53 protein-coding genes (2 of these 53 cut by a window edge) are annotated in these 57,671 nt (G+C 37.0%); 30 read left to right on the top strand and 23 right to left on the bottom strand.

The annotated features are described in order from the left end of the window. Nucleotides 1–244, bottom strand: partial view of a four helix bundle protein gene (locus ACODST_RS18425; RefSeq protein WP_488933567.1) — the 5' portion only. The gene continues 125 nt to the left of window position 1, outside the view; 244 of the gene's 369 nt are visible here — the first part of the coding sequence; it begins with the start codon at nt 242–244; its stop codon lies off the left edge, out of view. A 115-nt stretch (nt 245–359) separates the two neighbouring features. Then, nucleotides 360–2,225: an ABC-F family ATP-binding cassette domain-containing protein gene (locus ACODST_RS18420; protein WP_488933562.1), complete on the bottom strand. Its 1,866-nt coding sequence runs from the start codon at nt 2,223–2,225 to the stop codon at nt 360–362. A gap of 417 nt (nt 2,226–2,642) precedes the next feature. On the opposite strand from ACODST_RS18420, the gene ACODST_RS18415 reads away from it, so the two are divergent. Then, nucleotides 2,643–3,377 carry a DNA/RNA non-specific endonuclease gene (locus ACODST_RS18415; RefSeq protein WP_488933561.1) on the top strand — a complete coding sequence of 245 codons (735 nt, stop codon included), beginning with the start codon at nt 2,643–2,645 and terminating at the stop codon, nt 3,375–3,377. A 98-nt stretch (nt 3,378–3,475) separates the two neighbouring features. Here the strand turns inward: ACODST_RS18415 and ACODST_RS18410 are convergent, their stop codons facing one another. Then, nucleotides 3,476–4,438, bottom strand: a complete 963-nt coding sequence (locus ACODST_RS18410) for a T9SS C-terminal target domain-containing protein (protein WP_488933560.1) — start codon at nt 4,436–4,438, stop codon at nt 3,476–3,478. A gap of 130 nt (nt 4,439–4,568) precedes the next feature. Here ACODST_RS18410 and ACODST_RS18405 point away from each other — a divergent pair, with 130 nt between their 5' ends. Then, nucleotides 4,569–5,981 carry an undecaprenyl-phosphate glucose phosphotransferase gene (locus ACODST_RS18405; protein ID WP_488933559.1) on the top strand — a complete coding sequence of 471 codons (1,413 nt, stop codon included), beginning with the start codon at nt 4,569–4,571 and terminating at the stop codon, nt 5,979–5,981. Between the two features lie 7 nt (nt 5,982–5,988). Here ACODST_RS18405 and ACODST_RS18400 read toward each other — a convergent pair whose 3' ends face one another. After that, nucleotides 5,989–6,729, bottom strand: coding sequence for a tyrosine-protein phosphatase (locus ACODST_RS18400; protein WP_488933558.1), 741 nt, complete (start codon nt 6,727–6,729; stop codon nt 5,989–5,991). A 123-nt stretch (nt 6,730–6,852) separates the two neighbouring features. Here ACODST_RS18400 and ACODST_RS18395 point away from each other — a divergent pair, with 123 nt between their 5' ends. Further along, nucleotides 6,853–8,040, top strand: coding sequence for a DUF5009 domain-containing protein (locus tag ACODST_RS18395; RefSeq protein WP_488933557.1), 1,188 nt, complete (start codon nt 6,853–6,855; stop codon nt 8,038–8,040). A 75-nt stretch (nt 8,041–8,115) separates the two neighbouring features. Here the strand turns inward: ACODST_RS18395 and ACODST_RS18390 are convergent, their stop codons facing one another. Further along, nucleotides 8,116–8,697, bottom strand: coding sequence for a hypothetical protein (locus ACODST_RS18390; RefSeq protein WP_488933556.1), 582 nt, complete (start codon nt 8,695–8,697; stop codon nt 8,116–8,118). A gap of 114 nt (nt 8,698–8,811) precedes the next feature. On the opposite strand from ACODST_RS18390, the gene ACODST_RS18385 reads away from it, so the two are divergent. From ACODST_RS18385 to ACODST_RS18330, 12 genes are all read left to right on the top strand, one after another. Next, nucleotides 8,812–9,993, top strand: coding sequence for a hypothetical protein (locus tag ACODST_RS18385; RefSeq protein WP_488933555.1), 1,182 nt, complete (start codon nt 8,812–8,814; stop codon nt 9,991–9,993). Nucleotides 9,994–10,023: 30 nt separating this feature from the next. Next, on the top strand, nt 10,024–11,187 hold the full coding sequence (locus ACODST_RS18380) for a glycosyltransferase family 2 protein (protein ID WP_488933554.1): 1,164 nt from the start codon (nt 10,024–10,026) through the stop codon (nt 11,185–11,187). An 84-nt stretch (nt 11,188–11,271) separates the two neighbouring features. After that, nucleotides 11,272–12,642 (top strand): dihydrolipoamide acetyltransferase family protein, encoded by a 1,371-nt coding sequence (locus tag ACODST_RS18375; protein ID WP_488933553.1) that lies wholly within the window; start codon nt 11,272–11,274, stop codon nt 12,640–12,642. A 210-nt stretch (nt 12,643–12,852) separates the two neighbouring features. After that, a complete protein-coding gene (locus tag ACODST_RS18370; protein WP_488933552.1) occupies nt 12,853–13,623 on the top strand; it encodes an exonuclease domain-containing protein in 771 nt (256 codons plus the stop codon). Between the two features lie 96 nt (nt 13,624–13,719). Next, a complete protein-coding gene (locus ACODST_RS18365) occupies nt 13,720–14,331 on the top strand; it encodes a fumarylacetoacetate hydrolase family protein (protein WP_488933551.1) in 612 nt (203 codons plus the stop codon). Next, on the top strand, nt 14,331–14,675 hold the full coding sequence (locus ACODST_RS18360; RefSeq protein WP_012026948.1) for an Hpt domain-containing protein: 345 nt from the start codon (nt 14,331–14,333) through the stop codon (nt 14,673–14,675). Before ACODST_RS18365 ends, ACODST_RS18360 begins: the two co-directional genes overlap by 1 nt. A gap of 202 nt (nt 14,676–14,877) precedes the next feature. Further along, entirely contained in the window at nt 14,878–16,131 is a 1,254-nt protein-coding gene (locus tag ACODST_RS18355) for a competence/damage-inducible protein A (RefSeq protein ID WP_488933550.1), read from the top strand. Between the two features lie 71 nt (nt 16,132–16,202). Then, nucleotides 16,203–16,439, top strand: a complete 237-nt coding sequence (gene rpmB / locus ACODST_RS18350) for a 50S ribosomal protein L28 (protein ID WP_008468080.1) — start codon at nt 16,203–16,205, stop codon at nt 16,437–16,439. A gap of 27 nt (nt 16,440–16,466) precedes the next feature. Beyond that, nucleotides 16,467–16,649, top strand: a complete 183-nt coding sequence (rpmG, locus tag ACODST_RS18345; protein ID WP_008253902.1) for a 50S ribosomal protein L33 — start codon at nt 16,467–16,469, stop codon at nt 16,647–16,649. A 74-nt stretch (nt 16,650–16,723) separates the two neighbouring features. Continuing rightward, nucleotides 16,724–16,876, top strand: a complete 153-nt coding sequence (locus ACODST_RS18340; protein ID WP_012026946.1) for a DUF4295 domain-containing protein — start codon at nt 16,724–16,726, stop codon at nt 16,874–16,876. Nucleotides 16,877–17,145: 269 nt separating this feature from the next. Beyond that, nucleotides 17,146–18,099, top strand: a complete 954-nt coding sequence (gene ftsY, locus ACODST_RS18335) for a signal recognition particle-docking protein FtsY (protein ID WP_488933549.1) — start codon at nt 17,146–17,148, stop codon at nt 18,097–18,099. A gap of 384 nt (nt 18,100–18,483) precedes the next feature. After that, nucleotides 18,484–18,906 (top strand): Zn-dependent protease, encoded by a 423-nt coding sequence (locus ACODST_RS18330; protein ID WP_488933548.1) that lies wholly within the window; start codon nt 18,484–18,486, stop codon nt 18,904–18,906. Nucleotides 18,907–18,909: 3 nt separating this feature from the next. Here the strand turns inward: ACODST_RS18330 and ACODST_RS18325 are convergent, their stop codons facing one another. Continuing rightward, nucleotides 18,910–19,980, bottom strand: a complete 1,071-nt coding sequence (locus ACODST_RS18325) for a serine hydrolase domain-containing protein (protein ID WP_488933547.1) — start codon at nt 19,978–19,980, stop codon at nt 18,910–18,912. A 225-nt stretch (nt 19,981–20,205) separates the two neighbouring features. Here ACODST_RS18325 and ACODST_RS18320 point away from each other — a divergent pair, with 225 nt between their 5' ends. From ACODST_RS18320 to ACODST_RS18310, 3 genes are all read left to right on the top strand, one after another. Further along, complete coding sequence (locus ACODST_RS18320) at nt 20,206–20,646, top strand: hypothetical protein (RefSeq protein ID WP_488933546.1); 441 nt, start codon at nt 20,206–20,208, stop codon at nt 20,644–20,646. Next, the gene (locus ACODST_RS18315; RefSeq protein WP_488933545.1) at nt 20,627–20,923 is read left to right on the top strand and encodes a DciA family protein; all 297 of its coding nucleotides are present in this window, start codon (nt 20,627–20,629) and stop codon (nt 20,921–20,923) included. Before ACODST_RS18320 ends, ACODST_RS18315 begins: the two co-directional genes overlap by 20 nt. Nucleotides 20,924–21,069: 146 nt before the next feature. Next, the gene (locus tag ACODST_RS18310) at nt 21,070–21,786 is read left to right on the top strand and encodes a hypothetical protein (RefSeq protein ID WP_488933544.1); all 717 of its coding nucleotides are present in this window, start codon (nt 21,070–21,072) and stop codon (nt 21,784–21,786) included. Between the two features lie 70 nt (nt 21,787–21,856). On the opposite strand, the gene ACODST_RS18305 is transcribed toward ACODST_RS18310, so the two are convergent. From ACODST_RS18305 to bshC, 3 genes are all read right to left on the bottom strand, one after another. Further along, nucleotides 21,857–22,276 (bottom strand): nucleoside-diphosphate kinase, encoded by a 420-nt coding sequence (locus tag ACODST_RS18305; RefSeq protein ID WP_012026941.1) that lies wholly within the window; start codon nt 22,274–22,276, stop codon nt 21,857–21,859. A gap of 220 nt (nt 22,277–22,496) precedes the next feature. After that, nucleotides 22,497–23,768, bottom strand: coding sequence for an acyltransferase family protein (locus tag ACODST_RS18300; protein ID WP_488933543.1), 1,272 nt, complete (start codon nt 23,766–23,768; stop codon nt 22,497–22,499). Between the two features lie 172 nt (nt 23,769–23,940). Continuing rightward, entirely contained in the window at nt 23,941–25,530 is a 1,590-nt protein-coding gene (gene bshC, locus ACODST_RS18295; RefSeq protein ID WP_488933542.1) for a bacillithiol biosynthesis cysteine-adding enzyme BshC, read from the bottom strand. Between the two features lie 271 nt (nt 25,531–25,801). Between bshC and ACODST_RS18290 the strand changes: the two genes are divergently transcribed. From ACODST_RS18290 to ACODST_RS18275, 4 genes are all read left to right on the top strand, one after another. Continuing rightward, nucleotides 25,802–27,079, top strand: a complete 1,278-nt coding sequence (locus tag ACODST_RS18290) for an MFS transporter (protein ID WP_488933541.1) — start codon at nt 25,802–25,804, stop codon at nt 27,077–27,079. A 106-nt stretch (nt 27,080–27,185) separates the two neighbouring features. Continuing rightward, nucleotides 27,186–27,440, top strand: a complete 255-nt coding sequence (locus ACODST_RS18285) for an autorepressor SdpR family transcription factor (protein WP_488933540.1) — start codon at nt 27,186–27,188, stop codon at nt 27,438–27,440. Between the two features lie 4 nt (nt 27,441–27,444). Next, entirely contained in the window at nt 27,445–28,104 is a 660-nt protein-coding gene (locus tag ACODST_RS18280; protein ID WP_488933539.1) for an SdpI family protein, read from the top strand. 233 nt (nt 28,105–28,337) lie between these two features. Continuing rightward, nucleotides 28,338–30,542, top strand: coding sequence for a B12-binding domain-containing radical SAM protein (locus ACODST_RS18275; protein ID WP_488933538.1), 2,205 nt, complete (start codon nt 28,338–28,340; stop codon nt 30,540–30,542). Nucleotide 30,543: 1 nt separating this feature from the next. Here ACODST_RS18275 and ACODST_RS18270 read toward each other — a convergent pair whose 3' ends face one another. The 3 genes from ACODST_RS18270 to ACODST_RS18260 all read right to left on the bottom strand — a co-directional run bounded on the left by ACODST_RS18270 (nt 30,544) and on the right by ACODST_RS18260 (nt 33,356). Continuing rightward, a complete protein-coding gene (locus ACODST_RS18270; protein ID WP_488933537.1) occupies nt 30,544–31,308 on the bottom strand; it encodes an MBL fold metallo-hydrolase in 765 nt (254 codons plus the stop codon). A gap of 99 nt (nt 31,309–31,407) precedes the next feature. Next, entirely contained in the window at nt 31,408–32,094 is a 687-nt protein-coding gene (locus tag ACODST_RS18265; protein WP_488933536.1) for a response regulator transcription factor, read from the bottom strand. Next, nucleotides 32,091–33,356, bottom strand: coding sequence for a sensor histidine kinase (locus ACODST_RS18260; protein ID WP_488933535.1), 1,266 nt, complete (start codon nt 33,354–33,356; stop codon nt 32,091–32,093). Before ACODST_RS18260 ends, ACODST_RS18265 begins: the two co-directional genes overlap by 4 nt. A 165-nt stretch (nt 33,357–33,521) precedes the next feature. Between ACODST_RS18260 and ACODST_RS18255 the strand changes: the two genes are divergently transcribed. Together ACODST_RS18255 and ACODST_RS18250 are read left to right on the top strand one after the other, a co-directional pair. Further along, nucleotides 33,522–33,938, top strand: coding sequence for a DUF1573 domain-containing protein (locus tag ACODST_RS18255; RefSeq protein WP_488933534.1), 417 nt, complete (start codon nt 33,522–33,524; stop codon nt 33,936–33,938). A 139-nt stretch (nt 33,939–34,077) separates the two neighbouring features. Then, nucleotides 34,078–35,655 carry a L,D-transpeptidase family protein gene (locus ACODST_RS18250; protein WP_488933533.1) on the top strand — a complete coding sequence of 526 codons (1,578 nt, stop codon included), beginning with the start codon at nt 34,078–34,080 and terminating at the stop codon, nt 35,653–35,655. A 127-nt stretch (nt 35,656–35,782) separates the two neighbouring features. On the opposite strand, the gene ACODST_RS18245 is transcribed toward ACODST_RS18250, so the two are convergent. Then, nucleotides 35,783–36,292: a C40 family peptidase gene (locus tag ACODST_RS18245; protein WP_488933532.1), complete on the bottom strand. Its 510-nt coding sequence runs from the start codon at nt 36,290–36,292 to the stop codon at nt 35,783–35,785. Nucleotides 36,293–36,513: 221 nt separating this feature from the next. Between ACODST_RS18245 and ACODST_RS18240 the strand changes: the two genes are divergently transcribed. The 3 genes from ACODST_RS18240 to bglX all read left to right on the top strand — a co-directional run bounded on the left by ACODST_RS18240 (nt 36,514) and on the right by bglX (nt 41,400). Next, nucleotides 36,514–37,605 (top strand): SGNH/GDSL hydrolase family protein, encoded by a 1,092-nt coding sequence (locus tag ACODST_RS18240; protein WP_488933531.1) that lies wholly within the window; start codon nt 36,514–36,516, stop codon nt 37,603–37,605. Continuing rightward, the gene (locus tag ACODST_RS18235) at nt 37,595–38,971 is read left to right on the top strand and encodes a sialate O-acetylesterase (protein ID WP_488933530.1); all 1,377 of its coding nucleotides are present in this window, start codon (nt 37,595–37,597) and stop codon (nt 38,969–38,971) included. Before ACODST_RS18240 ends, ACODST_RS18235 begins: the two co-directional genes overlap by 11 nt. Before the next feature lie 131 nt (nt 38,972–39,102). Further along, nucleotides 39,103–41,400 carry a beta-glucosidase BglX gene (gene bglX, locus ACODST_RS18230; protein WP_488933529.1) on the top strand — a complete coding sequence of 766 codons (2,298 nt, stop codon included), beginning with the start codon at nt 39,103–39,105 and terminating at the stop codon, nt 41,398–41,400. 98 nt (nt 41,401–41,498) lie between these two features. Here the strand turns inward: bglX and ACODST_RS18225 are convergent, their stop codons facing one another. Beyond that, the gene (locus ACODST_RS18225; RefSeq protein ID WP_488933528.1) at nt 41,499–41,834 is read right to left on the bottom strand and encodes a DUF5615 family PIN-like protein; all 336 of its coding nucleotides are present in this window, start codon (nt 41,832–41,834) and stop codon (nt 41,499–41,501) included. Further along, entirely contained in the window at nt 41,834–42,064 is a 231-nt protein-coding gene (locus ACODST_RS18220) for a DUF433 domain-containing protein (RefSeq protein ID WP_488933527.1), read from the bottom strand. Before ACODST_RS18220 ends, ACODST_RS18225 begins: the two co-directional genes overlap by 1 nt. 194 nt (nt 42,065–42,258) lie before the next feature. On the opposite strand from ACODST_RS18220, the gene mgrA reads away from it, so the two are divergent. Next, the gene (gene mgrA, locus ACODST_RS18215; RefSeq protein WP_488933526.1) at nt 42,259–43,215 is read left to right on the top strand and encodes an L-glyceraldehyde 3-phosphate reductase; all 957 of its coding nucleotides are present in this window, start codon (nt 42,259–42,261) and stop codon (nt 43,213–43,215) included. A gap of 141 nt (nt 43,216–43,356) precedes the next feature. Here the strand turns inward: mgrA and ACODST_RS18210 are convergent, their stop codons facing one another. The 8 genes from ACODST_RS18210 to ACODST_RS18175 form a co-directional block, all read right to left on the bottom strand. Next, nucleotides 43,357–45,336, bottom strand: a complete 1,980-nt coding sequence (locus ACODST_RS18210) for a retaining alpha-galactosidase (protein ID WP_488933525.1) — start codon at nt 45,334–45,336, stop codon at nt 43,357–43,359. Nucleotides 45,337–45,449: 113 nt separating this feature from the next. After that, a complete protein-coding gene (locus ACODST_RS18205) occupies nt 45,450–46,745 on the bottom strand; it encodes a glycoside hydrolase 5 family protein (RefSeq protein WP_488933524.1) in 1,296 nt (431 codons plus the stop codon). Between the two features lie 204 nt (nt 46,746–46,949). Then, nucleotides 46,950–48,179 (bottom strand): glycoside hydrolase family 26 protein, encoded by a 1,230-nt coding sequence (locus tag ACODST_RS18200; RefSeq protein ID WP_488933523.1) that lies wholly within the window; start codon nt 48,177–48,179, stop codon nt 46,950–46,952. 3 nt (nt 48,180–48,182) lie between these two features. Continuing rightward, on the bottom strand, nt 48,183–48,743 hold the full coding sequence (locus ACODST_RS18195) for a carbohydrate binding domain-containing protein (protein ID WP_488933522.1): 561 nt from the start codon (nt 48,741–48,743) through the stop codon (nt 48,183–48,185). Between the two features lie 41 nt (nt 48,744–48,784). Then, nucleotides 48,785–49,972, bottom strand: a complete 1,188-nt coding sequence (locus ACODST_RS18190) for an AGE family epimerase/isomerase (RefSeq protein ID WP_488933521.1) — start codon at nt 49,970–49,972, stop codon at nt 48,785–48,787. A 5-nt stretch (nt 49,973–49,977) separates the two neighbouring features. Beyond that, nucleotides 49,978–51,168 carry a glycoside hydrolase family 130 protein gene (locus ACODST_RS18185; RefSeq protein WP_488933520.1) on the bottom strand — a complete coding sequence of 397 codons (1,191 nt, stop codon included), beginning with the start codon at nt 51,166–51,168 and terminating at the stop codon, nt 49,978–49,980. Nucleotides 51,169–51,198: 30 nt separating this feature from the next. Then, nucleotides 51,199–52,590: an MFS transporter gene (locus ACODST_RS18180; protein ID WP_488933519.1), complete on the bottom strand. Its 1,392-nt coding sequence runs from the start codon at nt 52,588–52,590 to the stop codon at nt 51,199–51,201. A gap of 39 nt (nt 52,591–52,629) precedes the next feature. Beyond that, the gene (locus tag ACODST_RS18175; protein ID WP_488933518.1) at nt 52,630–53,766 is read right to left on the bottom strand and encodes a glycoside hydrolase family 26 protein; all 1,137 of its coding nucleotides are present in this window, start codon (nt 53,764–53,766) and stop codon (nt 52,630–52,632) included. A gap of 304 nt (nt 53,767–54,070) precedes the next feature. Here ACODST_RS18175 and ACODST_RS18170 point away from each other — a divergent pair, with 304 nt between their 5' ends. Next, on the top strand, nt 54,071–54,949 hold the full coding sequence (locus ACODST_RS18170) for a helix-turn-helix domain-containing protein (protein WP_488933517.1): 879 nt from the start codon (nt 54,071–54,073) through the stop codon (nt 54,947–54,949). Nucleotides 54,950–55,259: 310 nt separating this feature from the next. Further along, nucleotides 55,260–57,671 carry the 5' portion of a SusC/RagA family TonB-linked outer membrane protein gene (locus ACODST_RS18165; protein ID WP_488933516.1) on the top strand. Its footprint extends 783 nt past the window's final position, so only the first 2,412 of its 3,195 coding nucleotides appear in the window; it begins with the start codon at nt 55,260–55,262; the stop codon falls past the right edge of the window.

Here is a 57,671-nt window from a genome sequence, read left to right as displayed (position 1 = left end):
ACTGGCAGGCAAAAGCAAATTCCAGCCATGTATTGGTTTCCGAGTTTTCAGCGTCACTGTCTGTCAGCTTACTTATAAAGTGATTTACATATCTTCTCTTTCGGTATGCTTCGGCTATATTAGCTGTAACACTTCTTGATGAACGTCTTATCTGATCAGTTAAAGAATAGGTTTCATCTTTTGGGAATTTTTTTGTTATTTCAAAAATCTCCATTGCAATTTCAAAAGACTTTCTGTAGGCTATTAATTCTTAAAAATCCATTTTTCTTTTTTACAAGAATAAGGAAAAAACAAATACAAATAAAGAAAAATACTACTTTTTAGGACTGGATACTAAAAACTGCGACTGAACACTAAAATCATCCTTCCAGTTTTGCCGAAAGCTCAAACCAGCGTTCTTCTTTGGCTTCGATTTTATTTATGATATTCTGAAGTTCATTTGCTTTTTTCTCAATTTCAGTGTCTGCTACTTTTCCGTCCGAGAATAATTGCTCAATTTTGACTTTTTCGGCTTCCAGATCTTTAATTTCACGTTCGATTTTCTGATATTCTTTTTGCTCGTTAAAAGTCAGGCTGCCGCTTGTGTTATTCTGTTTCCAGTCTTTCTTTTCCGTTTTGGTTTCTTCTTTTGCCACCGTAACATCGGCACTGTCTTCATAAGCTCTGAAATCAGAATAATTGCCAGGGAAATTTTCGATTTCACCATTTCCTTTGAATACAAAAAGGTTATCGACAATTTTGTCCATAAAATAACGATCATGGGAAACCACTAACAAACATCCCGGATAATCCAGAAGGAAACTTTCCAGAACGTTAAGCGTTACAATATCCAGATCATTTGTAGGCTCATCGAGAATCAAAAAGTTGGGGTTCTGAATTAAAACCGTACACAAATACAAACGTTTTAATTCTCCTCCGCTTAATTTTTCGACATAATCGTATTGTTTTTTGGCATCAAAAAGGAAACGTTCCAGCAACTGCGAAGCCGAAATGATTTTTCCTTTGGCCAGCGGAATATATTCTCCGTATTCTTTAATGACATCAATAACACGCTGTCCCGGTTTTGGGTTGATCCCGCTCTGCGTATAATAGCCCACTTTTATAGTGTCGCCTTTTACTACACGTCCGCTGTCTGGTGGAATTGTTCCGGTAAGCAGGTTTAAGAAGGTCGATTTTCCGGTTCCGTTTTTACCAATAATTCCAATTCGTTCGCCGCGCTGGAAGTCAAAACTAAAGTTGTCCAGAATAACACGGTCTTTGAATTTTTTAGAAAGTTTATGAAGCTCGATAATTTTGCTTCCCATTCTTTCCATATTAATTTCAAGCTCGACTTTGTTTTCTTTTCGTCGGCTTTGTGCTTTTTCTTTAATAACGTAAAAGTCGTCCTGACGGGATTTAGACTTGGTGGTTCTCGCTTTTGGCTGGCGGCGCATCCATTCCAGTTCTTTTACAAACAGGTTTTTGGCTTTATCAATACTGGCATTTTCAGAAGTAATACGCTCTTCTTTTTTCTCCAGATAATACGAATAGTTTCCTTTGTACTGATATAATTTTCCGTTGTCCAGTTCGATAATTTCGTTACAAACACGTTCCAGAAAGAAACGGTCGTGCGTTACCATAAACAAGGTAATATTTTCTTTGGCAAAATAACTTTCAAGCCATTCGATCATTTCAAGGTCCAAATGGTTGGTAGGCTCGTCCAGAATCAATAAATCCGGACGGTTGATCAGAATGATAGCCAGAGAAAGACGTTTCTTTTGTCCTCCAGAAAGGTTTTTTACCTTTAGTTTAAAATCTTCCAGTTTCAGTTTAAACAGAATCTGTTTGTACTGAGTTTCAAAATCCCAGGCATTGTACTGGTCCATGGCATCAAAAGCTTTTTGATAGGCTTCTGTATCATCAGGATTTTCAAGAGCCTTTTCGTACCTTTCAATTACTTTTAAGGTTTCGTTATCAGAAGCGAAAATACTTTCCTCAATAGTCAGTTCATCCTGCAGGTTATGATCCTGGGATAAAAAAGCCATTCGGATATCTTTTCTTAAAACGACCTGACCCGTATCCGGTTCGTCCTCTCCGTTAATGATTTTCATCATACAGGTTTTTCCGGAACCGTTTTTAGCTATAAAAGCAATTTTTTGATCCTTATTGATTCCGAAAGAAATGTCCTTAAACAAAGTTCTTTCTCCAAAAGATTTCGATATATTCTCGACTGACAAGTAATTCATGTTGTTAAAATGCTTACAATAAAGCTTTTGTATTTTGTAAAAAGACTACGGCTTTTAATTAAATCTGTAGTTTTTGCAATCTGATTATTTTAGATTTTGCAAAGATATTCTTTTGTAATAAAGTAAGGACTAATCTTTTTTTTAATATTAAAAAAGTGCCGGATTATACAAATTAATTGTCACGTAAAGATATAATGATAAATAAGAAGATTATATAAGAGAGAGTAGCGAAAAATAAAAGTTAAACAATTGAAAATGAGTATTTATACCTGCAATTTTTTCGTTTTTCATTTTTATTTTTGAATGCCTTTAGTTGGGATTAAAGAAAAGGATTTAGAGTAAAATTTTTGGACGGGATAATTTTGTCAATTTAAGTACAATTGACTGCCATCATATAAAACCTAAAAACAACTAATTATGGAAAATGCTTTCTACATTCAGCCAGAGCTTCGTTATGGCGCACCTGTTTGTGATGAAATTCTTATTGGAAGATATTTTACAATAGGGTATTCCTGGTATTTCAGACAAGCCAAATGGGCAATTGAAATAATCAATCGTAATGAGTATATAGGGACGAAAGTCGAGAGGACTGATAACTTTAGGGCAGATGTAAGGATTCCTCATCGTTTTCGGGCGGGATTAAACGTTTTTAAAGGAAGTGGTTACGACAGAGGGCATTTAGCGGGCAGTGCTAATAATAATATTTTACAGATCCAGAACAGCGAGACATTTTTATTGTCTAATATGGCACCTCAGGCCCCAAATTTAAATAGAAAACTATGGAAAGATTTAGAAGATGCAGTTCGTGTTTTAAACAATAAGAAAGAAATTTTAGAAACCTATGTCCTTACAGCTCCCGTATTTTATTTTGACAAAGCCATAACAACAATTGGCGACCCAAATGATAAATTAGGAATCGATATTCCTGTTCCGCATGCTTTTGTCAAGAGTGTATTAGCTGAAGATGACAGAGTTAAACTTTCGTTATGGACATTTAAAATGGAGAACGAAGAAATGACAGGAAATATTCAGGACTATTTAGTCAATACTTACGATATGGAACAGCTGGTTGGCGGCAGATTTTGGGACCGGGTCAGCGGTAGTGATATTCATCCCCAAAAAAAGACACCAAGAAAAATCTGGGAATATTAATTCTCAGATTTTTTTATGTTTCATGAGATTTGTAATTTCTTAATCAGCTTAATATCGTTTTTACAGTAGAAAAAATTCTCTCAGGATTCACCATTTATTTATGGAGATACAAAATCAAACACGGTACTCAAATCCAGATAATGCAGCTGCTGCGGTATATTTAAAACCGGTTTTCGTACCAAAGCTTCATTGCTGATGAAATAATGCAGACCGTCTGTTGTTGTAATGCCTTCAATTTGATGAAAAGGAAGTTTTAAATGAATTCTCCTTTTATTTCCGGATAAAAAATCGTGGTTTCTAAAATCATATAAAAGATATACAAAAGTTCTGCCCTTTTTAGAATAACCGCAGAGCACTATAGCTTTGGAGCTTTCAGAATAAACCGCACCTGTTACTAAACCTTTTGTGTCCAGCGTATTTTTAAATTGGGCGACATGGTCTCCGGGTTGATTGGGCAGTACATAAATAGCGGTTTTAGACGATTTCCATTGTTTGGTAAACAGGTAAATACTGTCCTTAACGACAATAAAAGCTTCGCAGTCAAAATTGGTGGTATTGGGTTTTTGTTTCGAAAAATCAGACTGGTCAGCGTAGCGGAAAGAGATTTTTTCAATCACAGGTTTTTGTTCCAAAAAAGACTTTTTTTCGATTTTCAGGATGTTCAGATCTGTCCTGTTTCCCCTGTAATTATTTCCAAAATCACCTATGTAAATATAAATGCTGTCCTGCGAAATTTCTTCCCAGTCATGATTTACGGCTTGTTCGAGAATGATTTTCTTTTTAATCTGTCCTAAAGAATCCAGCCCGTAAAGGGTTTTATCATGATCGTCATTATGCGTCCATAGCAAATGATCAAAAGCAGTTAAACCCGAAGTTTCCCTGATCGAATCACTTAGTCTTACAGTATATTGAGGTTTTAGCTTTAGATTATCATACAAACAGCTTCCGTCATTTTCTGCCGCAGCCGGATTGTAGTTTTTCGAAAGCGGATCTGTGCAGCCTGAGATTTGCGCCTCAGCCGAAAAAACAGAAAGAAGAACAAATAAGAATGTCCTGAACATTGTTTGTGCTTTAAATTTGGGTTAAGATAAAAGTAAATTTTAAAAGAATTGCGAAAAAAATAAGATTAATAATATAATTAAAATGTTATTTTGCAGCTGCAAGTTTAAGTTTTGAACTGAGTTCCCCAATATGAAAATTTTACAAGAGCTGTCCCGTTTTAGAATGTCCCGTTATTTCAAACTTTTGTTTGTATGCTGGGATGTTATTTTGTTAAATACAGCGGTTGTCCTTTCGGCTCTGGCCCGGTTTGGCAGTTTAGACGAGCTTTTTATAAAAGAAGAAAAAACGGTTTCTCTGGTTGCTAATTTAATCTGGATAGGTCTGCTCCTAAACAAAGACTCCTACAGAATTATCAGGATAGAACGTATAGAATCTATTGTTAAACGAACCATCAGGAAACTGGTTATTCATGCGTCCTTAATCGCACTTTTTGTGGTATTCCTAAAATTCGCCGATATTTCCCGACTCAGATTATTGTATTTTTATGTTTTCTTTTTCGGAATCTTACTGATTTCCCGTTATATCTCGATGAAGTTGCTGAAAGAAATCAGGGCCAAAGGTTATAATTTTAAGAAGTTTATTATTGCAGGAGCCAATGAAACGGGCGAGCGAATGCGTAAAATCCTGGCCAAAGACCTTACTTACGGTTATAAGTTTTCCGGTTTTTTTGATGACAAAAAAGAAGCGGCATTTTCGGGAGAAATAACAGGCGGATTTGATACGATTGAAGATTTTATTATAAATGAAGGTATCGATGAAATGTATATTGCGCTTCATATTGATAATCTGGAGGTTATTAACAAACTGGTTCGAATCTGCGATCAGAATATGGTTCGTGTTAAATTTATTCCTGATTTTCAGTTGTATACCAAGTCCAGTAAAGTAGAAATTACTTTTTATGAAAACACACCGGTTTTAATGTTTCGTCGTGAACCGCTGGAGTTTGCAGCCAATAAACTTATTAAAAAGGCATTTGACGTGTGTTTTTCCGGTTTAGTGATACTGCTGCTGTTTCCATGGCTGTTTCCGGTGGTCATGCTGATTATTAAATTAGAATCGTCGGGTCCCGTTTTTTTTAAACAGAAAAGAGCGGGGCGGGATAACCGTCCGTTTACCTGTTTGAAATTCAGAAGTATGTACATAAACGATCTGGCCGATAATAAACAGGCCGGAAGAGGCGACAGCAGGGTTACAAAATTTGGTGCTTTTATCCGGAAAACCAGTATCGACGAACTGCCGCAGTTTTTTAATGTTTTTTGGGGAGATATGTCAGTGGTAGGACCAAGGCCGCATATGATCAATCTGGCAAACGAATATAGTGAACTGATTAATAATTATCTGGTGCGTCAGTTTGCAAAACCGGGCATAACAGGCTGGGCGCAGGTAAACGGTTTCAGGGGAGAAACAAAAGAACTTTCGGATATGGAGAATCGTGTAGAATACGATATCTGGTATATTGAAAACTGGAGTTTACTGCTGGATATTAAAATTATTGTCAGAACTATTATTAATGTTCTGAAAGGAGAAGAAAACGCTTACTAGTTTTGAATTACAAGTGTCTAAAGAAAATATTATTAGTAACAAGCTCTTTTAAAGCCGGACTAAAATCTGTTTTGACTTTTTGATGCAGAGCTTCAATATGTTTACTATGATGGACATCGGTTCCGGCAAAGTCGTACATGCCTTTCTTTAATAAAAGTTCGGCTGTTTTAGTGATTTCACTTCCGTAATAGCCCACTACAGCCAGTAAATTCAGCTGAAATAAACATCCTGCTTTTTTTAGTTTGTCGTATTCACCAAAATTCCTGTGAAAATAAGTATATCTTTCCGGATGCGCCAAAATGGGAATATAACCGGCAAGCTGTATTTCGAAAATGATCTTGTATAAATTTAAAGGGGCACTCAGATACGATATTTCGACTAAAATATAACGGTCTTTTAATGTTAAAAGATTTTGTTCCTGAAGATGGTTTTCAAACCAGTCATCCATAAAATATTCCGCTGCTGCCGTAAACGGAATATGCAGATCTTCCTCTTTTAGTAAAAGCTTAGTTTCAGTATACTTGTCTTCGATATCCCGGCGGGTATTGTTCCAGACATAACGGTTGATGTGCGGTGTTGTTATAAAATCAGAAATTCCAAGTTCCTGAAATGCTTTTACCAGTTTTACCGTCTGTTTGATGTTTTTTGATCCATCGTCAATTCCCGGAAGTAAATGCGAATGAATGTCGATATAATCGCCTGCTAAAAGGTCTTTCAGAAAAGGTTTTGATTTAAAGAAGGATAACATGCTGCAAAAATACAGAAATGATGTTGTTTATAGTAATGTCTGAAAAAATATTCTGAAAGAATTTACAAGGCCTGTACCCGGCATTTTATAATTGTACTATATTTGATAAAAAAGTAGTATTTTATGAAAATTAAAGAGAATTTATACAATCAGAGAATTATTTCAATTGATGCTCTGCGCGGAATTACCATTTTTGTAATGATATTTGTAAATGAACTGGCCAGTATAGTCAATGTGCCGCAATGGATGAAACATATGCCGGCCGATGCTGATGCGATGACTTTTGTTGATTTGGTCTTTCCTGCTTTTCTTTTCATTGTCGGCATGTCAGTTCCTTTTGCTTTTAATGCCCGTTTAATAAAAGGAGACCGTCCAAAAGTAATCTGGACGCATACGTTAAAACGTGCTTTGGCTCTGATTATAATAGGTGTTTATATGGTGAATTCCAGTGAAGGTTACGACGCTTCCAAAATGATAATCACACCAGCTCTTTGGGGACTTTTTGCTTATTCAATGCCTATTGCTATTTGGAACAAGTATCCAAAAGATTTTTCGGCTGTTTTAAAATATATCCTTCAGTATGGTGCCATACTGGTTTTAATTGCTCTTTATTTTTTATATGTTCAGGAAGAAACAGGCGAAATCGGGATTACGCCAAAGTGGTGGGGAATTCTGGGGTTGATTGGCTGGGCGTATCTTTTTTCGGTAATTTATTACTGGCTGGTTTCCGGCAGACTTTGGGCTATGATTGCTTTTCTGGTTATTTCGGTAGCCGCCAATGCCGCTAATTTAACCGAAGGTCTGGATTTGCCGGCATGGCTTAGTTTTATAGCCGGACATTTGACACATGCTTCTTTGGTAACCGCAGGAATAATCATCTCGCTTTTGTTCTTTGACCGAAAAATGGAACATACCATCAATTGGCCGGTGATCCTGTTCATTGTTTTGTTTTTTGTAACAGGTTTTGCTCTTCGTCCTTATTACGGAATTTCAAAAATACACGGAACGCCATCGTGGACCATGCTGTCAGCAGGAATTTGCACGGTTTTATTTTACTTTTTATACTGGCTGATGGAAGTTAAAAAGAAAACAAAATGGAGTGAATTTTTTATGCCGGCTGCGGCCAATCCACTGCTTATTTATATTTTACCAGGTGTGATCTACTATTTCTGCAAAGTAATTAATATTCATATCATTCCGGGTTACTTCAGGGAAGGACTGCCGGGAATTCTCTGGGCATTCCTGTTCTCAGTTATCATGCTGTATGTGATGAAAATCTTCAATAAGTTTAAAATTCAGCTGCATCTTTGAGTTCTCAGTTCTCAGTCTCAGTTTTCAGTCTCAGTTTATAACTGTCCACTGCGACTGAAAACTGAAAACTGAACACTATTCTATAACAACCGATTTTATCTCTAAAACCGCTCCTGAAACCGGATTGTAATTCACAAAGTTGAGTTTGCAGAGATTATGAATGTTTAGTTGTTTTCCGTTCGGGTCACCGTCTTGTTTAAAGCTGGTCCATGGAATTTTTACGGTTGTAAATTTTTCAGGAGAAGCGGGCAGATCAGTTCTTGGATGCGAGCCGCCATGTACACAATCCGTTCCTTCATTATTGCCTTCTCTGGCCTGCAGCTTTATAAGATGAGATGCTTTGTAAGTTATACTAAGGTATTTTGACTGATCTGATAAACGGGTCGGCGCTCCGTCATTTGAACCCGATTCGGTAATCATGACATTCAGTTCAATTTCGCCGGAAGGATTTTCTTTTGCTGTAACTTTTACAAAACCTTTTTCTTTTCGAATCCTGTTGATTGTTTCCTGGTTTTCTTTGGCCGGGCCGGCTATGAACCAGGTTGAGGTTTTTACCAGATCTGTTTTTGAAATAATTTTCGGCGGCAGGAAACCGGATAAAATAAAAAACAGAAAAAAAAGAAATGCAGCAGATCGAATCAGTACCGGGACTTTCATAAAAGAGGGTTTAGAGGAACTCAAAAATAAGATTTTCTTTTTAGTATTGAAAAAAGTGACTTTTCTGAATAAAATTTTAATTTTGTAATGTGTTGTTTATGAAAAGTTTACGTTATGAAAAATGCAAAAAATCTATTGGGGTTATTTTTCTTTTTTCAGCTGCATCTCTGCTACGGTCAGAATGATTCGATTGCTGTTGGCAGTAAAGATATTTTAGATGTACTGTACCAGCTTTTTCATAAAAATGATTCGGTTCGCAAAAATCAGGATAAAAAAATAGCATTCTCACTGCTTCCTGTTCCCATTGACGCCAACAAAAATACAGGATTAGTCGTTTCTTTTTTAACCACATTTTATCTTGGCGACAGTCATACAACAAAAATGTCCCAGATATCTTTTTCACCTTATTTTAGTTTTACCCGGCAGTATGTTTTTCCAATTCAGGCGTATATTTACACGAAAGACAATAACTGGAATTTTACGGGCGATTACCGGTATATGATTTATCCGCAGGATACGTATGGTCTTGGAGGTCATAATACCGACGAAAAAATGTCTGTTTTAGATTATCAGCAATGGCGCTTTTATCAGTTTGCCACCCGAAGAGTTGTGGGGAACTTCCGGCTTGGACTTGGTTTTTTACTGGATAATTATCAAAATATCTCCGAAGACTCTTATATAGACGGAGAAACAGATTATGTGGAGTATATGAACGGGGATTTCTCCAATGAAAATTCTTTTGGAATTGCAGTTCAGGGACTTTATGATTCCCGTAGGAATAACGTAAATCCGGAACAGGGTTTGTACATTGAGGCAGATTACCGAATGAATACGAGCGGAGTAGAAGGTAAAAAATGGAATTCGGTTTATTTGGATGCCCGAAAATATCATTCTTTTCATAAATACAAACACCGCATTCTGGCTTATCGGGCTTTTTACTGGTCGACTTTTGGCGGAAAACCGCATTATCTTGATCTGCCCAGTATTGGCTGGGACCGCGAAGGCAGGACCGGAAGAGGTTTTACCCGAAACCGGTTTAGAAGTAATGCCCTTATTTATTTTGAAACCGAATACAGAACCGATATTTCAAAAAACGGTTTCTGGGGGGCTGTCTTTTTTACGAATATTTCTTCGGTCTCTAAGCTGGATACTTATCAGTTTAAAAAGTGGAACCCGGCTGTAGGAACCGGACTGCGTATTAAATGGAACAAGAAAAACAACAGTAATTTAGTGCTCGATTACGGAATTAGTAAAAACGACTGGTCATTGCGGTTAGGTTTGGCCGAAAATTTCTAACTTTCCCCAAAATCAATTTTAAAATTTGTAATGCAGTTATCGGTTGTTATTCTTAATTATAATGTACGTTACTTTCTGGAACAATGTGTTTTAAGTGTTCAGGAAGCGATAACGGGTCTTGATGCCGAAATTATAGTAGTTGATAATAATTCGTCAGATGACAGCTGTCTGATGATGAAAAACCGCTTTCCTGAAATACAACTGATTGAAAACAATGCCAATTTTGGTTTCCCAAAAGGAAATAATATTGGAGTTGCAAAGGCCGGGGGAAAGTACATTTGTATATTAAATCCCGATACTGTTGTGGCCGAAGATACTTTTGTTAAAGTTCTGGCTTTCGCCGAAGAAAAACAGGACTTGGGAATCATTGGCTGTAAGTTAATTGACGGAACCGGATGTTTTCTTCCCGAAAGTAAACGCGGAATTCCGACTCCCTGGGTAGCTTTTACCAAGATTTTCGGATTGTATAAACTATTTCCCTCATCAAAGTTTTTTAATCGGTATTATGCCCAGCATTTAAACGAAAACCAAACCGGAAAAGTAGAGATTCTGGTAGGCGCCTTTATGTTTTTGGAAAAAAAACTGTATCAGCAGTTAGAAGGTTTTGATGAAAATTGTTTTATGTATGCAGATGATATTGATTTGTCGTACAGAGCATTGCAGCTTCAAAAAAACAATTTCTATTTTCATGACACAACCGTTATACACTATAAAGGAGAAAGTACCGTTAAAGATGAATTGTATATGAAGCGATTTCAGGAGGCTATGAATTTTTTCTATCAAAAGCATTTTAAAAAATCCTGGTTTTTTAGTTTTTTTATCAGAACAGGAGCTTTGTTTTTTTCATTTGTAAAAATGTTTCAGGGAAAACCCCGTGAAAAAGCATTGCCGGAAAGGTATTTTTTATGCTCCGAAAATGAGAATTTGTCAGAAAAACTAGCCTCGATTTTAGAAAATAAAGTTCATTTTTTGGATTTCAAGAAAGAAAAAATGGTAAATTCGCCCCTGATTTTAAAGGGTAAAAAGGCGGAGATCATTTTGGATAATCACTATGTTTCATTCAAGAAATGTATCAAAATCATAGAAACTCTTAAAGATAAGAACATTACTTTTAAGATTTTGCCCAAAAGAGCAGTGTATATTATTGGAAGTAATTCCAGAAATGACAGAGGGCAAATCATGAAAATTGAGTAAAAAATTATATTAAGTGTAATTTCTAATTAATTTTTTCAGTAATTTCGCAATCATAAAATCAAAATCACCCTTTAGAGTAATAATATGGCAAGATTTGAATTAAGGCTTCCGAAAATGGGAGAGAGTGTAGCTGAAGCAACCATTACAAACTGGTTGAAGGAAGTGGGAGACAAAATTGAAGCTGATGAAGCAGTACTTGAAATTGCAACAGATAAAGTTGACAGCGAAGTGCCAAGTGAAGTATCAGGAATTTTAGTTGAACAATTATTTGGCAAAGATGATTTAGTTCAGGTAGGTCAGACCATTGCTATTATAGAAACAGAAGAAGGGGATGCGCCGCAGTCGGCCCCTGCATTCGAAACTGTTGTACCTGCTGAAGCTGCAGAAATTGAAAAAACTATAGAGACCGTAAAAGAAGCTGCCGCACCGCAGGATTTTTCAGGTTCTGATAAGTTTCTTTCTCCTTTGGTGAAAAATATAGCCAAAGAGGAAGGGGTTTCGGCTGCTGAATTAGATACTATTCAGGGGTCAGGAAAAGACGCACGTATCACTAAAGATGATATTTTAAAATATATAGAAGATCGCAAAGCCGGAGTAGTACAAGCTCCGCAGGCAGTTGAAGAGGTTCAGGAAACAGTACCAGTTGTTGAAACGCCAAAAGCAGCAGCTGAAGCGCCAAAAACAGTTCAGGCACCAGAACCGACAGTTCAAAAAAGCCAGCAGGCGGTACCGGTTTCTGTAAACGGAGCTGACGAAATTGTGGAAATGGACAGAATGCGTAAGCTGATTTCGGGATATATGACGGCTTCTGTACAGACTTCTGCCCACGTGCAGTCCTTTATTGAGGTGGATGTGACCAATATTGTAAAATGGAGAGATAAGGTTAAAACGGCTTTCGAAAAAAGAGAGGGCGAAAAACTGACTTTTACTCCAATCATGATGGAAGCAGTTGCAAAAGCACTGAAAGATTTCCCGGGAATGAACATTTCGGTAGACGGAGATTATATCATCAAAAAGAAAAATATCAATTTAGGTATGGCGGCAGCTTTGCCAAACGGAAATTTGATTGTTCCTGTAATTAAAAATGCAGATCAGTTGAATCTGGTTGGAATGGCAAAAGCGGTTAACGATTTAGGAAACCGTGCTAAAGCCGGAAAGTTAAAACCAGACGATACACAAGGCGGAACGTATACCGTAACCAATGTAGGAACTTTTGGAAGTGTTTTTGGAACGCCTATTATCAATCAGCCTCAGGTGGGTATTCTGGCACTGGGAGCGATTCGTAAAGTGCCTGCGGTAATCGAAACCCCGGAAGGAGATTTTATCGGTATCCGTCAAAAAATGTTCTTGTCGCACTCTTATGATCACAGAGTAGTAGACGGGGCTTTAGGAGGAAGTTTTGTGAAAAGAGTAGCAGAGTATTTAGAAGCTTTTGATGTAGAGAGAGATTTCTAACTGCAGTTGTAAATAAATTTGAAACCCGAAAAAAAAATCAAAAGTTTTTCGGGTTTTTTTATGGGTAAAAAAGACGAAAAAGAAGATTGTTTTTGTCTGTTTTTGAAAATGCAGTAAAGAAATAAAGTCAATTTTGGTCAAAAAAATAGCGATTTGGGGCGGAAAATTCGCCTTTTAAAATTACATTTGTAATTCTTATAAAATTTAAAAATGGAATTAAAACTTAACAAACCAATCTGCTTTTTTGATCTTGAAACTACAGGAATTGATATCGGTAAAGATCGAATAGTAGAAATTTCGATATTCAAAGTTTTTCCAAACGGAAATAAAGAAAGTAAAACCTGGCTGGTTAACCCTACAATTCCAATTCCTCCACAGACTACCGCTGTACATGGTATTACAGATGAAAAAGTAGCTAATGAACCTACTTTTGCAGAACTGGCACCGCATATTCACAATATGATAAAGGACAGTGATTTGGGAGGTTTTAATTCAGATCGTTTTGATATTCCGCTGCTGGCAGAAGAACTTTTGCGTGCCGGGGTTGATTTTGATATGAAAAATAAAGTTTCGGTAGATGTGCAGACGATTTTTCATAAAATGGAAGAACGTACCTTAAGTGCCGCTTTAAAGTTCTACTGCGGTAAAAGCCTGGATAATGCACACTCAGCAGAAGCCGATACAATGGCGACTTATGAAATTCTAAAAGCGCAGCTGGACCGTTATCCGGAACTGGAAAACGATATGAAATCGTTGTCTGAATTTACAACCCGAAAAAAAATAGCCGACTTTGCCGGAATGATTGCCTTTGATAAAGATGATGAGGAAATCTTTACTTTCGGAAAACACAAAGGGGCAAAAGTGGAAAAGATTTTAGAAACAGAACCAGGTTATTTCAGCTGGATCCAGAATGCCGATTTTCCTTTATACACCAAAAAAGTACTTACGGGAATTAAGTTAAGAAAGTTAAATACAAAGTAAGTTTTAAATCGCAGTTTCCGTATTCGGTTTTAACTGAGGCCGATTGGGTATTTTGCAGTACTGCGACTGAAAACAGTGACTGAAAATTAAAAAAAAATGAAGATTATCTGCATCGGTAGAAATTATACCAATCATATAGAGGAATTAAAAAACGAACGTCCGGAGGAACCTGTGGTTTTTATGAAACCCGATTCAGCGGTTTTATTAAAGCAGCATCCGTTTGTAATTCCGGAATTTTCTGAGCAGGTTCATCACGAATTAGAAATAATTGTGAAAATTAACAAGGTTGGAAAATATATTGAGCCTAAGTTTGCACATAAATACTATGACGATATCAGTGTGGGTATCGATTTTACAGCCAGAGACTTACAGGATAAATTAAAAGCAAAAGGACTGCCCTGGGAGAAAGCAAAAGCCTTTGACGGCTCTGCTGTTATTGGAGATTTTTTGCCAAAAAGTAATTTTGTTTCGTTAGAAAATCTTACGTTTGAGCTCAGAAAAAATTCCGAAACCGTTCAAAAAGGAAACACAAGTCTGATGCTTTGGAAAATCGATGAACTGATTTCGTATGTATCGCAGTTTTTTACCTTAAAAATTGGGGATATTATTTTTACAGGAACACCTGCGGGTGTCGGGCCGGTTCAACCAAATGATGTTTTGGAAGGCTTTTTAGAAGATAAAAAATTATTCAGAATACAAGTAAAATAATGGCTTTAAAGTACAATCTTTCGAAAGTGTATGCGCTTTCAGACAATGACCCTGAATTTGTAAACGAAATTCTAAAATTATTTGTTACGGAAGTTCCTGAAGATCTAAAACAAATCAAAGAAGGGATCAAGAAAAAGGATCATAAATATGCTTATTCCTATGCACATAAAATTAAACCGACATTAGATTTGATGGGGCTTAATGTTGCCTTTGAAGAGATTCTGCAGGTAGAAGCCTGGACAAAAGCAGAAGGAAAGAAAAAAGATATTATTGAAACTTTTAAAAGTATAAAAGTACAGGTAAAAGACGCTATTAAAGAAATTAAAAAAGACTTTGATTTATAAAAAAAACAAATGGTCCCGCTTTTTTAGAGTCAAAAAAACGGGATTCTTTTTTAGGTCTTTATCTGGTTACAGATTGTTTTAATTGTATATTTTGTTTTGAATAAAAAAGGAGGTTTCTTTTTTATTTCCTGCCTCAAATCATTTCTCAGTCTTACTTTATAATATGCTTATAAAATTTTATAAGTAAAATAGTTCTATAGATATGAAAGCAACCATAGTGACCATTGGAGATGAAATTTTAATTGGTCAGATCGTAGATACAAATTCCAATTTTATAGCCAAAGAGCTGGATCGCATAGGTGTTGAAACTTATGAAATGATTTCTATAAGTGATGACAAACAGCATATTTTAAACACTTTTGACCAATTACAAAACAAGGTTGATATTGTTATTATAACTGGTGGTTTAGGGCCTACCAAAGATGATGTTACCAAAAAAACATTCTGTGAGTATTTTGACGATGAGCTTATTGTGGATCCTGATGTTCTGGCACATGTTACAGAACTGATTGAAGGGTTTTATAAAAGGCCTATTTCGCAATTGAATAAAGATCAGGCGCTGGTGCCGTCAAAATGTACCGTGCTTCCTAATAAAATGGGGACGGCACCGGGAATGTGGATGAAGAAAGAAAACACCGTTTTTGTTTCGCTTCCGGGGGTTCCGTATGAGATGAAATATCTGGTGGAAAATGAGATTGTGCCCAAAATTGTAAAAGAGTATAAACGTCCTTATATTATTCATAAAACCATTTTAACGTACGGTCAGGGAGAAAGCCTGGTGGCAGAACGTATCGAACACTGGGAGAACAGTCTTCCGGAATTTATCAAGCTGGCTTACCTGCCTAATCCGGGACGTGTTCGTCTGCGTATGACGGCCCGCGGCACGGATAAAGAAGAACTCGAAAAAGCAATTGAGGAAAATGTAGAGTCTTTAGATGCTATAATTCACGATATTATAGTGGGATATGAAGAAAATGAAACAATTGAAACGGTAATAGGAAAACTGCTGGCGAAACAAAATAAAACCGTTTCTACAGCTGAAAGCTGTACAGGAGGAAAAGTGGCTTCGCTTTTAGCATCAGTGCAGGGAGCTTCGCGATATTTTAAAGGAAGCGTGGTTTCGTATGCAACAGAAGCCAAGGTGAATGTTTTGGGAGTGCCGCAGGATTTGATAGATCAGTTTTCGGTGGTAAGTGCTGAGGTAGCGGCAGCTATGGCTTTGAATGTGAAAGGGATACTGAAAACCGACTATGCAATTGCTACTACGGGTAACGCAGGGCCTTTAAAAGGAGACTCGGATGCTGAAATTGGTACTGTTTTTATAGCTTTGGCGACGCCAAACGGAGTAATTACGGAAGAATTTAACTTTGGTCAACCTCGTGAAAAAGTGATAGATAGAGCGACTGTTAAGAGTTTGGAAATACTGCAGAAAGAAATTTTAAAAATTGTGCAATAATTTTTTGCTACAATGGTTTATTTTTCTTTTCTTTGCACCCTGATTTTGAATAACGATAAAAGATAAGTATAATGTCAAGAGTTTGTGACCTTACAGGTAAAAGAGCGATGGTAGGAAATAACGTTTCTCACGCTATGAACAAAACTAAGAGAAAGTTTTCTGTAAACTTAGTTAAAAAGCGTTTTTATCTTCCAGAAGAAGATAGATGGATTACTCTTAGAGTAGCAGCATCTACGATAAAAACAATTAATAAAAATGGAATCACTGCCGTTTTGAAAAAAGCGCAGTCAGAAGGATTTATCAAATAATCTTTTCCTAAATAAATATATAGCAAGATGGCAAAGAAAGGTAATAGAATCCAGGTAATTTTAGAATGTACTGAGCACAAAACTTCTGGTGTTCCGGGTACTTCTAGATATATTACAACTAAGAACAAAAAAAATACTCCGGACAGATTAGAGATTAAAAAATTTAATCCAATCTTAAAAAGAGTAACTGTTCATAAAGAAATTAAGTAATAATTAGAGATTTTTGTAAATCTCAATGGTTCGGCCATTTGAGTTTTATAAAAACTTCAAATAACATTTGAATCATGGCAAAGAAAACCGTAGCATCGTTACAAACATCTTCTAAGAGATTATCAAAAGCCATTAAAATGGTAAAATCTCCAAAAACAGGTGCGTATATATTCGTAGAATCTATTATGGCTCCTGAATTAGTTGATGAATTCTTGAAAAAGAAATAATTACAATCACATTATATAGAAAAGCTGCTTTCTTTCGGAAGTAGCTTTTTTATTTTATATTTGTTTAAAAATTTGTAGAAACAAGACAATTTGTGTTTTTTTAAACATTTTTTCCCGTCATACTCTTTATCTTTACCTGTCTAAAAAAGCCAGCTAAAGGATGTCGGTCCTACCGGGGTTAAATTAAATACAACCAGACATTCTATAAACATAAGGATTGTTTTTCTGAACCTGAGAAAATCAGTCTACAACTAACAATAAATAAAAAAATGAGTTTTTTTAAAAAATTATTCTCTACCGAAAAGAAAGAAACCTTAGACAAAGGTCTTGAAAAAACAAAAACTACTTTTTTCTCTAAGTTAAGCAAAGCCGTTGCAGGAAAGTCTAAAGTCGATGACGATGTTTTGGATGATCTTGAAGAAGTTTTGGTGGGTTCTGATGTTGGGGTAAATACTACTTTGAAAATCATTGAAAGAATCGAAAAGCGGGTAGCGGAAGATAAATATTTAGGAACAGAGGAACTCAATCAGATTCTTCGTGATGAAATTGGCGGATTATTATCTGAAACCAATACCGGAGAAGCGACCGAATTTGAAATTCCAAAAGATAAAAAACCGTATGTTTTAATGGTGGTAGGAGTAAATGGTGTTGGAAAAACCACGACTATCGGAAAACTGGCTTATCAGTTTAAAAAGGCAGGTCACAAAGTAGTTTTAGGTGCTGCCGATACTTTCCGTGCTGCTGCTATCGATCAGTTACAAGTATGGGCTGACCGTGTAAATGTGCCTATCGTAAAACAAAGTATGGGAAGTGATCCTGCTTCTGTAGCTTTTGATACTTTGCAGTCTGCCGTAGCTCAAAATGCCGATGTGGTTATTATTGATACTGCGGGACGTTTGCATAACAAAGTAAACTTAATGAACGAGCTTTCTAAGGTAAAGCGTGTTATGCAGAAAGTCGTTGCCGATGCCCCTCATGATGTACTTTTGGTTTTAGACGGTTCTACAGGTCAGAATGCTTTTGAACAGGCGAAACAATTTACCGCCGCAACAGAAGTAACGTCACTGGCTGTTACCAAACTTGACGGAACAGCAAAAGGAGGAGTGGTAATTGGTATTTCAGACCAGTTTCAGATCCCGGTTAAATATATTGGTGTTGGCGAAGGAATTGAAGATTTGCAAGTCTTTAATAAGTATGAATTCGTTGATAGTTTTTTTAAATAATCCCTAATGAGTTTTTCTTCTTTTAAAAATATTACGCCGCTTACTTTTTATTTTGTAAGCGTAGTCTGCTTTGTTATAGCGAATGTTACCAGAGACAAAAGTCTTTCGTTTTACTATATTTTATTAGTATTAGGATTGGGATTTTTCTTTATGGGAATTTTGAAAAAACTGCGTACAAAGCGCTAATCTTTTTGTTTCTGGATGAGGTGTCTGTGTTTTATTATACTTCTGGCTGTATTGTCATGTACAAACGGGAAAAATGAAAATAAAACAGGTCAGGCCGCTAGGCAAAAAGTTATAATTATCCAGCCTTTGGGTAATTTTAAGCCTGAACAGGCAAAAAGAGTGCTTTCGGAAATTAAGCCTGTTAACTCAAATGTTGTTTTGAGAAAAAATATCCCTTTTCCCGAGAATTCTTATTACAAACCCAGAAACCGGTATCGTGCCGATAGTATTATTAAAGTACTTAGTAATCAGATTGGCCGTGATTCTGTAATTGTGGGGTTGTCACATTCTGATATCAGTACGACTAAAAATGATGTCAAAGACTGGGGCGTAATGGGATTGGGCTATCGTCCCGGAAAAGCCTGTGTAGTTTCTGATTTTAGATTGTCTTCTAAAAACAAAAAAGAACAGTTTTATAAACTGGTGCTGCATGAACTGGGACATACAGCAGGTTTGCCTCATTGCAGAATTAAAACGTGTTTAATGCGCGATGCCGAAGGAGGAAACCCGCTGGATGAAGAAAAAGATTTTTGTACAGACTGCAAACATTTTCTTAAAGAAAAAGGCTGGCAGCTGTTGTAGAATTTATTGATACAAAGCACTGATTTTTTGCCATAAAACCTTATCAAAATCAGATAAAGCCAGATTTTCATTATCTGCTGCATCTCCCATTCTTATGATTACCATGTTTTTACTGGGAACTACATAGATTTTTTGGTCATTTTTCCCTAAGGCCATAAACATATCAGTGGGTCCGGTTGGAATTACACTTCCCTGAAATGTAAGCTGGGATTGTGGTAAATGATACGAACTTTTTCCGTTTAACCACCATAAATAGCCGTATCCTAAATTGATGTTCTGCGAAGTGGCTGTTGCCTGATTAAAAAAATCTTCGTTCAGAATCACATTGTTTTCCCATTTTCCCTTGTTGAGCATTAATAAACCAAAACGTGCCATACTGCGGGAGTTACTTGTATAAACACTGTTTACGCCGAGCTGGACCCAGGTGCCGTTCATTCCTATTTTGTCTCTCAGTTTAGTGTTAAAGTAGCTTTCCCAGGTTTGTCCGCTCGCTTTGGCAACTACATCCTGTAATTTTACATATACGTTATGATAAGCCCATCGGGTTCCGGCATCGGCTTTGTATTTTAAGTCCGCCGGGTCTACGTCATCGGTGGAGTCGTCCAGACCCGATGTCATGGTTAGTAAATGTTTACAGGTAATTAAATTTTCCTGTGCCGGGGTTTCACTGGTCCATCCGGTTCCTAAATACTGAGAAACTTTGTTGTTTATATTAAGCAGGCCTTCCTGTTGTGCAATTCCGGTTACAGTTGAAGTTAGTGTTTTTCCGGCGCTGGCCCAATACCAGCTTGTTGTGGCTGTATGGTTGTTGAAGTAATTTTCTAATACAATTCTTCCGTTTACCAGAATAATAAAAGATTTAGAATGTTTAAGCTCTAAATAATCCAGAAGCGGCTGTACGGCACTTTGGTTCCATTTTAAATCGGCTATGGATTTGGTTTCCCAGGTGGTTCCCGTTAAAGGAGGAAAATACAGGCTTTCTGATGGAGCAGGAACCGGGTCCGGTTCTGAAGTATCTTTACTGCAGCTTACGAGTAGTAAAGCCGTTAAGAGGGTACAAATAGTCTTAGTCATGGTTTTTGTTTTTTGGTTGTTTGGGGCTTTGACCAAAAATATGTAAAATAGTTTAATAGCATTTGTAAATTTTTATTTCTTATGGATTATCTTTGCCAATCACTAAATTTTCTTTTGAAAACGGGAGTCTTAGCCCTGATGGAAGCGGCATCCTTTTTCTGGCTTTTTTAGACAGAAAAAGATACAACGTACAGCAGGAACAGCTCCTTATTATAACATACAATTATGAAAAACACTTTTATGATTTTGGTTTTATCACTTTTGATGGTAAGCTGTAAACAGGAAATAAAACCGACAGATATTGCAAAACTGAACGGTTATTGGGAAATTGAAAAAGTGGTTTTTGATAAGGGGGAAGAAAAAGCATACGGAATGAACGAGAACTTTGATTTTTTTACGATAAAGGGAACCAAAGGAACCCGTACTAAAGTGATGGCCCAGCTGGATGGTACTTTTTTGACTACGGATACGTATGAGGATTTTTCGGTAAGATTTACAGATAAAGGAACATTTCTGGATTATAAGACAGATTATGCTAAATGGAGTGAAGAGCTGATTTCGGTTACAGATGATACTTTTGTAGTGAAAAATGACCAGAATAAAGAATATCATTATAAAAAAGCAGGACCAATAAATATTTTAAACGATGGCAAAAAGACTAAATAACGAAACTACGATTGGGGCGGTTCTGCAGCAGATTATTCAGGTAAATAAACTGCAGCCGGGTATGGATGAGATTGATGTAAGGGAAGCCTGGAGACAATTAATGGGAAATGGTGTTAATACCTATACCAGAAATGTAGTTTTGAAAGGAAGTACGCTTTATGTAGAACTGGGGTCATCTGTACTGAGGGAAGAACTGACGCTTGGAAAATCTAAAATCGTTAAGATGATTAATGAAGAGCTGGGAAGGGAAGTGGTAAAGGATGTGGTTCTGAGATAAGCAGCGGCTTTTTTAATAAGATTAATTCTGATTTTAAAATAAATTTAACACTTCTGTTGGGAAGTGTTTTTTTTTTACGATACATTTGGGCACTTAATTTTTTACAAAATAAATCTAATTAATAACCAAAAACAATTTAAAAAAGAATGAAAAGAATCTTACTTATTTTAACTGTATTATCTGCCTTAACTAGTTATTCACAAAAGAAAAAAGTGGCCGTTGTTTCGTTTTATACTGATAAAACAATAAATCTTTCGGAACTGGGATTGAACGGGCTGGCTGCGATAGCTGATTTGGGAAATAATCCAAACTTTAATCTTGCTCCTATTTTAGAGAAATACCATACTGCTTTTTTTAATGATTATGCTAAAAAATTCCCGTTTGATCTGCTTCCTGAAACTGAAGTGACTCAAAAACCGGAATATATTGCTTTTACACCTAAATTTGCGAGAGAAGACGGAGAAAGCGGAACGATTATTAACTATCCGGGATATAAATATATTTATGAAGGAATGAACGGTTCTGCCAATGAAGAGGCATCTGCTCAAATGTTTAAAGAGGCTGCTGATGGTGTTTTATTTACCGAAATTCATTTTGCTGTAGTAAAAGGATTTGCTGTTGGCGGAACAGGAACGGTAAAAATGAAAGCTTATGCAAGAATCGCTTTGTATGATAAAACGGGGAAAAAAGTATTTGCTTTTTCTGAGGGGGCAACCTCTAAGAAAACGGGAACAATCGTAGGAGGAGTTCCTGTTTTAAGTCTTGAAAAAGTACTGCCTATGTGCGAAAGTGCCTTAGAAGAGCTATTAAAAGATCTTGATGAAAAAATTGAAAAAATCGTTAAAAAGTCAGATAAGCTTTAATCGATATTTTTTACTATAAAAAAAACCGTTTCAAATTTGAAACGGTTTTTTTGTATGATCTAATCTGAAATTAGAACTGCTCTCTTCCTGCGAAGTGGAATGCACTTTCGATAGCAGCGTTTTCGTCGCTGTCAGATCCGTGAACGGCATTCTCTCCAATAGAAGTTGCGTATGCTTTACGAATAGTTCCTTCAGCAGCTTCAGCCGGGTTTGTAGCTCCAATTAAAGTTCTGAAATCTTCTACTGCGTTGTCTTTTTCTAAAATTGCAGCAACAATTGGTCCGCGTGACATAAATTCAACTAATTCTCCGTAGAAAGGTCTTTCTGCGTGAACTGCGTAAAATGCTTTTGCATCAGCTACAGTTAACTGAGTTAATTTTAATGAAACGATTTTAAAACCACCATTAGTGATCATTGCTAAGATATTCCCGATGTGTCCGTTTGCAACAGCATCTGGTTTAATCATTGTAAAAGTTCTATTTGTTGCCATTTTTTATTTTATTAAATTTTGTGCAAAAGTAGACTTTTTTTGTGAATTGATTTTAATAAATTCACAATTTAAATAGCTTAGAATGAGGTTTTGGATAAGAAAAGTATTTTTTTTTATCCTATAAGTGATATAAGTTTCATCTAAATAGCTGCGAGGCCTATTTGCTGCAGACTATAACGTATTGCTAAAATCAGTTTATACTGCTTATATGGTAAAAAAATTAAACTTTGAAGATTAATTTGTTTCGGTAGAATATCCATAAAATAAAAGTCCATATCCCTACATAAACTAAAGCTCCGGCTAGTGAAGCGGTCATGGGATTGCTGAAAAACGGCGCAATCCAGAAACCGTACAGATAGTTTAAAAGATTGATTTTTTCAGAAGTATTATGCGGATTTTGAAACTCGATCATGACCAGCGCCTGAGGGATAATCTGTGAAGTAAAGAAAACAATCATAGGATTTACTCCCCATATTAAAAAAGGTTTGAACCCTTTTTTGTAATTGGCAATATCGATGATATAGTATAAAATCGTCAGGAAAACGGTGGCTAATCCTGTTGTGTACAAAACATAACTGCTGGTCCAGAGTGATTTATTGATAGGAAAAATCAAATCCCACATTAGCCCTAAAAACAGCAGCACTGTTCCGGCAATTCCCATTTTCTGGGCTTTTAGGATTTTAGTGGTATCACGTTGTAAAACCTGGCCAATTAATAATCCAATAATTCCGTTTACAATAGACGGAATGGTACTTAAAATTCCTTCAGGATCCCAGGTGACGGTTCCGCGGTACATGTGTCCTTTTAAAAGTACACTGTCCAGCCAGGAGGCCAGATTGGTTCCTTTGTCTAAATTGGCTTCGCCTATTCCCGGAACCGGAATTAAAGTCATTGCGGCCCAATAGCCTAAAAGTAAAACGATTCCCGTTATAATTTGTGTCTTTTGAGATGTTTTTAAATAGAGTAGCGAAACTACAAAATAGACCACAGCAATCCGCTGCAGAACTCCGGGCAGTCTTACGTCGCTATAGGCTTCTATACCGCTGTAAGCGAGAAACAAGTATAGAAACAGAATCGAAAATGCCAGAATGTTTTTAATTTTGGAACTGAAATTCCCCATTAAGGCATAACCAACAGCAATTGTAATGGCAAGACGGCCAATTAAAAGCGGAATTCCTTCAAGTCCGAAAAGCTGAATTTTTCCAAAAAAGTTAAAGAAAATCCCGAGACATAACATTCGAAGAGAACGTACGAGGATTTTGTTGAAAGTGGTGCCGTCATAGAATTTGTCAGGCATGGCAAGCGGAACGGCGACTCCCATTATAAAAACAAAAAAAGGAAATACCAGATCGGTTGGTGTGCAGCCGTGCCAGTCGGCATGTAATAACGGCGGGTAAACATGTCCCCAGTCGCCCGGGTTGTTTACGATGGTCATTAATAAAATAGTGAGTCCACGAAAGACATCTAGCGAAATTAAGCGTTCTTTTACCATTGGTTTTGGGTAAATGGGTTAGTTAATATTTTTTAAAAATCGCTATTTGGTTTTAAGAGTAATACTTTTGAGAAGATAGGTGGTTATTTGGTTTCCCGGAACTATTACTTATTTTTTTGCTGCGAATTCATGAATTAATTAAATGAAAATTCGTGAATTCGCGGCTATTTTTTTAAATGGTTATAATGTTAAAATTCATTTCCAGCGGTTTTAATTTTTGTACTAAAAGCGGAATGAGCTGTTCTCCTTTTTCCAGATAAAATTCAGAAAAATTGCTTTGGCGTTCCTGTAAACTGTTATTTGGGAACAGTTCGCACTGTAGATCCGTAACTCGCTGTAACTGATCGTGCAGTTTTCTTTTTTGTGCTTTCAGTAACCGTTTTTCTAAATTTTCCAAACCTTTGGTTTGTTTTACTTCCTGAGCTTTCACAGCTCCCGAAAAAGATTTGTCAGTTTGATCTGCCAGTTCGTAAAGATATTGAAACTGGGCCTTCAATATTTCTTTCTGAGGGGTTAAATCAATTGGGAATGCTGAAATTTTATGGGTAACAGCATTGATCAGATTTTCTTGTTTTGTAAATAAATCTTTCCAGCTCAAATGAAGCTGGTCTGCTTTTTTAGCTTGTTTTTCTGTGGCCAGCAAAACAGAATTACGAACCAGAAGCATCGGAAAAGTGATGTTTACAGCTTCAAAAGAAGCTTTTAGCTCCAGCCAGTAAGCAATCTCTCCGCCGCCGCCGATATAACACAGGTTAGGCAGTATGATTTCCTGATACAGCGGACGCATAATAACGTTGGGACTAAACTTTTCAGGATGGTTTTCTAAAAGTGTAAACAGCTCTTCTTTTGAAAAAGATTGTTTTGTATTGTTAACCAGGAAGGCATTGTTCTCAAAAATGATTCTTTCGCGTAAATGGTCTTCGATGTAAAACAAGTTGATTTCACGCGGGTTTACCTGAACCGTATAATCACCAAAGTTTTCAAGAGTTTTCTGAACGGCTTTATAAGAAGTCTGGTTTTCCAGTTCTTCTTTAACAAACGGAATAAATGCTTTTTTTAAATCGGCATCGTCAGCGTCGATAATTACTAAGCCATAAGCTGCAAATAAGCTGTTGGCCAGAAAACGGGTAGCATCGGCAAGTTTGTCATGTTTTAAATAAGCGTCTTCAAAAAGTTTTTTTAAGGTATTGGCGTTGGTGCTTGAACCTAATTCCTGAGCGTAAATTTCGAAGAACTCCGTTAGTCCTTCTGTAGAAAGACGTCCAACGGGACCTGTACTTTCTTTATTCCATCGGAATTTTTTTCCTTTAAAATTAAAATAATTGATTTCTTCAAAATCGTGGTCCTCTGTTGCCATCCAGTAAATCGGAACAAAATTATAAGATGGATATTTCGATTTTAATTCTTTGGTGAGGTTTATTGTTGAAATGATTTTATATAAGAAATACAAAGGGCCGCTGAATAAATTAAGCTGGTGTCCCGTTGTAATCGTAAACGTATTTTCAAGCGCCAGAAGCTCAATATTTTGTCCGGATGCATCTGAAAGTTCAATATTTTCGTATTGCTTCTTTAAAGTCGCAACCAAAGGAATGCGATTGCGGTTATCAAAGTTAGATGCTTTTTCGGCAATTTGTTTTTCGAAATTTTCTATAGAGGGAAAATGGTTGTACAGCGGTTTTAATTCTGGTTTCTGGTCTAAATAGTTTTGTATCAATTTAGAAAAATATCCTGAAGTTTGATAGCTGATACAGTCGGTAGGCATAATTGTAAATTTATTTTTGTAAGCTGTAAATTTAATGAAAATATACAGTTAAAAACGGTTTTAACGATTGCTTAAGATTTGATTTTTGATTTTTATTTTAAACGACAATGTATCAGGTTTTTAGTTTTTAATGAAAGCATGTTTTTTAAAATGTAAAATGCAGGTAATTTGTTAAAATAATAACTGTGTTTTAAAACTAATGGCTGTGAATATGAATTATTAATAATGAAACTCTATTTTTGTAAGCAAAAAAAAGATATATCTATTTTACATGGAAGCTAACCTAAAAAAGAAGAACTCCTTACAACATGTTCTTTTTGGTTCTTTAATTGGAACTACAATCGAATTTTTTGATTTTTATATTTATGCCAATGCAGCCGTATTGGTTTTTCCACAATTATTTTTTCCAGGTTCAGATCCAACTATGGCGACACTGGAATCTCTGGCCACTTTTTCGATAGCTTTTTTATCGCGCCCGTTAGGTTCTGCTTTTTTTGGACATTACGGAGATAAAATCGGACGTAAATTTACATTGGTAGCGGCACTGCTTACCATGGGGATTTCTACGGTTACAATTGGATTCCTTCCGGGTTATGCCAGTATAGGTGTTGCTGCGCCGTTGTTATTAATGCTCTGCCGTTTTGGACAGGGTGTTGGTTTAGGAGGCGAATGGGGAGGAGCCGTATTGCTGGCAATCGAAAATGCCCCGCCGCATAAACGGGCCTGGTACGGCATGTTTCCGCAATTGGGCGCTCCAATAGGATTACTGCTTTCAGGTGGAACTTTTCTGTTATTGACAGATTCCATGAGCAACGAAGATTTTATGGACTACGGCTGGAGAATTCCCTTTATTGCGAGTGCACTTTTGGTAATTGTTGGGTTTTATATCAGAACGAAAATTACAGAAACACCTTCTTTCGAAAATGCTAAAAAACACGAAGAAGAAGTAAAAGTTCCTTTTTTAGAATTAGTGAAATCGTATAAAAACCAATTGATTTTTGGAACGTTTGCGGCGATTACCACTTTCCTGGTTTTTTATCTAATGACTGTGTTTACCTTGAGCTGGGCAACCTCTGATTTAGGAATTGTTAAAAGAGACGGATTATTGATTCAGTTATTCTCAGTATTGTTTTTCGCTCTTTTTATTCCGGTTTCGGCTGTTGTCGCAGATAAAATCGGACGCCGTAAAATGCTTATTCTGGCTACGGCTGCCATTGCAGTGTTTGGGTTTTTCTTTCCGTTCTTTTTAAGTACCGGAAATATTGTTTTAGTAACTACTTTCGCCTGTATCGGAATGGCTTTAATGGGTTTTACTTACGGCCCTTTAGGAACTTTTTTATCTGAATTGTTTCCAACTAATGTTCGTTATTCTGGTGCGTCTTTAACCTTTAATATGGCAGGAATTCTGGGGGCAGCCTTTGCTCCTATGATTGCTATCTGGCTGGCGAAGAAATATGATGTTAGTTATGTAGGCTTTTATTTAGTAGGTGCAGCGCTTATTTCTCTGATTTCATTTTTGGTAATCAGTAAAGACGAACATAAATTTTAAAATCTTGTTTTAAATAAATTGAGGAAGCAGTATTAAAAATAATACTGCTTTTTTTTTTGCCGCTTAAAAAAGTATTTAGATATTTGTCTAAATATGTAAATGATTTATGAATGATATTTTTAAAGCTTTAAATGATCCTACCAGAAGAGAAATTCTGGATCTTTTAAAAGAGAAAGACAGGTCGGCAGGTGAAATTGCTGATGCTTTTACTATTTCAAAGCCTAGTATTTCGCATCATTTGGATATTTTAAAACGAGCTGATCTCATTACGTCTGAAAAAAACGGACAGTTTATCATTTATTCCATAAATACGACCATTATGGAAGATGTTTTGCAATGGATACTAACCTTTAAAAAATAATAAAATGAATTTAGAATTAAAAAAAGAGCTTCCGCTGATCGGAATTGTTGTAACTCCTTTTGTTTATCTGGCCCTAATCTGGAGCAGTCTGCCGGAAAGGGTTCCTGTTCACTGGAATGGCAGCGGAGAAATAGACAGGTGGGGAAGTAAATTTACATTGATTCTTATGCTGTTTATGCTTCCCGTTTTAACTTATGCGATTTTGTCTCTGGTATCAAAAATCGACCCTAAAAAAAGAATGGCATTAATGGGAGGAAAGCTCTACCAGCTTAAATTTATTATGGTTTTGTTTATGTCTTTTTTAGCCATGTTTATTGTGTACAGTACTAAAAGCCAGTCTTCTTCAAATCCGGGTTTTGTCTTTGCTCTGCTTGGTGGTTTGTTTGTGGTTTTAGGTAATTATTTCAAAGTAATACAACCCAATTATTTTATCGGAATTAAAACGCCCTGGACTTTAGAGTATCCCGAAGTATGGAAAACAACACATGTTTTTGCCGGGAAACTTTGGTTTGCCGCCGGACTGCTTATTATTTTGGGGAGCCTGATTTTTGAAAGTGCTGTTTTCTCTAAAGCAATTTTGGTAATTGTTCTTACTATAGCAATTGCTCCCATTGTTTATTCTTATTTCAAATATAAGAACCTGAAAAAGAAAGGAACACTATAATAAATTATTGAAGATGGTAAAAGTACTGCTTGTTTTAATGGTATTGCTTATTGAGTATGTCATGGCAGCTTAAAGAATAAGTTTTAAAATAGTAAAAAAGTCTGTAAAGATCCCCTGCATTTTTATAGACTTTTTTGTTTACTCAGAGTCTTATATGAATTAATATCTTCTCCCAAAATCTTTTCCTGAAAAGTCGCCAAATATCCCGTATTTTTGCAAAAAAATAATACGTCTTGAAAACAAAACTTTTTGTCATTACACCTCCGTTTACGCAGCTGAATACCCCGTATCCGGCAAGCGCGTATATAAAAGGTTTTCTGAATACCAAAAATATAGAATCGGTACAGGCAGACCTGGGAATTGATGTGATTCTGGAATTGTTTTCGAAAAAAGGACTTATTGATTTGTTTGAAGCTGCAGGTTCAAAGTTTGAGGTTTTTAATTCAGAAATCTCAGATAATTCCAAACGTATTTTTGCATTGCAGGACGAATATACTAAAACAATCGATCCTGTTATTCAGTTTCTGCAGGGAAAAAATCCCACTCTGGCTTTACAGATCTGTCAGGAAGATTTTCTGCCCGAAGCTTCCCGTTTTGCACAGCTGGAAGAACTGGACTGGGCTTTTGGAACCATGGGGACTCAGGACAAAGCCAAACATCTGGCTACTTTGTATCTGGAAGATATTTCAGATTTTATTGTAGAATGTATCGACGAAAATTTTGGTTTCAGCCGCTATGCTGAACGATTAGGACGAAGTGCCAATTCGTTTGATGAATTGTATGAGGCGCTTCAGCAGAAGCCGACTTATATTGATTTGATTTTAATCTCGATTTTGAAAGAGAAAATCGAAGAAGTCAAACCAACTTTATTTTTAATTTCGGTTCCTTTTCCGGGAAATTTATACAGTGCTTTCCGATCCGCACAATGGGTAAAACAAAACCATCCCGATATTAAAATTTCAATGGGCGGTGGTTTTCCTAATACAGAACTGCGTTCCCTTTCGGATAAAAGGGTTTTTGAGTTTTTCGATTTTATCACTTTAGACGACGGGGAAGTTCCGATTGAGGAATTGATATCCAATCTGGAAAACCCGGATTATAATGCTTTTAAAAGGACTTTTTTACTGGAAAACGGAGAAGTAGTTTATAAAAACAATTCGCTGAAACACGATTATAAACAAGCACAGGTGGGAACGCCGGATTATTCAGATCTGCCTTTGGATAAATACATTTCGGTTATCGAAATCGTAAACCCCATGCACCGAATGTGGAGTGACGGCCGCTGGAATAAACTAACCATGGCACATGGCTGTTATTGGGGAAAATGTACGTTTTGTGATATTTCTCTGGATTATATAAAAGTATACGAACCTGTTGCAGCTAGTCTGTTATGCGATCGTATGGAGGAACTCATCGAACAGACAGGTCAAAACGGATTTCATTTTGTAGACGAGGCTGCTCCGCCTGCTTTAATGAGGGCTCTGGCTCTTGAAATTTTGAAACGTAAACTGGCAGTAACCTGGTGGACGAATATCCGGTTTGAAAAAAGCTTTTCTAAAGATTTGTGTTTACTGCTGAAAGCTTCCGGCTGTATTGCGGTTTCGGGTGGTTTAGAAGTAGCTTCTGACCGATTACTGAAACTGATTGATAAAGGGGTGACAGTAGAGCAGGTAGCCAAAGTAACGCGTAATTTTACCGAAGCCGGAATTATGGTGCATGCCTATTTGATGTATGGTTATCCTACACAAACCATTCAGGAAACGGTGGATAGTCTGGAAATGGTTCGTCAGTTATTTGAAGCCGGGGTTTTACAGTCGGGATTCTGGCATCAGTTTGCGCTGACAGCCCATAGTCCGGTTGGCTTATATCCGGAGCAATTTGGTGTAACCAAGAAAACAGAAACCATAGGAACTTTTGCTAACAATGATGTTGAATATATCGATTCAACTGGAATTAATCACGACAAATTTAGTTTTGGACTAAAGAAATCACTGTTTAATTTCATGCACGGGATTTGTTTTGATTATGAACTGCAGGATTGGTTTGATTTCAAAATTCCGAAAACCAAAATTCATCCCGATTTTATCTTTAATGCACTCGAAGAACAAAATGATTTTAATACCAAACCCAATGCTAAAGTAGTCTGGCTTGGCGGTAAACCTTCGGTTGACAGGTTCACCAAATCAAAGAAAGGCCGAAGCTGGGAAATGACCGCCTTAACTTTTCATGATAAAAAAGAAAGTTTTGTAGTTCAGACCAGTAAAGAAGAAGGCGAATGGCTGGTTCAGATGCTGTCTAAAATTGCGGTTTCAGGTACTAAAAATTATACTTTTCAGGAAGTTAAAAATGATTTTGAAACATCATTAGATGATTTTGAACTGTTTTGGTATTCAAAACCGGTCAATACTTTAAGGGAATTTGGGCTGCTGGTTTTATAATTTAATACTCCACACTGGTACCGTCACTCGGAATGGCCACTTTTGATAAAAGATTGTTTTCTGTTAAGGCTCTTTTGAGCTGTTCACGAGTTGTAGGGCAATGATTTAAAGCTTCAAGATGATTGGCAAATACTTTTCCCGGGGCAAGTGCTGTAAATTTCAAAATATCATTCATTCGCATTAATAAAGGCTGGCCAATATCTAATCTTGCAGTTCCGCAGGCCACGGTTGCGATATCCGGTTTTAACTCTATTAAAGCTTTTTGAACGTCATCAGTAAAAATCGTGTCTGAACTGATATAAACAGATTTTTCATTAGTAAGTTCTATATAAAAACCCATCACATTTCCCATCAGCCGGGCTATAAAACCATATCCGTGAACAGCCGGAATGCCAATAATTCTTCCGTTTAAAAAGGGCTGAGGCTCCCAGTACTCTAGAGTTTGTACGATGTTTAGACCTCTAAGTGAAAGTGATTTTTCATCTTTTACACTACAGATTACCGGAATACTGTTTCGTCGTAAAAAAACTTCCCCGCCTTTGTCGATATGATCCGGATGCAAATGTGTAATTAAGCAGTGAGTCACCCGGCTCAAAATTTCCCTGCTGTTTTTAGGAAGGGCCACAAGTGGATTTCGTTTAGGTTTATATCGAAAAATAGTAAAAGGAGCAATTGTTTTTCGTTTTCCTAACATGGGATCGACAAGAATAACATGCTCTTCTGTTTCAATTACCAATGTGGCATTTCGCAAGTGATGTATTTTCATATCTGGGGGAATTAGAACTTAAAAATACAAAGATTTTTCAAAATTGTCTTACAGATTTTTTTTTATTTTTAACAGAATTGTTATTATTTAAAAACAGTATTACACTACAGAAAAACGAAATCCGATACCGTGAAGGTTTTCTATTGAAATTCCTTTTTCATTCGATAAAATTTTACGTAAACGCGAGATAAAAACATCAAGGCTTCTTCCCATAAAGTAATCATCGGTTCCCCAAAGAGCTGTTAAAATCTGCTCTCTTTTAAGAACTAAGTTTTTGTTGTCTATAAACAATTTTAGCAGTTCAGCCTCACGCTGGGTAAGCCCCACTTTTTCTTCTTCATTAAAAAGAATGAAATTTTTGGTATCAAACTGGTATTTCCCGATCTCGTAAACTGATTTCTCTGTTTTGTTGTTTTTCTGTGAACGTTTGAGGAAAATTTCAATCTTTAAAATCAATTCCTCGATACTGAAAGGTTTTACCAGATAATCATCGGCACCCAGACGAAGTCCTTTTATACGGTCTTCTTTTAAAGTTTTGGCCGAAAGAAAAATAATAGGAATATCCGTGTCCGTTTTACGCACTTCTTCGGCAAGTTCAAAACCGTCCATTTTGGGCATCATGATATCAAAAATACAAATGTCAAAATTGTCATTTTTAAAAGCTTCCAAACCCGATTTTCCGTCAGTGCAGTGTACCACTTCATAATGGCTCTGCTCCAGATTGTCTTTCGTTAAAAAAGCGAGGGTTTCGTCGTCTTCGGTATACAGTATTTTGAAATTTTTCATTTTTTATGGGGAATTGACAAAGTTATGGTAACTCCGTTTTCGGTATTATTTTCAGCTTTTATTTTCCAGTTCTGCAGACTGCAGATTTCTTTTACATAATATAATCCCAGTCCAAAACCGGTAACTTCATTGCTTTTTTCGTTTTGGATACGGTAAAATTTATCAAATATAAAAGATAATTTTTTACCCGCAATTCCAATTCCGTTATCAATGAACTGTAATTTTAAAACCGATTTTCCTTCGGTGATTCTAATAGTGATTTCCGGGGTTTTATTGCAATACTTAACCGCATTGTCCAAAAGGTTATATACCAGATTGCCAAAATGGAAAACATCGGTTTCTAAGCAGTATTCTTTAGATCCAGTATCAATTTTTATTACAGCTTCGGGATATTTAAGCTGTATATTTTCGATTGCTTCTTCAATTACCGGAACAATCAGTACAGGTTCTTTTTTTAATTCCAGAGGAACATAATCGGATTTGGCAACATTTAAAATCTTTTCGATATGATGATTGAGTTTGTTACTCTGATTGATGATGATTTCAGTATAAGTATGCAGTTTCTTATCGTCTTTAATGGGATGCTGTTCACTTAAATATTTAGAAGCAATAAGGATAGACGATAAAGGCGTTTTAAACTCATGCGTCATATTATTGATAAAGTCACGCTGTAATTCTGAATATTTTTTATGCTGTAAAAGTGTAAAAATCGAATACACATAAATTAATAAAATCAGAATTAAAGCAATGGAAAGGATAAACCAGAAACGCATGGAACTGAACAAATAAGTGGTTTCATTGGGAAAACGAACGGCAAAATAATATACCAGATTTTTATGCTTTGGGAAATAGACCGTTTTTTTACATTCTGCTTTTTTCTTATACAATGAAATGTAATCGCCATAGATCATTTCGTCGCTCTGGCAGTTGTACATGGCATATTCGAAATCAGTCGTAATATTCATTTTTTTGAATTCGTTCCGAAGGTAAAATTCCAGGATATCGGGTTCAAATTCATTGTCAACATTAACTATATAATAGTCATTGGCAATTTTCTGAACCGGATTTTGTGCCGGAAGTTCATGATTAGTGCCTTCATATAATTTTTTGGCTACTTCCAAAAGAGCGATATGAGCTTTCTGGCTCAGCTTTTTCTGTTCAATGGTAAAAGCTTCTTTTGTCCAGAGCAGCTGTGCCACCAGGATACTGATGATAGCCACCAGTCCGAGGATTATAATACTATTAAGTTTATTTATTTTCAAGAAAACAAGACTTTAGAAAGTGTAATATTAATCAATTTTATAGTGAAAATTAACGATTAACAAGTCGTTAACAAACATTTGAAACCGGTTAACAGCGATTTGTTTTTATCAGAAGTACTTTTGGAATGTAGAAATCGAACTATAAACCATTTAATATATTTAACTATGAAAATCTTTAAAATTTCAATGCTTGCACTGGCTTTAGGCCTAATGTCTTTTTCGGCAATTGCACCGGTAAAATCTATGGTTAGTGAAAAAGTAACAGACGGAACAGCAGCTTCTACTATTGTATGGAAAGCGGAAACAATTGATGTTGGACAAATTCCGCAGGGAACTCCAAAAGCTATTGTATATGAATTTAAAAATACGGGAAAAACAGCAGTAGTGATTACCAATGTTCAGGGATCCTGCGGCTGTACAGCAACAGATTATACAAAAGAGCCAATTCAGCCGGGGAAATCTGCAAAAGTTACCGCAACTTACAATGCGGCTAACAAAGGCGCTTTTACCAAAACAGTTACTGTAACGACAAGTGCTGAAACAACTCCAAAAGTACTTACTTTAAAAGGAACGGTTATTTAAAATAAGGTTAGTTATAAAGTGGCGGCCCCGAATATATTATGTATTCGGGGCTTTTTTTATACCTAAATTTGACGTTTTTTTATCTTTTAGAGAGATTTGTATTTGATAAAACTTTTCTATTTTTATTAAAAATAGTAGTATGAAAACAGGATCTATATTTATTGCTTTTGTGCTTTTGCTTACGGTTGTTTCCTGTAACTCAAAAGGAGATAAAAAAGAAGAAAATCCCAAAAAAGTAAAGGCAGCTGTGCCTGAACTTAAACTTTTAATAGACAGTACCGCTATTGCCGGATTTTATGAAAGCTATCCCAAACTGAAAAATTTTCAGGCAGAAGTGTCTTCACTTTATAAAACAAAAAAATCGACTCAGTTATGGCTTGATAATAAAGGCGTAGTTGAATTTGGAAATACGCTGTTTAACAAATACAAAGGACTGGAAGAAGAAGGTTTAAAAGCTAATTTTCCGTACAAAGAAATCAATGCTGTTTTTGAAAACAGTACCGATAACAAACTTTCAAAGGTCAATACAGATCTGATGATTACCAATCTGTACTTTTATTATGCCGAAAAGGTATACCGGGGATTTGATGAAAAAACCTCCATTTCGCTGGAATGGCTTCTGCCGAGAAAAAAACTCAATTATCAGGTTTTAACCGATTCTGTTTTTAAAAAATCAACCATCAATGACGATAAGAAAAGCAAAATGTTCAGTCAGTACTACAAACTGCGTGATGCTCTTCGTTTGTACAGAGAAATTGAAAAACAGGGAGGCTGGAAAACCATTGAAACGGCTGATGATTATAAAAGTTTAAAACTGGGGGACTCATCAGTTGTTATTGCACAGATAAGAGAAAGGCTTTTTATTACTAAAGATCTTAAAGAAGACAACAAGAGTGCCGTCTGTGATACTATTTTGATGAATGCCTTAAAAAAGTATGAACAGCGTCATGGTTTTACACCTAAAAACAGCATTCTGAAAGAGCATATTACAGATCTTAATATTCCGGTTTCAGACCGTATCAAAACAATCATTGTCAATATGGAACGCTGCCGCTGGATTGATCCGGAACTTGAGAAAGGCAGCCAGTATATCGAAGTGAATATTCCGGAGTTTAAGTTATATCTTATCCGCAATGGCGAAATTGCCTTTACCTCTCCGGTTGTAGTAGGCAAGGCCATGACCAAAACCGTAATTTTCAGCGGTACGATGAGTAATATTGTTTTCAGTCCGTACTGGAATGTTCCGCCAAGTATTATCAGTAAAGAGATAAAACCCGGAATGGCCAAAAACAAAAATTACCTGAAACAGAAAAATCTCGAATGGAACAACGGTGCTGTTCGTCAGCTTCCGGGAAAAAACAATTCTTTGGGACTCGTTAAATTTTTATTTCCCAATTCCAGTAATATTTACCTGCACGATACACCATCAAAAAGCCTGTTTGAAAGAGAAAGCAGAGCTTTCAGCCACGGCTGTGTACGTGTAGCAAAACCACGTGAACTGGCCATCGAAATATTAAAAGAAGATCCAAAATGGACGGAGACGCGAATAGACAAAGCGATGCATTCCGGTAAAGAAAGCTGGTATACTATAAAAAAGAAATTCCCGGTGTATATAGGATATTTTACAGCCTGGGTTGATCGTGACGGACAATTAAACTTTTATAAAGATATTTATAACCGGGATGAAAGTTTACTAAAGCTTTTAACCGAAGAATGATATTCAGTTTGCCATAACTCGGGTGATAATGAATAGACGAAGCAGCTCCAAAAAAGTATGCAAATTGTATTTTTATCAATTTTTAAAATTAAAAAATTTGTGTCTTAGTGTCTTTGCAGCAAAATAACTATTCAGACAAAACATCAATGCATTTGTAAAAGCGATTGGTGTAGTGTTCAGTATCTAATGCGGTGATCGTTACTTTCTGCGCTTTTCCGGAGGAAGCGTGTATAAATTTGGACTGCATGCCATTGGCTTCACAGATAATCCCTACATGACCTACAATCGTTCTGTTTTTGTAGCCGTAAAAAACCAGTATATCACCCACTTTAAACTCTTCAGGTTGTAAAGCGGTTCCTAAATTTTTAAAACCACCCGAACTTCTGGGTAAAGTAATGCCGTAGTTTTGGAACACAAAGCTCACAAAACCTGAGCAGTCGAATCCGTTTTTAGGATTATTACTTCCATATTTATAAGGGGTTCCAAGAAATTTTTTGGCATATGAAACAAGAGAATCCCTGTTTACATCAGGCGCAGTTTTGCGGATCTCTGTTTTATTGTGCGGTGCTTCTTTTTTTAAATGAAAAGGAGAAAAGAAAAAAGGAGATAAAAATAGTATATATAAGATAGATTTCATTTTTTGTAAGTAAAGAAACAGTTAAAACGCTAAAGATAGGCCGATGTTTTTGAATTTCAAAGAAAGGGCCTTTTTAAAAATGTAGGAATGGATTTTTAGAATAGAAAAACAGCAGGCTGATTTTTGGTATTATTTTATTAGTTTTTGATGTTTTAGTATCTTTTTGTGTAATGCATTTCAAATATATTTGTGAATCTTATTTATATTTTAACAAATAAATTATGTTTCTTAAAAAATATACGCTTTTAATTTTGTTTTTGCTGATTTCGTTCGTTTCTGCGGCACAAAATCAAAATACTTTTCTGTATGCCGGAAGGGTTGAAAAACTTCAAAATGATCAGGTTATCCTGATTGGAACCGCCTCTTCGGTTTCTTTTAATTTTACAGGAAACAGTTGTTCTGTCTTCCTTCAGAGTGTGGATGCATGGGAACATCATAATTATGTTTCGCTTGTTCTGGACGGAAAATACATAGGGAAGTTAAGAATTGAAAAAGGAAGTGCGCAATCTTTCCCGATACAGGTTACTTCCAATAAAAAAGAGCATAATCTTACTATTTACAAAACCACTGAAGCGCACAGCGGAGGTATTTTATTTGCCGGAACAACGGCAAAACTGACCTCGATTACTGCCCAAAAGAAAAAGAAAATTGAATTTATAGGAGATTCTATTACCTGTGGTGCCGCCAGTGACCCGGCGGATGTTCCCTGCGACCAGGGAGAATATTTTGACCATCATAACGGGTATTATGCGTACGGACCGGTTCTTTCAAGAGAAATAGAGGTTGATTACTTAATGAGTTCTGTTTCGGGAATTGGAATGTACAGAAACTGGAATGATGAAAACAAAGAAGAAGCCATAATGCCCGAAGTATATCAAAATCTCTATTTGACTAAAGATTCTTCAAAACCAAAATACGACTTTACTTTTCAGCCTGATATTATCAGTATTGCTCTGGGAACAAATGATTTTTCAGGTGGAGACGGTAAAAAAGAACGGCTGCCTTTTAATGCAGATAAATATGTTGCCAATTACATCAGTTTTATAAAGATGCTGTACGAACATAACCCGAATGCACAGATTGTGATTACGAATAGTCCAATGGTAAACGGAGAAAGAGCTGTTGTTTTTGAAGACTGCCTGAACAGGGTTAAAAATGCTTTTGCTTCGGATCAACAGCATAAACCGGTTCTGATTTTTAAATTTAAACCTATGGCGCCAAAGGGCTGTACCGGGCATCCTGATATTGCCGACCATAAAGTACTGGCTGCTGAATACGGACCGTTTTTAAAAAAGCTTTTACATGAAAAATAATATACTCTTCGTTTTCTTTTTAATGATTTCGGGATCCCTAGCGGCCAATGTGACGCTTCCGAATATTTTTGGGGACAATATGGTTTTACAACGCAGCAGCGAAGTGAAAATCTGGGGCTGGGCCAATCCGAAAGAGGAAATTAAATTAGTCTCCGGATGGAACCATCAGGAATATAAAACCGTAACAAACAATCAGGCAAAATGGGAACTCGTTATTAAAACCCCTGAAGCCGGAGGACCTTATACGATTTCGATAAAGGGCTATAATGAAGTGATCCTGAAAAATATTTTAATTGGCGAAGTCTGGATCTGTTCTGGTCAGTCGAATATGGAAATGTCAGCAAGCTGGGGAATCGATAACGGAGAGGAAGAAGTTAAAAATGCAGCAGACCCGAATATTCGTTTTTTTACGGTTTCAAAATCTACAGCCTTAACACTTCAGAATAATGTACTCGGAAACTGGGTTGAATCGACTCCGGAAACCATGAAATATTTTAGTGCTGTGGGATACTTTTTTGCCAAACGCCTTCGTGAGGATTTAAAGAATGTTCCAATCGGACTGATTTCTTCTAACTGGGGCGGAACTCCTGCAGAAATCTGGATGCCGGAAGAGGTGATTCAGAACGATCCGCTTTTATTGGAAAATGCGAAAAAATTAAGCGAACAGGAATATGGCCCGCACCAGCCGGGACGTGCTTACAATGCGATGATTGCACCTGTTACCGGTTTTAAAATTGCCGGTGCTTTATGGTATCAGGGAGAATCAAATGTAGGTTCTCTGGTGTATGATAAAACACTTTCGGCTTTAATTACATCTTGGCGGAAAGCCTGGAACGAAGAGTTTCCTTTTTATTTTGTTCAGATAGCACCTTATAAAACGGGCACGAATAATTTTTCTAATGTGACGGTCAGAAATTCACAAAGAAAAATTTTAAAAGAAGTTCCGAAAACAGGAATGGTACTGACTTCCGATATTTCGGATACCATTGATATTCATCCTAAAAATAAAAAATCAGTTGGGATTCGTCTGGCCAATCTGGCTTTGGCAGAAATCTATAAAACCAATTCGAATCTCGTAAACGGACCGTTTTTTAAAGGAATTAAAACAGACAAAAATAAACTAACTGTTTCTTTTGATTATGCGGAAGGGCTTTACTTTAAGAACAAAAAATCAGATCAGTTTGAAGTGGCAGGAACCGACGGGGTTTTCTATCCCGCAGAAGCATTTATAAAAAACGATCAGGTGGTTTTGACCAGCAAAAAAGTGGCGAATCCGGTAAAAGTGCGATTCGCCTGGGGAAACACTGTTCATTCAGATTTGTTTAATAAAGCCAGTCTGCCCGCTTCCTGTTTTAGTTCTGAGTGAGAGAACCCGATAGCTGTCGCAATCGATAATCTGAATCTCGAAAAGACACAGAGATGTCAGGTGTAAAAGAAAAGAAACGCTGTATCTTAGTAACTTAGAACCTTAACATCTTTATAAAAAACTAACTAACCATGAAAAATAAAAAAATAATAATTATTGGGGTTTTGTCCCTGTTTACTATGGGAAATATGAATGCACAAAAAAAGCCGTATCTGGATAAAAACAAAACTGTTGAGCAGAGAATTGATCTGCTTCTGCCTTTGATGACACTCGAAGAGAAAGTAGGCCAGATGAACCAGTATAATGGTTTTTGGGATGTAACAGGCCCGGCTCCCAAAGGCGGAACGGCTGAATTAAAATACGATCATTTAAGAAAAGGATTGGTAGGATCAATGCTGACGGTGCGCGGCGTAAAAGAAGTTCGTGCCGTACAGAAAATTGCGGTAGAAGAAACCCGACTGGGAATTCCGCTGATTATTGGGTTTGATGTTATTCACGGTTATAAAACTTTAAGCCCGATTCCGCTCGCAGAAGCGGCAAGCTGGGATTTAGAAGCAATTAAAAAATCGGCGGCGATTGCAGCTGATGAAGCTTCGGCATCAGGAATTAACTGGACCTTTGGGCCTAATGTCGATGTGGCCAATGATGCCCGCTGGGGACGTGTGATGGAAGGTGCCGGAGAAGATCCTTATTTAGGAAGTAAAATAGGTTATGCCAGAGTAAAAGGTTTTCAGGGAGAAACTACTGCCGATTTGTTAAAAGTAAATACGATTGCAGCCTGTGCCAAACATTTTGCCGCATATGGTTATGTTGAAGCGGGATTGGAATATAATATTGTAGACATCAGTAATTCTAAATTGTACAACTCTGTTTTACCTCCTTTTGAAGCAACGGTACAGGCCGGAGTACGTACGTTTATGAACTCCTTTAATACTTTAAATGGTGTTCCGGCTACCGGAAGTGCTTTTTTACAAAGAGATATTTTAAAAGGGAAATGGAAATTTGACGGATTTGTGATTTCTGATTATGCTTCGATTCGCGAAATGATTGCCCACGGTTATGCCAAAGATGAAGCCGATGCGACAGCAAAAGCCGTAATTGCGGGTTCGGATATGGATATGGAATCGTATTTGTATGTGGCGAAACTGGCAGATCTGGTAAAATCAGGTAAAGTAAAAGAATCTTTGGTTGATGATGCTGTCCGCCGAATTTTAAGAGTAAAATTTGAGTTAGGATTATTTGATGATCCGTATCGTTATTGCGACGAAAAACGTGAAAAAGCCACTATAGGTAATAAAGCCAATAATGAAGGCGTTTTGGATATGGCAAAAAAATCGATTGTGCTGTTGAAGAACGATAAGAATCTGCTTCCGCTAAAAAAATCAGGGCAGAAAATCGCTTTGATCGGTGCTTTGGCCAATGACAAAAACAGTCCGCTGGGAAGCTGGAGAATTGCTGCTGATGATAATACAGCGGTTTCGGTTTTAGAAGGTATGCAGCAATACAAAGACAATAAACTGGTATTTGAAAAAGGAGCAGAACTATTGACACAAAAAGCCACTTTTTTAACGGAAACTATTTTTAATACAACCGACAGAAGTGGGTTTGAAGCGGCAAAAACCGCTGCTAAAAATGCCGATGTTGTAGTAATGGTTTTAGGTGAATACGGATTCCAGAGCGGTGAGGGAAGAAGCCGTACCGATTTAAACCTGCCGGGCTTGCAGCAGGAATTACTGGAAGAAATTTATAAAGTAAACCCAAATGTAGTTTTGGTTTTAAATAACGGCCGTCCGCTGAGTATTCCTTGGGCAGCAGAAAATATTCCGGCCATTGTGGAAGGCTGGCATCTAGGGACACAGGCAGGAAATGCTATTGCCCAGGTTTTATACGGCGATTATAATCCAAGTGGAAAACTGCCAATGTCGTTTCCGAGAAATGTAGGTCAGGTGCCAATTTATTATAACAAATACAGTACAGGAAGACCAACCGATAGTGATAAAAATGTGTTCTGGTCGCATTATATGGATGTGGAGAAAACACCTCAGTTTCCGTTTGGTTTTGGTTTAAGCTACACAAAATTCGATTATAAAAACCTGAAACTAAATAAAACTTCTTTTGCAAAAGGAGAAAATGTTCAGGTAAGTGTTGAAGTTACCAATTCCGGAAATTATGACGGAAAAGAAGTAGTGCAATTATATATTCATGATGAATTTGCAAGTATCGTCCGTCCAATAAAAGAATTGAAAGGTTTTGAATTGGTAAACCTGAAAAAAGGAGAAACTAAAACGGTCAACTTTACTTTAACAGATGCAGCACTTGGTTTTTATAATAACGAAGGAGTTTATTTAGTTGAACCGGGAACTTTTAAAATCATGGTGGGAGGAAGCTCTGATAAAGGTTTACAGGATGGTTTCGAAATAAAAGAATAGAAGGTTTTTGCCGCAAAGGCACTAAGGCGCTAAGTTTTTTTTCGCCGCGAATTCACGAATTAATTCTTTTAAAATTCGTGAATTCGTGGCGATTTCATTTAATAAATTTCTAGAATCATTAATTCATGGTTTAGAATGAATGATTCGATACTATCTTTTTTGGAAATAAGAAGCTCAGCTATTTGTTTCGTATTTTTATTGAAAGTCTTTAGAATAATCACTTTTGGATGAGCTCCTTTAAGAAGTAATAATTTTTCAAAATCATCATCATGTGTGAGAATAGTAAAATTATTTTTCCCTGCATACTCCCAGATATCTAAATCTTTTGCTGGCTGATTTACGGGAATGTCATTAGAATGAAAACATTCAGTAAAATTATTCTCAATAAGTTTGATTATTCTCCAGGAAATATTGGCATCTAAAAGCAGTTTCATTATGCTGCTATTATTTTTGTGATGTTTTCTCTGTTAGCTGCAAAAGCCAGGGCGGCAAGAATATGCTCTTTATTTAATTCTGGGAAGTCTTCAATAATCTCTTCAAAAGACATTCCTGTAGAAAGCCATGAAAGAATATCTGAAACACAAATCCTGGTCCCTGTAATGACAGGTTTACCAAATCTGATATCAGGATTTATTGAAATTAAAGTTTGCCAATTAGTATTCATAATTTTGAATTTAAACAAATTTACAAAATTAATAGTGAATTAAATTGTAATTATTTGAGCTTGTTTTTTACCACGATTTCATTTTTAGGTAAAAAATCTTTGTGTCTTAGTGCCTTAGTGGCAAAACACACAAAACTTAGTATTTTTTTCTATCTTTAAAATCTATTAAACCTTCAACTAAATAAAGTATAATAATGAAATACAACAGATGCGGAAAAAGCGGATTGCTGCTTCCGGAGATTTCTTTAGGATTATGGCATAACTTCGGATCAGTAGATAATTTTGAAAATGCGGAAAGCATTGCCATAGAGGCTTTTGATAAAGGAATTACCCATTTTGATCTGGCGAATAATTACGGACCGGTTCCGGGGTCGGCAGAGGAAAATTTTGGTAAAATATTATGGCATAATTTTCAGGGAAACCTGCGTGATGAAATCGTGATTTCGACTAAAGCAGGGTATACCATGTGGGAAGGCCCTTATGGCGACTGGGGTTCGCGAAAATATCTTTTATCAAGTTTAGACCAGAGTCTGAAAAGAATGAACGTTGACTATGTCGATATTTTTTATTCACACCGTCCGGATCCCGAAACCCCAATAGAAGAAACCATGATGGCGCTGGACCATGCCGTTAGAAGCGGAAAAGCTTTGTATGTGGGAATCAGTAATTATTCAGCAGAACAGACCCGTGCAGCGGTTGATGTTTTAAAACAATTAGGAACGCCCTGTTTAATTCATCAGGCCAAATATTCGATGCTTGAGCGTTGGGTTGAAAACGGATTATTGGATGTTTTAGAAGAAAAAGGAGTAGGCTGTATCGCCTTTTCGCCTTTGGCACAAGGACTTTTGACGGATAAATATCTAAATGGAATTCCGGAAAATTCCAGAGCGCATAATCCAAACGGACATTTGAAAGAAGATGAGGTAACGCAGGAACGTATTCAGAAATTAATTCAGCTGAATGAAATTGCGCAGAACAGAAATCAGTCTTTGGCGCAGATGGCTCTGGCCTGGCTGCAAAAAGACAAACGAATTACATCGGTTTTAATTGGTGCCAGTTCTGTCAAACAATTGTGTAATAATATTGATTGTTTGCAGAATACGGAATTTACGCATGATGAATTGAATGCGATAGAGAAAATATTAGCATAAAGTTTTATGCACATGCATAATCGTAGAGACGCACAGCAGTGCGTCTTATGCGCAACGAAATACAAGACGTAGATGCACTGCAGTGCATCTCTACAGAGGTGAAAACGAAAAAAAATGGAGAACAATTTGTTCTCCATTTTTTTATTTGATAATCATCGCCAAACCGCCACCGCTCGCTAGATGATATTTTAGTTTTGTTGTTGAATCAACGGTTATAATTTCTTTTTTATAATCAGCTGCGGCTTTATCTGCGTTTAGACCGTCTGAGAAAATTTCTGCCTGGAATTTTTTACCTTTTTCAAGGAAAGAAAAATCAATGGTAATATCTCTGGGATCCCAGTTTGTTATGGCACCTAAATACCAGGTATTGCCTTTTCTTCTGGCAATGGAAACATATTTTCCAACTTCGCCATCAAGGGCAGTAGTCTCATCAAAAGTGGTGGGAACTTTAGCGATAAACTCAGTACTTTCCTGTTCTTTTATATAAGCCGTAGGACTGTCGGCCATCATTTGCAAAGGCGCTTCAAAAATAGTGTAAAGTGCTAATTGATGACATCTGGTTCCCTGACTCATTGGTGTCGAATGACTGGGTCTGAATTCACTTTTTGCCGCATTTCTCATTGCGCCGGGAGTATAATCCATCGGACCCGCCATCATTCTTATAAACGGAATCGTGGTATCGTAAAGAGGTACATCATCATTTGGAGTCCATTTATTGTTTTCCAGACCTTTTACACCCTCGAAATTTAAAATGTTGGGATAAGTTCTCTGAATTCCTGTAGGTTTGTACATGCCATGAAAATCAATAATTAGTTTGTAATTAGCTGCTTTCTGCGCAATATCATAAACCGAGTTGACCATTTTGGCATCATCACGATCTAAGAAGTCAACTTTAAAACCTTTTATTCCCAATTTGGCATAATTATCAAAAACGGTTTCTGTTTTATTGTGTATGGCCATCCATGAAGCCCATAGAATGATACCTGCGTTTCGTTCTTTGGCGTAAGCAATGAGGGCTTCCAAATCCACATTCGGATTGTGTTTCATAATGTCGGTTTCAACGCTCCAGCCTTCGTCCAGAACCACATATTCCACCTTGTTTTTAGAAGCAAAGTCAATGTAGTATTTATAAGTCTGGGTATTGATTCCGGCTTTAAAATCGATATTGTAAATGTTCCAGTCGTTCCACCAGTCCCAGGCTACTTTTCCGGGTTTGATCCAGGAAATATCTTTTATTCGGGAAGGTTCTGCCAGTTTTTGAACCATGTCATTATTGGCCAAAGCCGCATCGTTTTCAGAAATCACAATCGCTCTCCAGGGGAAAGTCCGTGTTCCTTTGGTCTTTACCAGATAATCGGCTCTTTCGGTAATTAGTTTGTTGAGGTAATTAAATCCGCCGTTGGTTTCTTGAGTTGGATATTTGGAAAAACGAGATTCAAAACCGGTTTTGTTTTTATTATTCGTTACAAATAAGCCCGGATAATCTTCGAGATCTGCTTCGAGAAAAACAGCTTTTTTATGGTTTTTATACGACACTAAAAAAGGGAGAAAGGCTAAAGTATCTGCAGCAAATTCACTTATTTTTTTATTTTCATAATGCGATTCAAACGAAGAAATAAAAGGGTCTTTCGGATTTCGTAAATCCCGTACATACGGCATTAAAGTGTTATAATTCTGGTCGAAATTTAAAACTACTTCTTCAGATTTAACGGTAATGTTCTTTTTCTTTTTCGTAATGAACCGATACGCTGCCCCATCATCATAAACACGAAATTCAAGACTGAAATCATTTTTGAAATGAATCGTCAGTTTATTGTACTGATCCTGTACCGTTTTCTTTTTGTATAAAGGCGTTTCAAAAGAAGTGTTTATACTTTCTTTTTTTGAATTTAAAACAACCGGATCTTTTCCCAGAACCACATTTTCGTCCAAAATCAACGCCATTTCTGACGGAGCCAGTATCAAATCTTTTTCATGAGAAACCGACCATGTTATTTTATCATTTACAGCAATTTTGACTTCGATTTTTCCGTTTGGAGAAGCCACACTGAAATCCTGTTTTTTCTGTGCGAAAGAAAAATTTATGAGTAGGAAGCAAAAAAGAATAAATGTATTTTTCATGTTATGTTTTTTATTCTGTAGAGACGCACCGCAGTCTACGGTCAGTTTTCGTTATGGATTTTCTTTGCGCAAAAGACGCACTGCGGTGCGTCTCTACAGAAAATAGGGGTGAATTAATTCTTATTTTTTTTCAATTGTAAATTGTATCTTTTTACAATTTCTAATGTCGATTTATCTCCGTTAAAAACCGAATTTAACCCCTGCGGTTCCTGTGGCGGATCTGTTGTTAAAGGTTCTCCGGGATTCCATTTTCCGGTTTCGTTAACGGCTTTTCCTTCACCGCCGTAACCCCAGAAATTGGCCGCCTGTAACGGACCGCCCTTTTTAACACTTTCGAGAACTCTGCCAAAAATAAAGCTGTAGAACTGATCTCTGTAAACAGAAGAAGCTCCGGCGTTCAGATTTTCATTTTCTCTGGGAAGGCCAAATTCTTCAATAATAATAGGTCTTTTTAAGTTATTAGCTACTTTGATATGGTCGTCAATATATTTTCCGGCATTTTCGATGGTGCTTGGTATTGTAGTTTCTGCATTCTCAGCTTTGAACCAATTCCAGTTTTTTGGCCAAATATGCATGGTCAGATAATCGATATTCGGATTCTGGTGTGTGCGTTCAAATATTTCCATACTGTCATTTGAACTGTTTTTGCCTTCAGAGCCCGTAGAAATTAAGTGGTTTTTGTCTAAACTGTCGATCAAATTGACAATGTTATTCAGCCAAACTGTGAATTTTGCTTCGTTTTCAGGTGTAAAAGTGCGGGGTTCATTGCCCACCTGCCATGCCATGATGGTATTATCTTCGGTATATTTCTTTTTAGAATAAGCGTTGGTACGTCCTATAATAAACTTCACATGATTTTCCAGAGCCTGCATACAAGGATCGCAGCTATGAAACTGTTCGGTATACGACATAAACTGCGGCCAGGTATTGGGCGGGATATTCGGAACCGGAACCGGACCTTTGCCATTCCATTCTAAATATTGCGACATGCCGCCCGACCATTCCCAGTTGTTCGTCAGGTACAAAACAGCATACATTTTACGTTTGCTCATTTCGTTAATTAAAAAATCCAGTCCGTCCAGTAAATCTTCATCATATTTTCCCTGTTCGTACTGTAAGGCCGGACGAACTGTAAAATCGTATTTCCCGCCATCGGCTCCTACCAGGACACGAAGGTTATCAATTCCGTCTTTCTTCATCAAATCCAGTTCGCGCAACAATCTTTTGCGGTCCCCGACTTTTTTGGAAGCCAGTAAACTGCCGTACCAGTAATTTGTTCCCACATAAGCATAAGGTTTACTGCCTTTGTAAAACTGGTTTCCTTTTACCGTAATTCGTTCCTGCGCCTGACAGGCGATTACCGATAACGTGAGGGCTAATCCGAAGGTTTTGAGAAGTCTGTTTTTCATAATTATATTTTTTAGGAGCTTTATCCTGCTATCCGCTTTATCTTTTGTTTTTTAAAGAAAAAAACAAAAGGATGCCGCTTCTATCAGGGCTATGGCGCTGCGTTTTCATTAGGGTATTGAACGGTATATGCTGAACAATAAAGATGGTGTTGTAATGTGGCGTTTTATCCGGAATTCTTTTTTGTATTCAAAAGAAACCTGAAACTATTTTGGCATTTCGTACATCTTAGGCAGTGCATTCAATAAAGCCGATTTGGGTTTAGTACTATAGGTTTTAAAATCAGCTGCATTAGAAACCGATCCGTTTGGCACATAATAACCGTCTGTGTTATTATTCCAGAACATGACGTAACTTATCTGAATATCGTTTTTGGTCAAAGCACTGTACAGCAGAGTCGAAAACCAGTCTGTGATTGCAGGCGTTGTACTGGTTACACGATATCCGGTTTCGGTTAAAGCGGCAATTTTTACTTTTGCCTGAGCATAATCAGACAGTATTTTCAGTTTGGCATTGGCTTTATCAGATCCGGTCTGCCCCTGATTACTGAAATCACCGTAATTGTCCATTCCAATAATATCTACATATTTATCGCCCGGATAACGGCTTAAATAACCGGCTTCGGTTGTATAAGAATTGTCAGGAGAAAAAGCATACAAAATGTTATGAACGCCTTTGGTGTTTTTTAAATAATCTACGGTAAACTGGTAGGCCTGTTTGTATTCTTCGGCCGTACAGTAAGCAGCTCCCCACCAGAACCAGTTTCCGTCAAATTCATGAAAAGGTCTGAAAATAATCGGGATCAACTCGCCGTTTGAACCTTTTAAATTTAAAACTACACTGGCGACTTTATCGAGTTTTTTCTTGTACCATTCATGATTAGTACCGCCGGGTAAAATGCTTTTAAAAGCTGTAGCTTTTTCGTCGGCAGACATGTCGGCAGTGTAAAAAGATTCGTCTTTAAACGGTTCTCTGATGTGCCAGCTGAACGTATTGATGATACCTTTGGCATAAGCCGCTTTCACATCACTCGTGATTTTTTGTTCCTGCTGGTAAAACCAGTTATCGGTCTGGTTGTTATTGTTTTTGTCTGTAATAAACATAAAGTCAGAACCTAAAACCGCAGGATCATAACCCGTATTTTTTTTGATATCAGAATTCCCTCCCGCATCCTGATAGAATCCGTTAAAGGCATCCTGCTGCCCTATGGCTGTTTTAGTCTGTGCCAGTCTTTTTAAATTGTAAAATAGAGCGGTGGTTTCTTTGGTTGCATTCGCATCCACCATATAATTGGGCGTATTCTGTGTGGTTAACGGATCACTTTGTACAGGCGGATCAACAATAACCTCGTTGTCTGTTTCTTTATCAGAAGAACAGCTGACGAATGCCAGAATGGTAAGACTTGTGCAGGCTATTTTTAAGAGTGTTTTTTTCATGTTTTATTTTTCTGTAGCTGCAGCGGCGGCAGTTTGTTTTACATATTCTTCTTCTGTGAGTGGAATAACTTTTACATCATCAAAATAAACAGAACCGTTGGTTTGCATCAGGGCCAGCATGATTCGTATTTTTTTGGCTTCGGCGGGAGTCTTCACTATTTTTTTATAATTTGTCCAGCCCGTAGTTCCTTTTACATGGGCAAAGGTTTCGGTTGTGATCTGTTTGTCGGCCGAATTGGTAAACTCAGCAAGGGCAGCACCGGCTTTGTAAGCTTCTTTTTGTTCTTCAATGCTTTCGCTTTTGATCCAGATACTAAACTCAAAAGCATAGGTGTTTTTAGGAATATAGATTACCTGATCCAGTGCTTTCCATTCAGCGCCCACATACTGATTGATCATAGCACTGTTTTTACCTGTTTTTTTATCATAAGGCGAAAGACCTGCAATTTCTTCTCCCCGCCAGTTGAGTAAATCATTTTCAAAACCGCCGTTTTTAACCAGGTTGTTTTGTGCATTTGTTATCGCGGCCAGCAATAGTAAACTAAAAAGAAAAACAGTTTTCATAAGCAGTGTTTTAATACCATAAAAAAGTCAGCACTAATTTTTTAATCTTTTATCCTCTGTATAAGTTCCAGACAGGCACGGCTGTTATGATAAGGACATTTCCAGAATCCGGCTTTGTCTTTTTCAATTAAAGAATAGTCACGGTAGATTCCCCAAAACCATTCACCGTTTTTAAGGTCAAGTATGTATTTTTTGATAAACGTCCAGTTGTTTTGTACCAGGGTCAGATAAATTTCATTCCCTGTCAGCTGATAGGCATTATAAAATCCAATCAGGGCTTCGGCCTGAACCCACCAGTGTTTTTCGGCTATGAGTTCTTGTTTTTCAGAATCAAATTCGTACCATAAACCGCCGTCACTATCCAGTCCTTCCTGAGTAACTTCAGCTATTTGCACGGCGTGTTTTTTATAACGGGCAATCAGGTTTTCATCTTCGAATATTTCGGCACACTGCTGTAAAAGCCAGGCCGCTTCAATATCGTGTCCGTACGAAATCACATCCGGTTTTTCGACCCAGTTTTCATTAAAAAACAACCGGAGATGCCCGGTTTCAGTATTTATAAAATGCTCTTCAATGGTTTCTAATAATTCGATACTGTCTTTTTTTAGCGTTTCCTCTTTCCAGACTTTGTACAGGTTTGCATAAGCTTCAATAATATGCAGATGCGTGTTCATGGTCTTTTTTTCATTAGCATCTTTGGCACTTAAACGTAAATCCTCAATAGGCCGCCAGTCGTGCGTAAAAGCTTCCAGATATCCTTTGTTTACGGGGTCGTAACTGTATTTTTGTATGCTTTTGTATAAAGAAATGGCGATTTCTAACGCTTTGTTTTCTTTAGAAATGGCATAATATTCAGATAAACCGTAAATAGCAAAAGCTAAGGCATAAATCTGGTTTTTGGTATCTTTTGGTGTTTTGTCGGCATTGATGCTCCAAAACAAACCTTTAGTTTCCGGATCATAAAAATATTGGGAAACATAATCAAAGGCACGTTCTGCGATTTTTTTATGGCTTTCCTTTCCTGTGGTCTGATATGCTGCCGAAAAAGTCCAGAGAATCCGGGAATTCAGTACAGAACCTTTTTCAGCACTGGCAATGAGATGATCATTAAAATCAATCTGACCGATAAAACCACCGTTTTGACTGTCAATGGTATGTTTTGACCAGTAATTTAAAATGGAATCAAGTTCTGTAACCAGTTCCGATTTAAGCTGTTTGAGTTGCGGCACGATTCTTAAATTGCGTTATTTTTTTCAATCTGACTGATGATCGTTTCCACAGAACCTGCTGATATAAAAGTATCAGCCGGAGTATTGGTAACATAATCAACCAGTTTTTCTACAGATGAAACCGCCACATGCATTCGGGTATCTGATGAGGCATAGTATACGTAAACCGTTCCGTCTGCATCTTCAATCCATCCGTTTGAGAACAATACATTTGATACATCGCCGATTCTTTCGATACCTTCAGGTCCCATAAAATGTCCTGCCGGAATATGGGTTACTTTTGAAATATCATGCAGATCGGTCATAAACATGTATAAGGTGTAGCGTAATCCTGCGGCGGTATTACGAACGCCGTGTGCCAGGTGTAACCAGCCTTTTTCGGTTTTGATAGGAGCCGGGCCAAGACCATTTTTTAATTCGTAAATAGTATGGTATTGTTTTCCAAAAATGATTTTTTCTTCTTTTACTACGGGATTTGTCATATCATCAACATAACCCAGACCAATTCCGCCTCCGCTTCCTACGTCAATGAAACCATCCTGCGGACGGGTGTAAAGGGCATATTTTCCGTTTACAAATTCAGGATGCAGCACTACATTACGCTGCTGTCCGGTATTGGAAACCAGATCCGGAAGTCTTTCCCAGTTAATTAAATCTTTCGAACGTACAATTCCTGCATTGGCTACAGCTGAACTGGTATCGCCTTTTGGTGCCTGAGGATCTTTTCTTTCGGTACAAAAAATACCGTATACCCAGCCGTCTTCATGATGAATCAGGCGCATATCGTAAACGTTGGTGTCCGGTTCTGCCGTCTGTGGAATCACGCAGGGTTTGTCCCAGAATTTAAAATTGTCGATGCCGTTTGGACTTTCTGCGATAGCAAAAAAGGACTTTCGGTCAATGCCTTCCACACGAACGGCCAGCAGGTATTTTCCGTTCCATTTCATGGCTCCGGCATTGAAAGCGGCATTCATTCCGATGCGTTCCTGTAAAAACGGGTTTGTTTTTTCGTTTAAGTCAAAACGCCAGTTCAGCGGCACATGCGATGCCGTCACCACCGGGTTTTTATAACGCTCATAAATTCCGTTTCCGGCATTTTCTTCCGGTACGTTTTTTTGCTCTATAAGCGTTTTATGTTCTTTTTCTAAAGCTGCTTTTCGATCCTGAAAAGTAGTCGATGAGGTTATTGTTGTCATATTCTTGATTTCGGTATCTGATTTGTTTTTTTAATTTGTTTGATCTCTTTGTGCGTTTAAATCCTGTTCTATGATCTGCAGTTTTTCTTCAGAAAGCGGATAGAATACAATAAAAACGACGGATATAAAGGCTGCAATGGCAGGAAGTATACTTAACATTAACTGGATTCCGTTCTGGGTTACGGCCGTCTGCTCTACATTGGCCTGAAAGCCGTAATAACCTAAAAGCCATCCCGTTCCGGCACCGCCAATGGTCCAACCGAATTTTTGTGACATCGAAGAGGCAGAGAATACGAGTCCGGTTGCTCTGCGGCCCTGTTTCCATTCAGAATAATCGGCACTGTCGGCATACATTGACCAGATCAGCGGGAAAATACAGCCGGCACAAATACTGATTAAAACCTGAAAACTCATGATTAGGAAAACTTCTTCTTTTCCAAAGAAATAAAAGACTAAGCTTAAGACCGAAGCCAGGGCCATGGCTCCTAAAAAGGTTTTCTTTTTACCAATTTTATTGGCAATTGGAGTTGCAATTATAACTCCGATAATATTAGCAGCCTGACCCAAAACCAAATAGATGGATGTAGGGGTCATATGAAAATCGGTTCCAAAAAGAGAGAAGTCAAAATTAACACTGCTGCTGACATAATATTTAAAGTAGTAAACCGCCGCACCATCACGGATGGAATTGAAAACCAGTGTCCCGATTCCGGCACCCAGCAGGATCCACCAGGGTTTGTTTTTTAGTAAATCTTTTAAATCTTCTTTTAGATTAGACTGCTCGTTTTCGATAGGTTTTACCCTTTCTTTAGTAAATAAAAAACAGGCCCAGAAAAACACAGTTGTAATAAGACCGAAAACAGTTATCGTAGCCAGCCAGCCGGTTTTGGAATTTAGGTTTCCGCCAAAATAATTCACCAGCGGTTCGATCAGCCAAAGGGCTAAAAGACTCCCGCCAAAGGCAAAGACCATTCGGTAAGAAGATAAAGTATTGCGGTCTTTTCGGTCTGATGACATGACGCCTAAGAGTGAGGCATACGGTACATTAATCAGAGAATAAATCATCATCATTAAGGAATAAGTCACATACGCATAAATGATTTTTCCTTTTTCATCAAAATCCGGTACATAAAAAGTTAAAACGCCAATGACGGCAAAAGGGATGGCTACCCATAACAAATACGGTCTGAATTTTCCCCATTTGCTTTTAGTCCTGTCGGCAATGATTCCTACTATAGGATCAAAACAGGAATCCCAGATTCGGGTAATCAAAAACATGGTTCCAACAATGGCAGGCGCCAGTCCGAAAACATCGGTATAAAAAAACAATAAATACATACTGAAGATTTTCCAGAACATGGAAGATGCGGCATCTCCAAGTCCGTAACCGATTTTTTCTTTTAAACTAATTTTGTCGTGCATTGGTTATTTTTTAAAGGTTGTAAAGTTTGTTTCTGGCAATTATTTGAGTGCTTTTTTAATATCTTTTTCAAACAGGGTTTTGTTTATATTATAATAATCAATAAAATCTTGTTCGCTTATCTGGCCTTTGAAGGGTGCATAATAATGCATTTTTTTTTCATTTTCCTGCCAGCCGTGGTTTCTCCATAAAAGGGCATACGAAATTTTGTAATCGCCAATAGCTTTTGTGAAAGTGCCTGTCCACCATTTTGGATCCGGAACCGCTTCGTAACCGGCTTCGGCCAGAGCGGTTAGTTTGTGTTTTTCCTGTCCAATTTCAGTTAACAGCTTTAGCTGACTCTGTACTTCCTGAATAAACTTGCTGCCGTCTTTATCGGTATTGTTCTGATAGGAATCAAAACTTATAATATCTACAAAATGATCTCCGGGATAATTAGTCAGAAAGTCTTCTTTTGATGCAAAACTGCCGGTATTGTATACATAAATCAAATTGTGAACGTCTTTTTGCTGCAGGTATTCAAAGGTGAATTTCCAGGCTGCTTTGAATTCTTCGGGGGTACAGTTTCCTTTTCCCCACCAGAACCATCCTCCGGTAAGTTCGTGAAAAGGTCTGAATAGTATAGGAATGTTTTTTCCTTTTTTATCTTTTAAAGAATGAAAAAAGACCGCCGCTTTATCTAGCCAGGAAATGTATTTTTGATGATTCTCTCCTCCCGGTAAAATAGTTTTCAGTGAGTTTGGGGTATTGTCCCAGGCGTTCTTTCCGGTAGCCGGATTGTCAAAATGCCAGCTTATAGTCGAAATTCCGCCTCTTTCATCGGCTTCCTTAATATATTGTCTCATCTTTTCAAAAGGAACGCCGTCTATATTGTTCACATCGTCTTTTTCTAAACCGGCAATATCCCAGCCGTAAACTGCGGGATAATCGCCTGTAACCTCTTTTATATCACTTCGGCCGTTTTCATACTTCCAGTTTACACCATAAGCTAGGTCATCCTGATGCCCGAAAAGATACCCTTTCTGAACCAGCTGGTTTAGTTTTTGGTATAGTGCGACGGTTTTTGGTGTGGCTTTTTTATCTGATAATGACAAATTAGTATTACTGTCAGCATGCTGAGCAGAGCAGGAAGTTCCTATCAGGGCGGTAATCAAAAGCTTATAAAAGTATTTTTTCATTTTTGAAAATAGTGTTTTTCAGCAGGTTCCTGTTTGTCTGTATAATCTGCAGGCCGTTTCTGAAGTGTATTTTGTCAGGTTGTAATTTGGTATCGTTTTTTGGATAAAATTATTAAAACTATAAAAAGATCGCATATTAAAAATGATTAATGTTTATTATTAATACTGATATTATAAAGTTGATAATTCTATTTTTCAAAGATAAATTTATGTTTATCGTGTAATTAATATTATTTTATCAATTATATATCATATTATTGCAGGAAAAAATCAGATCAATATCACGCAAAAACAGATTTAAGAAATGAGTACCACTAAAAATTTTTATAGAGAAATAGCTCCGCTTTCAGCCGGGGACAGTTTTTTGGTCTTTGACAGGGTAAAAGACAGTTTTGATTTTCCGGTTCATTATCATCCCGAGTTTGAGATTAATTTTATTTTAAACGGTAAAGGAGTAAGGCGTGTAGTAGGTGATAATATTGAAGAAATTGATAATATAGAACTGGTTCTGATAGGACCTAATTTATATCACGGCTGGGAACTAAATAAATGTACCAATAAAAAAATCCACGAAATTACCATTCAGTTTCATAACGATCTGTTTCATGAATCGCTGTTGGCAAGACGTATTATGAACCCAATTCGGGATATGTTTAACCGTTCGATTCATGGTATTCTGTTCTCTAAAAAAACGGCCGAAGAGCTTACGCCAAGACTGGTAAGGCTTTCAAAATTAGATGGTATGGATTATTTTCTCGAAATTACTTCTTTATTATATGACCTGGCCAATTCCAGAAACCAGAGACTGCTTTCTACTTATACAGTAGATTATGATAAGTTTGACGACTACGACAAAATGAAGCTGGTTTACGAATATGTGCAGAAACATTTTGCAGATAAAATCACTTTGGAAGATGTGGCGAATGTGGCCAGTATGTCGATTATTTCTTTTAACCGTTTTATTAAAAAACGCACCGGAAAAACTTTTGTTAATTATATTAATGATATCCGTATTGGATATGCGGCACGATGGCTGGTTGAAAAAGATATGAGTGTTTCTGAGGTGGCTTTCAAATCCGGCTTTAATAATATTGCGAACTTCAATCGTAGTTTTAAAGCTATTAAAAATTGTACTCCGAGTCAGTATCGTGAGGATTTTTCCGGTTTAAAACGAATCTTATAGTGATACTTTTTTTGCATCACTGCGTATTATTTTTAACGAAATCGTTTGATTTTGCTGATTTCGTTAACTTTTATTTATAATTTATAGTTGTTCAGGGGTACTTCATTGCGAATAATTTATTTTTTATACAGTTTTATTTTGATATGTGTTTTTTTAAGGTGATATAGTAAAAATATTATCATTAAATGATGGAATACTATCGATTTGATAATTCCTTCTGTTATAGATTTGTTAAATAATTTCGAAGTAAAAGTTACTCTTTATTGCTTAATTAGAAAAGAAACAAATTTAAACTAACCAAACACTTATTATGAAAAAACTACTGACCAATTTTATTCATTGGAACGCTGGCCACAAAGCAGTTCCTTTGATGATGTTTTTATTACTGAGTAATTTTATTACTGCTCAGGTAAAAGTTTCGGGAACGGTATCCGATGAAAAAGGATTGTCCATTCCCGGTGCCAATATTTCTGTCGCAGGTTCGAAAGTATCTACTTCAACTGACTTTGACGGAAAATATACAATAGATGTTCCGGCTTCCGGAACTTTGGTATATTCATTTATCGGATTCAATACACAAAGGATAGCCGTAGATGGTAGAAAAACAATCAATGTAATTTTAAAATCAAGTGCCGAAGACCTGAAAGATGTTGTTGTAATTGGTTACGGTACACAAAAGAGAAAAGACGTAAATAGTGCTATTTCCAGTATTAGCTCAAAAGATATTGAAAATCTGAAAGTTGCATCATTTGATCAGATGATGCAGGGTAAAGCAGCCGGGGTTGTGGTTAATAGTAACTCTGGTGAACCTGGAAGTAACGTTTCGGTAAGAATTAGAGGGGTTTCTTCTTTAACGGGAACCAACGAACCTTTATATGTAATTGATGGTGTGCCAATTTCCGGAGATGCAAGAAACTCTTCTACATCCGGAAGAAATGCACAGGGAAATTCAAACTTTTCTAATAATGGTAATATCACACAAAGCCCTCTGGCGCTTATCAATCCAAGTGATATAGAATCGATTGACATTTTAAAAGATGCTTCGGCTACTGCTATTTACGGGTCGAGAGGAGCAAACGGGGTTATCATTGTAACGACAAAATCCGGTAAAAAAGGAACTGGTAAATTGTCTTTTGAAAACTCTTATACCATTAGTAACCTGCCAAAGAAATTACATTCTATGAACCTGCAGGAATATGCGAGACATCAGAATGCTTTATCAGCAGTTTACGATCCTACTTCTTACCGACCTGAATTTGCACATCCAGAACTTTTAGGAAAAGGAACGGACTGGCAGGATGCTATTTATGAAACCGGATTTATGAGTTCTAATCAGTTGTCTTTTTCTGGTGGAAAAGAAGGAGTGAATTACTATTTATCAGGAGGAGTTTTAAATCAGGAAGGTATTGTAATCGAATCCGGATTTAAAAGATATAACGTAAGAGCTAATATTGATGCTAAGGTAAATTCATTTATTAAAGTGGGAGTGAATATCAGCGGTGCTATTACAGATGAAAAATTAACGCTTAACGGACAGTTTAACGGAGTAGTAGCTACTTCATTACTGGCAACTCCGGATGTGGCGGTTCGTGAACTTTCAGGTGCTTTTGCGGGACCTCCTGCAGGTGGTGCTACATCATTTGTGAATCCGGTAGCGACTTCTTTATTAGGGTCTAATACATTGGTAAGAAAGAACTATTCCGGGAATTTTTATACGCAGGTTGATATCGTTAAAGGTTTGGAATACCGTTTTGAGGCTGGTGGTTATATCTATGATAATTTAGGTCAGCGATTTGATCCTATGTATTCATTAGGTAATGCTGTAAAAAGTTTTGCTAATTTATATTACAGCCCATCAAGTGGTAATTCATGGAACTTAAAAAACATGCTTACCTACCGAAATACGATTGGCAGACATAATTTTACCGTTTTGGCGGTTCAGGAGTCCAACAGAGCACATTGGGAAGGATATACTATTACCGGATATGGATATAAGGATAATAATGATAAAAGTTTAGCAGGTTCTGATTTGTCTAAAGCAGTTACAAACGGGGTATATTCAGGAACTCAGACTTTAGCTTCTTATTTAGGAAGGGTAGTATATGATTTTGGCGATAAATACAGTGTTACGGGAGCAGTAAGAACCGATGGATCTTCTAAGTTTTTCGTAGGAAATAAATGGGGTGTTTTTAGTTCGGCAAGCGGTTCGTGGAAGATTTCAAACGAATCTTTTATGGAAGGAACTAAAAAGTATGTTGACAATATTAAACTGAGAGCAGGATGGGGGCAGACCGGAAATAATCAGATTGGAAATAATTTATATGATTCTAACCTTCATTTGGTTAACAGTACAATGGGTACTTCTTATCTGCCGTCTAATACGGCCAATAAAGATCTGAAATGGGAAACACAGGAGCAGACCAACTTAGGTTTAGATTTTACGATGTTTGATTCTAAACTTTCAGCAACGGTAGATGTGTATCAAAAAGTTTCTAAAGACTTCTTGTACCAGGTTCCTCTTCCAAACTTTCTTTCCGGAGGTGGTGATTACGAGGGAGGTGTAAATCCGCCGTACTTTAACCTTGGAAGTATGAAAAATAAAGGTTTAGAGATCACTCTTTCTTATAACCAGCAGTTTACACCAAACTTCTCATGGAATGCCAGCGCTAACTTTACTAGCTATAAAAATGAAGTTACCAATATGGCAGGTTTAAATATTGTG

It is taken from the genome of Flavobacterium sp. FG19, assembly GCF_057809475.1.
Note: the sequence above shows the minus strand (reverse complement) of the source record. Positions and strands in the feature narration are given on the sequence as shown.

Excerpts from the sequence above, each read along its gene's own strand:
- ACODST_RS18355 (WP_488933550.1), top strand. The coding sequence starts at position 14,878 with ATGAAAGCAACCATAGTGACCATTGGAGATGAAATTTTAATTGGTCAG.
- ACODST_RS18405 (WP_488933559.1), top strand. The coding sequence starts at position 4,569 with ATGAAAATTTTACAAGAGCTGTCCCGTTTTAGAATGTCCCGTTATTTC.
- ACODST_RS18420 (WP_488933562.1), bottom strand. The coding sequence starts at position 2,225 with ATGAATTACTTGTCAGTCGAGAATATATCGAAATCTTTTGGAGAAAGA.
- ACODST_RS18305 (WP_012026941.1), bottom strand. The coding sequence starts at position 22,276 with ATGGCAACAAATAGAACTTTTACAATGATTAAACCAGATGCTGTTGCA.
- ACODST_RS18175 (WP_488933518.1), bottom strand. The coding sequence starts at position 53,766 with ATGAAAAAATACTTTTATAAGCTTTTGATTACCGCCCTGATAGGAACT.
- ACODST_RS18415 (WP_488933561.1), top strand. The coding sequence starts at position 2,643 with ATGGAAAATGCTTTCTACATTCAGCCAGAGCTTCGTTATGGCGCACCT.
- ACODST_RS18320 (WP_488933546.1), top strand. The coding sequence starts at position 20,206 with ATGAAAAACACTTTTATGATTTTGGTTTTATCACTTTTGATGGTAAGC.
- ftsY (WP_488933549.1), top strand. The coding sequence starts at position 17,146 with ATGAGTTTTTTTAAAAAATTATTCTCTACCGAAAAGAAAGAAACCTTA.
- ACODST_RS18325 (WP_488933547.1), bottom strand. The coding sequence starts at position 19,980 with ATGACTAAGACTATTTGTACCCTCTTAACGGCTTTACTACTCGTAAGC.
- ACODST_RS18365 (WP_488933551.1), top strand. The coding sequence starts at position 13,720 with ATGAAGATTATCTGCATCGGTAGAAATTATACCAATCATATAGAGGAA.
- mgrA (WP_488933526.1), top strand. The coding sequence starts at position 42,259 with ATGAAATACAACAGATGCGGAAAAAGCGGATTGCTGCTTCCGGAGATT.
- ACODST_RS18255 (WP_488933534.1), top strand. The coding sequence starts at position 33,522 with ATGAAAATCTTTAAAATTTCAATGCTTGCACTGGCTTTAGGCCTAATG.
- ACODST_RS18390 (WP_488933556.1), bottom strand. The coding sequence starts at position 8,697 with ATGAAAGTCCCGGTACTGATTCGATCTGCTGCATTTCTTTTTTTTCTG.
- bshC (WP_488933542.1), bottom strand. The coding sequence starts at position 25,530 with ATGCCTACCGACTGTATCAGCTATCAAACTTCAGGATATTTTTCTAAA.
- ACODST_RS18240 (WP_488933531.1), top strand. The coding sequence starts at position 36,514 with ATGTTTCTTAAAAAATATACGCTTTTAATTTTGTTTTTGCTGATTTCG.
- ACODST_RS18220 (WP_488933527.1), bottom strand. The coding sequence starts at position 42,064 with ATGAATACTAATTGGCAAACTTTAATTTCAATAAATCCTGATATCAGA.
- ACODST_RS18265 (WP_488933536.1), bottom strand. The coding sequence starts at position 32,094 with ATGAAAAATTTCAAAATACTGTATACCGAAGACGACGAAACCCTCGCT.
- rpmG (WP_008253902.1), top strand. The coding sequence starts at position 16,467 with ATGGCAAAGAAAGGTAATAGAATCCAGGTAATTTTAGAATGTACTGAG.
- ACODST_RS18375 (WP_488933553.1), top strand. The coding sequence starts at position 11,272 with ATGGCAAGATTTGAATTAAGGCTTCCGAAAATGGGAGAGAGTGTAGCT.
- ACODST_RS18410 (WP_488933560.1), bottom strand. The coding sequence starts at position 4,438 with ATGTTCAGGACATTCTTATTTGTTCTTCTTTCTGTTTTTTCGGCTGAG.
- ACODST_RS18180 (WP_488933519.1), bottom strand. The coding sequence starts at position 52,590 with ATGCACGACAAAATTAGTTTAAAAGAAAAAATCGGTTACGGACTTGGA.
- ACODST_RS18235 (WP_488933530.1), top strand. The coding sequence starts at position 37,595 with ATGAAAAATAATATACTCTTCGTTTTCTTTTTAATGATTTCGGGATCC.
- ACODST_RS18370 (WP_488933552.1), top strand. The coding sequence starts at position 12,853 with ATGGAATTAAAACTTAACAAACCAATCTGCTTTTTTGATCTTGAAACT.
- ACODST_RS18285 (WP_488933540.1), top strand. The coding sequence starts at position 27,186 with ATGAATGATATTTTTAAAGCTTTAAATGATCCTACCAGAAGAGAAATT.
- ACODST_RS18315 (WP_488933545.1), top strand. The coding sequence starts at position 20,627 with ATGGCAAAAAGACTAAATAACGAAACTACGATTGGGGCGGTTCTGCAG.
- ACODST_RS18290 (WP_488933541.1), top strand. The coding sequence starts at position 25,802 with ATGGAAGCTAACCTAAAAAAGAAGAACTCCTTACAACATGTTCTTTTT.
- ACODST_RS18385 (WP_488933555.1), top strand. The coding sequence starts at position 8,812 with ATGAAAAATGCAAAAAATCTATTGGGGTTATTTTTCTTTTTTCAGCTG.
- ACODST_RS18185 (WP_488933520.1), bottom strand. The coding sequence starts at position 51,168 with ATGACAACAATAACCTCATCGACTACTTTTCAGGATCGAAAAGCAGCT.
- ACODST_RS18205 (WP_488933524.1), bottom strand. The coding sequence starts at position 46,745 with ATGAAAAACAGACTTCTCAAAACCTTCGGATTAGCCCTCACGTTATCG.
- ACODST_RS18170 (WP_488933517.1), top strand. The coding sequence starts at position 54,071 with ATGAGTACCACTAAAAATTTTTATAGAGAAATAGCTCCGCTTTCAGCC.
- ACODST_RS18400 (WP_488933558.1), bottom strand. The coding sequence starts at position 6,729 with ATGTTATCCTTCTTTAAATCAAAACCTTTTCTGAAAGACCTTTTAGCA.
- ACODST_RS18360 (WP_012026948.1), top strand. The coding sequence starts at position 14,331 with ATGGCTTTAAAGTACAATCTTTCGAAAGTGTATGCGCTTTCAGACAAT.
- rpmB (WP_008468080.1), top strand. The coding sequence starts at position 16,203 with ATGTCAAGAGTTTGTGACCTTACAGGTAAAAGAGCGATGGTAGGAAAT.
- ACODST_RS18280 (WP_488933539.1), top strand. The coding sequence starts at position 27,445 with ATGAATTTAGAATTAAAAAAAGAGCTTCCGCTGATCGGAATTGTTGTA.
- ACODST_RS18310 (WP_488933544.1), top strand. The coding sequence starts at position 21,070 with ATGAAAAGAATCTTACTTATTTTAACTGTATTATCTGCCTTAACTAGT.
- ACODST_RS18195 (WP_488933522.1), bottom strand. The coding sequence starts at position 48,743 with ATGAAAACTGTTTTTCTTTTTAGTTTACTATTGCTGGCCGCGATAACA.
- ACODST_RS18380 (WP_488933554.1), top strand. The coding sequence starts at position 10,024 with ATGCAGTTATCGGTTGTTATTCTTAATTATAATGTACGTTACTTTCTG.
- ACODST_RS18225 (WP_488933528.1), bottom strand. The coding sequence starts at position 41,834 with ATGAAACTGCTTTTAGATGCCAATATTTCCTGGAGAATAATCAAACTT.
- ACODST_RS18300 (WP_488933543.1), bottom strand. The coding sequence starts at position 23,768 with ATGGTAAAAGAACGCTTAATTTCGCTAGATGTCTTTCGTGGACTCACT.
- ACODST_RS18250 (WP_488933533.1), top strand. The coding sequence starts at position 34,078 with ATGAAAACAGGATCTATATTTATTGCTTTTGTGCTTTTGCTTACGGTT.
- ACODST_RS18200 (WP_488933523.1), bottom strand. The coding sequence starts at position 48,179 with ATGAAAAAAACACTCTTAAAAATAGCCTGCACAAGTCTTACCATTCTG.
- ACODST_RS18340 (WP_012026946.1), top strand. The coding sequence starts at position 16,724 with ATGGCAAAGAAAACCGTAGCATCGTTACAAACATCTTCTAAGAGATTA.
- ACODST_RS18245 (WP_488933532.1), bottom strand. The coding sequence starts at position 36,292 with ATGAAATCTATCTTATATATACTATTTTTATCTCCTTTTTTCTTTTCT.
- ACODST_RS18210 (WP_488933525.1), bottom strand. The coding sequence starts at position 45,336 with ATGAAAAATACATTTATTCTTTTTTGCTTCCTACTCATAAATTTTTCT.
- bglX (WP_488933529.1), top strand. The coding sequence starts at position 39,103 with ATGAAAAATAAAAAAATAATAATTATTGGGGTTTTGTCCCTGTTTACT.
- ACODST_RS18270 (WP_488933537.1), bottom strand. The coding sequence starts at position 31,308 with ATGAAAATACATCACTTGCGAAATGCCACATTGGTAATTGAAACAGAA.
- ACODST_RS18395 (WP_488933557.1), top strand. The coding sequence starts at position 6,853 with ATGAAAATTAAAGAGAATTTATACAATCAGAGAATTATTTCAATTGAT.